This is a genomic window from Paracoccus sp. SY (genome assembly GCF_002901215.1).
Lineage (GTDB): Bacteria > Pseudomonadota > Alphaproteobacteria > Rhodobacterales > Rhodobacteraceae > Paracoccus > Paracoccus acridae.
Genome location: NZ_NWMQ01000010.1, coordinates 55,719 through 111,225 on the forward strand (window position 1 = coordinate 55,719; position 55,507 = coordinate 111,225).

General features: G+C 65.9%; 57 protein-coding genes and 2 tRNA genes (2 of these 59 only partly in view). 14 read left to right on the forward strand and 45 right to left on the reverse strand.

The window, feature by feature from the left end:
* The 3 genes from CK944_RS10250 to CK944_RS10260 form a co-directional block, all read right to left on the reverse strand.
* On the reverse strand, positions 1-733 hold the 5' portion of the coding sequence (locus tag CK944_RS10250; RefSeq protein ID WP_103172971.1) for a GH25 family lysozyme. Its footprint begins 59 nt before the window's first position; the window shows 733 of its 792 coding nt (coding positions 1-733); it begins with the start codon at positions 731-733; the stop codon falls past the left edge of the window.
* Positions 734-838: 105 nt separating this feature from the next.
* Positions 839-1,168 (reverse strand): hypothetical protein, encoded by a 330-nt coding sequence (locus CK944_RS10255; RefSeq protein WP_103172972.1) that lies wholly within the window; start codon positions 1,166-1,168, stop codon positions 839-841.
* A gap of 45 nt (positions 1,169-1,213) precedes the next feature.
* The gene (locus CK944_RS10260; RefSeq protein WP_103172973.1) at positions 1,214-2,593 is read right to left on the reverse strand and encodes an FAD-binding oxidoreductase; all 1,380 of its coding nucleotides are present in this window, start codon (positions 2,591-2,593) and stop codon (positions 1,214-1,216) included.
* A 147-nt stretch (positions 2,594-2,740) separates the two neighbouring features.
* On the opposite strand from CK944_RS10260, the gene CK944_RS10265 reads away from it, so the two are divergent.
* Together CK944_RS10265 and CK944_RS10270 are read left to right on the forward strand one after the other, a co-directional pair.
* Positions 2,741-3,634, forward strand: a complete 894-nt coding sequence (locus tag CK944_RS10265; RefSeq protein WP_146038639.1) for a glycosyltransferase — start codon at positions 2,741-2,743, stop codon at positions 3,632-3,634.
* The gene (locus CK944_RS10270) at positions 3,634-4,437 is read left to right on the forward strand and encodes an NAD(P)-dependent oxidoreductase (protein ID WP_103172974.1); all 804 of its coding nucleotides are present in this window, start codon (positions 3,634-3,636) and stop codon (positions 4,435-4,437) included. Before CK944_RS10265 ends, CK944_RS10270 begins: the two co-directional genes overlap by 1 nt.
* Positions 4,438-4,508: 71 nt before the next feature.
* Here CK944_RS10270 and cobT read toward each other — a convergent pair whose 3' ends face one another.
* Positions 4,509-6,365, reverse strand: a complete 1,857-nt coding sequence (cobT, locus tag CK944_RS10275) for a cobaltochelatase subunit CobT (protein WP_103172975.1) — start codon at positions 6,363-6,365, stop codon at positions 4,509-4,511.
* Between the two features lie 153 nt (positions 6,366-6,518).
* On the opposite strand from cobT, the gene CK944_RS10280 reads away from it, so the two are divergent.
* Positions 6,519-7,100 carry an NADPH-dependent FMN reductase gene (locus tag CK944_RS10280; protein ID WP_103172976.1) on the forward strand — a complete coding sequence of 194 codons (582 nt, stop codon included), beginning with the start codon at positions 6,519-6,521 and terminating at the stop codon, positions 7,098-7,100.
* 70 nt (positions 7,101-7,170) lie between these two features.
* On the opposite strand, the gene CK944_RS10285 is transcribed toward CK944_RS10280, so the two are convergent.
* From CK944_RS10285 to CK944_RS10295, 3 genes are read right to left on the reverse strand one after another with little or no spacing between them, the layout of a single operon-like run.
* Positions 7,171-8,052, reverse strand: coding sequence for a hypothetical protein (locus tag CK944_RS10285; RefSeq protein ID WP_103172977.1), 882 nt, complete (start codon positions 8,050-8,052; stop codon positions 7,171-7,173).
* 23 nt (positions 8,053-8,075) lie between these two features.
* Complete coding sequence (locus CK944_RS10290) at positions 8,076-9,473, reverse strand: TolC family outer membrane protein (RefSeq protein WP_103172978.1); 1,398 nt, start codon at positions 9,471-9,473, stop codon at positions 8,076-8,078.
* Positions 9,470-10,123, reverse strand: coding sequence for a protein-L-isoaspartate O-methyltransferase (locus CK944_RS10295; protein WP_103172979.1), 654 nt, complete (start codon positions 10,121-10,123; stop codon positions 9,470-9,472). Before CK944_RS10295 ends, CK944_RS10290 begins: the two co-directional genes overlap by 4 nt.
* A gap of 122 nt (positions 10,124-10,245) precedes the next feature.
* Between CK944_RS10295 and CK944_RS10300 the strand changes: the two genes are divergently transcribed.
* Positions 10,246-10,319: transfer RNA gene (locus CK944_RS10300), tRNA-Cys, on the forward strand.
* A gap of 32 nt (positions 10,320-10,351) precedes the next feature.
* Here CK944_RS10300 and opgC read toward each other — a convergent pair.
* From opgC to CK944_RS10360, 12 genes are all read right to left on the reverse strand, one after another.
* Positions 10,352-11,485: an OpgC domain-containing protein gene (gene opgC / locus CK944_RS10305; RefSeq protein WP_103172980.1), complete on the reverse strand. Its 1,134-nt coding sequence runs from the start codon at positions 11,483-11,485 to the stop codon at positions 10,352-10,354.
* Positions 11,482-13,581 carry a glucans biosynthesis glucosyltransferase MdoH gene (gene mdoH / locus CK944_RS10310; RefSeq protein WP_103172981.1) on the reverse strand — a complete coding sequence of 700 codons (2,100 nt, stop codon included), beginning with the start codon at positions 13,579-13,581 and terminating at the stop codon, positions 11,482-11,484. The genes opgC and mdoH overlap by 4 nt, the downstream gene beginning before the upstream one ends.
* Positions 13,578-15,098, reverse strand: coding sequence for a glucan biosynthesis protein (locus CK944_RS10315; protein WP_239986033.1), 1,521 nt, complete (start codon positions 15,096-15,098; stop codon positions 13,578-13,580). Before CK944_RS10315 ends, mdoH begins: the two co-directional genes overlap by 4 nt.
* A gap of 191 nt (positions 15,099-15,289) precedes the next feature.
* Positions 15,290-17,536 carry a phosphoenolpyruvate--protein phosphotransferase gene (ptsP, locus tag CK944_RS10320; protein WP_103173039.1) on the reverse strand — a complete coding sequence of 749 codons (2,247 nt, stop codon included), beginning with the start codon at positions 17,534-17,536 and terminating at the stop codon, positions 15,290-15,292.
* 63 nt (positions 17,537-17,599) lie between these two features.
* On the reverse strand, positions 17,600-18,856 hold the full coding sequence (locus CK944_RS10325; RefSeq protein WP_103172983.1) for an aspartate kinase: 1,257 nt from the start codon (positions 18,854-18,856) through the stop codon (positions 17,600-17,602).
* Positions 18,857-18,955: 99 nt separating this feature from the next.
* On the reverse strand, positions 18,956-19,363 hold the full coding sequence (locus CK944_RS10330) for a DUF1178 family protein (RefSeq protein WP_103172984.1): 408 nt from the start codon (positions 19,361-19,363) through the stop codon (positions 18,956-18,958).
* 36 nt (positions 19,364-19,399) lie between these two features.
* A complete protein-coding gene (locus tag CK944_RS10335) occupies positions 19,400-20,590 on the reverse strand; it encodes a 3-deoxy-D-manno-octulosonic acid transferase (protein WP_103172985.1) in 1,191 nt (396 codons plus the stop codon).
* 328 nt (positions 20,591-20,918) lie between these two features.
* The gene (locus tag CK944_RS10340) at positions 20,919-24,203 is read right to left on the reverse strand and encodes an error-prone DNA polymerase (RefSeq protein ID WP_103172986.1); all 3,285 of its coding nucleotides are present in this window, start codon (positions 24,201-24,203) and stop codon (positions 20,919-20,921) included.
* Positions 24,203-25,732: a DNA polymerase Y family protein gene (locus CK944_RS10345; protein ID WP_103172987.1), complete on the reverse strand. Its 1,530-nt coding sequence runs from the start codon at positions 25,730-25,732 to the stop codon at positions 24,203-24,205. The genes CK944_RS10340 and CK944_RS10345 overlap by 1 nt, the downstream gene beginning before the upstream one ends.
* Complete coding sequence (locus CK944_RS10350) at positions 25,623-26,297, reverse strand: ImuA family protein (RefSeq protein ID WP_146038640.1); 675 nt, start codon at positions 26,295-26,297, stop codon at positions 25,623-25,625. Before CK944_RS10350 ends, CK944_RS10345 begins: the two co-directional genes overlap by 110 nt.
* 243 nt (positions 26,298-26,540) lie before the next feature.
* Positions 26,541-26,617 (reverse strand) — tRNA-Arg (locus tag CK944_RS10355).
* 77 nt (positions 26,618-26,694) lie between these two features.
* The gene (locus tag CK944_RS10360; protein WP_103172989.1) at positions 26,695-28,116 is read right to left on the reverse strand and encodes a HAMP domain-containing sensor histidine kinase; all 1,422 of its coding nucleotides are present in this window, start codon (positions 28,114-28,116) and stop codon (positions 26,695-26,697) included.
* Between the two features lie 261 nt (positions 28,117-28,377).
* Here CK944_RS10360 and rpmH point away from each other — a divergent pair, with 261 nt between their 5' ends.
* From rpmH to CK944_RS10405, 9 genes are all read left to right on the forward strand, one after another.
* Positions 28,378-28,512, forward strand: a complete 135-nt coding sequence (gene rpmH / locus CK944_RS10365) for a 50S ribosomal protein L34 (protein ID WP_103172990.1) — start codon at positions 28,378-28,380, stop codon at positions 28,510-28,512.
* Positions 28,513-28,556: 44 nt separating this feature from the next.
* Positions 28,557-28,958 carry a ribonuclease P protein component gene (gene rnpA, locus CK944_RS10370; protein WP_103172991.1) on the forward strand — a complete coding sequence of 134 codons (402 nt, stop codon included), beginning with the start codon at positions 28,557-28,559 and terminating at the stop codon, positions 28,956-28,958.
* Entirely contained in the window at positions 28,955-29,218 is a 264-nt protein-coding gene (gene yidD / locus CK944_RS10375) for a membrane protein insertion efficiency factor YidD (protein ID WP_103172992.1), read from the forward strand. The genes rnpA and yidD overlap by 4 nt, the downstream gene beginning before the upstream one ends.
* Complete coding sequence (gene ttcA / locus CK944_RS10380) at positions 29,202-30,080, forward strand: tRNA 2-thiocytidine(32) synthetase TtcA (RefSeq protein ID WP_103172993.1); 879 nt, start codon at positions 29,202-29,204, stop codon at positions 30,078-30,080. The genes yidD and ttcA overlap by 17 nt, the downstream gene beginning before the upstream one ends.
* A gap of 99 nt (positions 30,081-30,179) precedes the next feature.
* Positions 30,180-32,009: a membrane protein insertase YidC gene (yidC, locus tag CK944_RS10385; protein WP_103172994.1), complete on the forward strand. Its 1,830-nt coding sequence runs from the start codon at positions 30,180-30,182 to the stop codon at positions 32,007-32,009.
* Positions 32,006-32,767 carry an MOSC domain-containing protein gene (locus CK944_RS10390; protein WP_103172995.1) on the forward strand — a complete coding sequence of 254 codons (762 nt, stop codon included), beginning with the start codon at positions 32,006-32,008 and terminating at the stop codon, positions 32,765-32,767. The genes yidC and CK944_RS10390 overlap by 4 nt, the downstream gene beginning before the upstream one ends.
* The gene (yihA, locus tag CK944_RS10395; RefSeq protein ID WP_103172996.1) at positions 32,764-33,414 is read left to right on the forward strand and encodes a ribosome biogenesis GTP-binding protein YihA/YsxC; all 651 of its coding nucleotides are present in this window, start codon (positions 32,764-32,766) and stop codon (positions 33,412-33,414) included. Before CK944_RS10390 ends, yihA begins: the two co-directional genes overlap by 4 nt.
* Positions 33,415-33,492: 78 nt before the next feature.
* A complete protein-coding gene (argB, locus tag CK944_RS10400) occupies positions 33,493-34,392 on the forward strand; it encodes an acetylglutamate kinase (protein ID WP_103172997.1) in 900 nt (299 codons plus the stop codon).
* 74 nt (positions 34,393-34,466) lie between these two features.
* The gene (locus CK944_RS10405) at positions 34,467-34,985 is read left to right on the forward strand and encodes a histidine phosphatase family protein (protein ID WP_103172998.1); all 519 of its coding nucleotides are present in this window, start codon (positions 34,467-34,469) and stop codon (positions 34,983-34,985) included.
* Positions 34,986-35,055: 70 nt separating this feature from the next.
* Here CK944_RS10405 and CK944_RS10410 read toward each other — a convergent pair whose 3' ends face one another.
* The 18 genes from CK944_RS10410 to rplO all read right to left on the reverse strand — a co-directional run bounded on the left by CK944_RS10410 (position 35,056) and on the right by rplO (position 50,861).
* On the reverse strand, positions 35,056-35,844 hold the full coding sequence (locus CK944_RS10410) for an amino acid ABC transporter ATP-binding protein (RefSeq protein ID WP_103172999.1): 789 nt from the start codon (positions 35,842-35,844) through the stop codon (positions 35,056-35,058).
* A 10-nt stretch (positions 35,845-35,854) separates the two neighbouring features.
* A complete protein-coding gene (locus CK944_RS10415; protein ID WP_103173000.1) occupies positions 35,855-37,309 on the reverse strand; it encodes an amino acid ABC transporter permease in 1,455 nt (484 codons plus the stop codon).
* 1 nt (position 37,310) lies between these two features.
* On the reverse strand, positions 37,311-38,567 hold the full coding sequence (locus tag CK944_RS10420) for an amino acid ABC transporter permease (protein WP_188715186.1): 1,257 nt from the start codon (positions 38,565-38,567) through the stop codon (positions 37,311-37,313).
* Positions 38,568-38,677: 110 nt separating this feature from the next.
* A complete protein-coding gene (locus CK944_RS10425) occupies positions 38,678-39,694 on the reverse strand; it encodes an amino acid ABC transporter substrate-binding protein (RefSeq protein WP_103173002.1) in 1,017 nt (338 codons plus the stop codon).
* Between the two features lie 158 nt (positions 39,695-39,852).
* Positions 39,853-40,566 (reverse strand): ATP12 family chaperone protein, encoded by a 714-nt coding sequence (locus CK944_RS10430; RefSeq protein WP_103173003.1) that lies wholly within the window; start codon positions 40,564-40,566, stop codon positions 39,853-39,855.
* Positions 40,563-41,219, reverse strand: coding sequence for an HAD-IA family hydrolase (locus CK944_RS10435; protein ID WP_103173004.1), 657 nt, complete (start codon positions 41,217-41,219; stop codon positions 40,563-40,565). Before CK944_RS10435 ends, CK944_RS10430 begins: the two co-directional genes overlap by 4 nt.
* Positions 41,216-42,271: an RluA family pseudouridine synthase gene (locus tag CK944_RS10440; RefSeq protein ID WP_103173005.1), complete on the reverse strand. Its 1,056-nt coding sequence runs from the start codon at positions 42,269-42,271 to the stop codon at positions 41,216-41,218. Before CK944_RS10440 ends, CK944_RS10435 begins: the two co-directional genes overlap by 4 nt.
* The gene (locus CK944_RS10445) at positions 42,268-42,627 is read right to left on the reverse strand and encodes a CrcB family protein (protein WP_103173006.1); all 360 of its coding nucleotides are present in this window, start codon (positions 42,625-42,627) and stop codon (positions 42,268-42,270) included. Before CK944_RS10445 ends, CK944_RS10440 begins: the two co-directional genes overlap by 4 nt.
* 31 nt (positions 42,628-42,658) lie before the next feature.
* On the reverse strand, positions 42,659-43,975 hold the full coding sequence (locus CK944_RS10450; protein ID WP_103173007.1) for a replication-associated recombination protein A: 1,317 nt from the start codon (positions 43,973-43,975) through the stop codon (positions 42,659-42,661).
* Between the two features lie 48 nt (positions 43,976-44,023).
* A complete protein-coding gene (locus CK944_RS10455) occupies positions 44,024-44,614 on the reverse strand; it encodes an acyl-homoserine-lactone synthase (RefSeq protein ID WP_103173008.1) in 591 nt (196 codons plus the stop codon).
* Positions 44,615-44,676: 62 nt separating this feature from the next.
* A complete protein-coding gene (locus tag CK944_RS10460; RefSeq protein WP_103173009.1) occupies positions 44,677-45,288 on the reverse strand; it encodes an autoinducer binding domain-containing protein in 612 nt (203 codons plus the stop codon).
* Positions 45,289-45,598: 310 nt separating this feature from the next.
* On the reverse strand, positions 45,599-46,018 hold the full coding sequence (gene rplQ / locus CK944_RS10465) for a 50S ribosomal protein L17 (RefSeq protein WP_103173010.1): 420 nt from the start codon (positions 46,016-46,018) through the stop codon (positions 45,599-45,601).
* Positions 46,019-46,138: 120 nt separating this feature from the next.
* Entirely contained in the window at positions 46,139-47,155 is a 1,017-nt protein-coding gene (locus tag CK944_RS10470) for a DNA-directed RNA polymerase subunit alpha (RefSeq protein WP_103173011.1), read from the reverse strand.
* A gap of 116 nt (positions 47,156-47,271) precedes the next feature.
* The gene (rpsK, locus tag CK944_RS10475; protein WP_089386342.1) at positions 47,272-47,661 is read right to left on the reverse strand and encodes a 30S ribosomal protein S11; all 390 of its coding nucleotides are present in this window, start codon (positions 47,659-47,661) and stop codon (positions 47,272-47,274) included.
* A 12-nt stretch (positions 47,662-47,673) separates the two neighbouring features.
* Positions 47,674-48,042, reverse strand: a complete 369-nt coding sequence (rpsM, locus tag CK944_RS10480; RefSeq protein ID WP_103173012.1) for a 30S ribosomal protein S13 — start codon at positions 48,040-48,042, stop codon at positions 47,674-47,676.
* Positions 48,043-48,194: 152 nt separating this feature from the next.
* Complete coding sequence (locus tag CK944_RS10485) at positions 48,195-48,866, reverse strand: adenylate kinase (protein WP_103173013.1); 672 nt, start codon at positions 48,864-48,866, stop codon at positions 48,195-48,197.
* 35 nt (positions 48,867-48,901) lie between these two features.
* The gene (gene secY, locus CK944_RS10490) at positions 48,902-50,272 is read right to left on the reverse strand and encodes a preprotein translocase subunit SecY (protein ID WP_103173014.1); all 1,371 of its coding nucleotides are present in this window, start codon (positions 50,270-50,272) and stop codon (positions 48,902-48,904) included.
* A gap of 109 nt (positions 50,273-50,381) precedes the next feature.
* Positions 50,382-50,861 (reverse strand): 50S ribosomal protein L15, encoded by a 480-nt coding sequence (gene rplO, locus CK944_RS10495; RefSeq protein WP_103173015.1) that lies wholly within the window; start codon positions 50,859-50,861, stop codon positions 50,382-50,384.
* 212 nt (positions 50,862-51,073) lie between these two features.
* On the opposite strand from rplO, the gene CK944_RS10500 reads away from it, so the two are divergent.
* The gene (locus CK944_RS10500; protein ID WP_103173016.1) at positions 51,074-51,682 is read left to right on the forward strand and encodes a hypothetical protein; all 609 of its coding nucleotides are present in this window, start codon (positions 51,074-51,076) and stop codon (positions 51,680-51,682) included.
* Positions 51,683-51,684: 2 nt separating this feature from the next.
* On the opposite strand, the gene CK944_RS10505 is transcribed toward CK944_RS10500, so the two are convergent.
* The 8 genes from CK944_RS10505 to rplE all read right to left on the reverse strand — a co-directional run.
* Positions 51,685-52,407 (reverse strand): hypothetical protein, encoded by a 723-nt coding sequence (locus CK944_RS10505; protein ID WP_103173017.1) that lies wholly within the window; start codon positions 52,405-52,407, stop codon positions 51,685-51,687.
* A 119-nt stretch (positions 52,408-52,526) separates the two neighbouring features.
* Positions 52,527-52,712 carry a 50S ribosomal protein L30 gene (gene rpmD, locus CK944_RS10510; RefSeq protein ID WP_103173018.1) on the reverse strand — a complete coding sequence of 62 codons (186 nt, stop codon included), beginning with the start codon at positions 52,710-52,712 and terminating at the stop codon, positions 52,527-52,529.
* Positions 52,713-52,724: 12 nt separating this feature from the next.
* Complete coding sequence (gene rpsE, locus CK944_RS10515) at positions 52,725-53,291, reverse strand: 30S ribosomal protein S5 (RefSeq protein ID WP_103173040.1); 567 nt, start codon at positions 53,289-53,291, stop codon at positions 52,725-52,727.
* 130 nt (positions 53,292-53,421) lie between these two features.
* Positions 53,422-53,781: a 50S ribosomal protein L18 gene (gene rplR, locus CK944_RS10520; protein ID WP_103173019.1), complete on the reverse strand. Its 360-nt coding sequence runs from the start codon at positions 53,779-53,781 to the stop codon at positions 53,422-53,424.
* Between the two features lie 12 nt (positions 53,782-53,793).
* On the reverse strand, positions 53,794-54,327 hold the full coding sequence (gene rplF / locus CK944_RS10525) for a 50S ribosomal protein L6 (RefSeq protein WP_103173020.1): 534 nt from the start codon (positions 54,325-54,327) through the stop codon (positions 53,794-53,796).
* Positions 54,328-54,339: 12 nt separating this feature from the next.
* Positions 54,340-54,738, reverse strand: a complete 399-nt coding sequence (gene rpsH / locus CK944_RS10530; RefSeq protein WP_103173021.1) for a 30S ribosomal protein S8 — start codon at positions 54,736-54,738, stop codon at positions 54,340-54,342.
* Positions 54,739-54,747: 9 nt separating this feature from the next.
* Complete coding sequence (gene rpsN, locus CK944_RS10535) at positions 54,748-55,053, reverse strand: 30S ribosomal protein S14 (RefSeq protein ID WP_103173022.1); 306 nt, start codon at positions 55,051-55,053, stop codon at positions 54,748-54,750.
* Positions 55,054-55,070: 17 nt separating this feature from the next.
* Positions 55,071-55,507, reverse strand: the 3' portion of a protein-coding gene (gene rplE / locus CK944_RS10540; RefSeq protein ID WP_103173023.1) for a 50S ribosomal protein L5. It continues 124 nt past the right edge of the window; the window shows 437 of its 561 coding nt (coding positions 125-561); the start codon falls outside the window, past its right edge; it ends in the stop codon at positions 55,071-55,073.

Below are 55,507 nucleotides of genomic sequence, written 5' to 3' on the forward strand. Positions count from 1 at the left end.
CGTTGAGGTCGGTATTGCCCCGGATGCCCGGCACGATCCCGGTGCCGGTATATTGCCAGAAGGCCCAACGCTGGCCGGGATAGGGAACGCTGGGATGGTTGGCGACGGAACGCAGCCAGAATTCCGCCCGCATGTCGCCCAGCCGGTTGTCGCGATAGAAATCGACCGTGGTATAGATGATCGGGCGCTGCCCGTAATGGCGGCCGACGATGTCCATGAAGATGGACGCCTGCTGCTTGACCTCGGCTGGCGAGGGCCGATAGGGGCAGGTCCGCGAATTGGTCCATTCAAGGTCGATGACCGGCGGAAGCGAGCCGATCTCTCGCGGGACCTGGCGGATGAACCAGGCGGCCTGTTCCGCCCCGCTGCGGCAGAAGTAATAGTAGTGATAGGCACCGCGCGGGATGCGGGCCTGCGCGGCTTCCCTCCAATAACGGTGGAAGTTCGGGTCGTAGTGATCGCCCCCTTCGGTCGCCTTGATGAAGGCGAAGCTGATTCCCGCGTTGCGGACACGGTTCCAGTCGATGTCGCCCTGCCAGCGGGACACGTCGATGCCATGGACCGCGTGGCCATAGGGGCCGCGACCGCCCCAGTCATGCGGGGCTGAATCGCCCAGTTGCGGATTGGCCCCCGGTCCCGGTGCGGGCCGGTATCCGCCGCGTTCCGGCGTGCGCGAACAAGCGACCGCCAGCACCAACATCAGCCCCATCAATATCTTGGTAAAATACCGCATCCTGCCCCTTCGATCTTGCGATGAGCGTTTGGCACGCCCTTGGGGTCGCTTATCGCAAGATCGTGAGGCAAAGTCACCGGGCCGTGACGGTCACGAGTGCGTCAGTCAGTTCGCCTGCTCGGGGGCATCCTGGGTTGCAGGGGCAACGTCTTCCGTCGCGGGGGCAGCTTCGGTGCCGCGAACCTCTCCTTCCTCGGGTTCCGGCAGGCCCTCGGGCGAAACCACGGGCGGCGCGGTGCCGTCGGTGCCCTCGGCATTGGTGATCGGCGTGTCGGCAGGGGGCGGGGTCGTGGCTATCCCTTCGTTCTGGTCGTCCATGCCCGGCCGGAACACCAGGAAGGCCAGAAAGGCGGCGATCAGGACAATGGCAAGGGCGGTCAGCGCAGGCACATGGCGGCGGGCCGAACGCTGCGGGTTGTTGTCATTATGGGACATGGGGTTTTCTCCGATGGCTTGACAAGGAAACTGCCGAAGGTTGGCCTAGTTCCTGTCCGGCACCAGCTTTCCGGGGTTGAGGATGCCGCGGGGATCCAGCGCCGCCTTGATCTGGCCCATCAGGTGCCAGCCCTCGCCATGCTGGGCCTGCATCAGGCCGCGCTTGCCCAGGCCCACGCCATGTTCGCCGCTGATCGTGCCGCCGACCGCAAGGGCGCGTTCGGCCATGCGGGTGGCGATGCGCTTGGCCGCCGCGACCTCGTCGGCATTGGCGGGATCGACCAGCAGAAGCGAATGGAAATTGCCGTCGCCCACATGGCCCAGGATCGGACCGATCAGGCCTTCGGCCGCGATATCCTCGGCTGCCGCATGGACGGCGGCGGGCAGGTGCGACATCGGCACGCAGACATCCGTGATCAACCCCGAGGCGCCGGGCCGCAAGGCCAGACACGCGTGATAGGCCCCGTGCCGCATCCGCCACAACCGGGCGCGATCCTCGGCCGAGGTGGCCCAGTCGAAGCCCTGGGCACCGAACTCGGCCGCGATTTCCCCAAAGCGGGCGGCGTCCTCGCGCACGGCGCCGGGGCTGCCGTGGAATTCGATCATCAGATGCGGCTGTTCCGGCAGGCTGCTGCCCGAATGCAGGTTGAAGGCCCGCGCGCTTGCCGCATCGACGAATTCGATCCGCGCCATGGGAATGCCCGACTGGATGGTCGCGCTGACGCATTCCACCGCATGATCCAGGCTGTCGAAGGCGCAGACTGCGGCGGCCACCTCCTCGGGCTGGCCGTGCAGGCGCAGGGTCAGTTCGGTGATGACGCCCAGCGTCCCTTCGGATCCGACGAACAGCCCGGTCAGGTCGTAACCCGCGCTGGATTTCGCCGCCCGCGTGCCGGTGCGGATGATCCGCCCGTCGGCCAGCACCACCTGCAAGGCCAGCACGTTGTCGCGCATCGTGCCGTATCGCACGGCCGTTGTCCCGCTTGCCCGGGTCGCGGCCATCCCGCCCAGGCTGGCATTGGCGCCGGGATCGACCGGAAAGAACAACCCCGTCGCGCGCAGTTCCGTGTTCAGCGCCTCTCGGGTGACACCCGGCTGGACGCTGGCCTGCATGTCCTCGGCCCGGATCTCGACCACCTTGTCCATGCGCGACAGGTCCAGGCTGATGCCCCCGCCCACCGGCAAGGCATGCCCTTCCAGCGAGGTGCCAGTCCCCCAGGCCACCACCGGGACGCCCGCCTCGTTGCAGGCGGACAGGATCGCCGACACTTCCTCGGCGCTGTCGGGCCAAGCCACGGCATCGGGTGGCGGCGAACGGTGAAAGCTTTCGGATTGCGCGTGATGGTCACGGTCCGCCGCCGTCTCGGACAGACGTGTTCCCAAGATGCCACGCAGACGGTCGGAAAGGGGGTTGGGCAGGCTCATGGTCATTTCCCTGGTTGATGCGGGCAGGTTAGCCTTGCGGTTGAACCATGGCAAAGGCCGCCGCGTTCAGTCATCAACGGTTTACAAAACTGCAATAACGTCGCACCAACCCGCTGTCAGACTTGTTTGCACCGCCCAGGATAGCCGATGGACACCACCCGGATCTCGCCGCTGTATCGGACAGCCTTGCGCGACAGCGATCACAGCCTGCCCGAAGGCCTGCGGCCCGAAACGGCGGCCCGGACCGACCATGCCTATGTCACGCTGGTGACCAATCCTGACTATCTGCCAGGGGCCGAGGCGCTGCTGCGGTCGCTGAAACTGACGGGAACGCGCGCGGATCTGGTGGTGATGCATCGCGGCCTTGGCCCGGCCCATCTGGCCCGGCTGCGCGCCCATGGCGCCCGGCTGATCGCCGCCGACCTTCTGCCCACGTCCGAGGCTTTCGACCGCGCCCATGCCCGCGATGCCCTGCACGCCCGCGCGGCCTTCACCCAAGGCGGCAAGCCCGATTTCCACACGCCCTTGGACAACTTCGTCAAGCTGCGGCTGTGGCAGCTTGACTATGACCGCTGCGTCTTCATCGACGCCGACGCCGTGGTGCTGCGCCCCGTGGAAAAGCTGTTCGATTTGCCCGAATTCTGCGCGGCGCCCAATGTCTATGACGGGCTGGACGGGTTCCACCGGATGAACTCGGGCGTCTTCACGGCGCGCCCCGACATCCGCACCTTCAACGCGATGATGGCGCATCTGGACCGGCCCGGCGTCTTCTGGCGCCGCACGGACCAGACCTTCCTGCAGGATTACTTCCCCGACTGGCACGGGCTGTCGATCCACCACAACATGCTGCAATATGTCTGGATGAACATGCCGGAATTGTGGAGCTGGGAAGACATCCGCATCCTGCATTTCCAATATGAAAAACCCTGGCAGGACCATGACAAGGCCCATCTGCTGCGCCCCTTGATCGACCTGTGGCGCGCCATCGCGGAAGGCCAGCCCGTGCCCGATCTGGCCGCCCAGGTCCGCCCGGCCGCCTGATGCGCATCGCGCTGACCGGCGCATCGGGCATCGTCGGCGGCTTCGTGCTGCAGGCGGCGCTGGCGGCGGGCCACCAGGTCACGCGGCTGGACCGCAGCACCGGCTTCCAGTTGGGCGATGCCCCCGATCTGTCGGACCAGGACGCCCTGATCCATTGCGCCTTCGCCCATGCCCCAGGCCGCTATCGCGGCGGCGAGGGGGACGACCCCGACAGCTTCCTGCGCCTGAACGGCGACGGCACCCGCCACCTGTTCGACGCGGCGGTCCGCGACAGGGTGGGCCGCATCGTCTTTCTGTCCTCGCGCGCGGTCCATGACGGCCATCCCCCGGGCGCCTCGCTGCCCGACGACCTGCCCGCTCGCCCGGTTAACCTTTACGGCCAGGTCAAGGCGGATGCCGAGGCTTACCTGACCACCCTTCCCGTGCCAGCAACCGCGATCCGGGCCACCGGCGTTTATGGACATCCCGGCAAATGGCGCGACCTGTTCGGCGATTTCCTGAACGGCCGCCCCATCCCGCCCCGCATCGCGACCGAGGTTCACGGAGAAGACCTGGCGCAGGCGATCCTGCTTCTGCTGGACAGAGACGACCCGCCCGCGCAGGTCAATTGCAGCGACTTGATCCTGGACCGACACGATCTGCTGGCCGAGGTGCAGGCGCTGACGGGCTGCCCGCACCCCCTGCCCGACCCGGCGGATCCGGCGCCCTTGCGGGTTCAGACCTGCGACCGCCTTCATGCGCTTGGCTGGAAGCCAGGTGGCCTTGCGAAACTGCGCGCCACCCTGCCCCATCTTCTGTGCTGAAATATCCTCGGGGGTAGGACGCCACAGGCGTCCGCAGGGGGTTGAAGACTCCCTGCCACCGCGGGACGCAATCAGGCGCGCCGTGCCAGGGCCCGCGCCCGCTTGCGCGGATCCGCATCGAACAGCGCGGCAAGCTGTTCGGTGATCGCCCCGGCCAACTGGTCGGCATCGGTGATCGTTACCGCGCGTTCATAATACCGCGTCACGTCATGGCCGATGCCGATCGCCAGCAGTTCGACCATCCGCTTCTTTTCCACCATGGCGATCACGTCGCGCAGGTGCTTTTCCAGGTAATTCGCCGGATTGACCGACAGGGTCGAATCATCGACCGGGGCACCGTCGGAAATCACCATCAGGATCTTGCGCGCCTCGGTCCGCCGGACCAGCCGCTTATGCGCCCATTCCAGCGCCTCGCCGTCGATGTTTTCCTTCAGCAACCCTTCCTTCATCATCAGCCCAAGGTTCGGCCGCACCCGCCGCCAGGGAGCATCGGCGGGCTTGTAGATGATGTGGCGCAGGTCGTTCAGCCGCCCCGGCTGCGCGGGACGGCCCGCCTGCAGCCAGGCCTCGCGCGATTGGCCGCCCTTCCAGGCGCGGGTCGTGAAGCCCAGGATCTCCACCTTGACGCTGCAGCGTTCCAAGGTGCGCGCCAGCACGTCGGCGCAGATCGCCGCGATGCTGATCGGACGGCCCCGCATGGACCCGGAATTGTCGATCAGCAGCGTCACCACCGTGTCGCGGAACTCGGTGTCCTTTTCCACCTTGAAAGACAGGGGCGTCGTCGGGTTCGCCACCACGCGCGCCAGGCGGCCGGCGTCCAGCACGCCTTCCTCCTTGTCGAATTCCCAGCTGCGGTTCTGCTGCGCCTGCAGGCGGCGCTGCAACTTGTTGGCCAGCCGCGACACCGCGCCGCGCAGGGGTTCAAGCTGCTTGTCCAGATAGGCGCGCAGGCGTTCCAGTTCGGCCGGATCGGCCAGATCCTCGGCCCGGATTTCCTCGTCCCATTGCTGGGCGAACACCTTGTAATCCGCGCTGGCTTCGCTGACCGGCGGCGGCAGGTCGGGCGGCGTTTCCGATTCCGGCATCTCGGCCTCGTCGGTCAGCTGCTCGTCGGACTGATCGTCCATGCTGACCTGGGCCTGCCGTTCGTCCTGCTGCTGTTCCTGCGAACGCTCGGGCGAGGCCTCGGCATCCTCGCTGTCGTCCTGGTCGCGCGACTGGTTGTCGCCGGCTTCCTCGTCCTGTTCGGCGTTCTCGCCGGCGTCGTCCTCGTCCGGCTGGTCGGGATCGTCGCCAAGCTGGTCGCCATAGCCCAGGTCGCTGATCACCTGCCGCGACAGGCGCGAGAACGCCGCCTGGTCGGCCAGAACCTCGTTCACATGGGACAGCGACCCGCCCGCCTGCTGTTCCACGAAGGGGCGCCACAGATCCGCCACATGCTGTGCTCCGGACGGCAGCGTGCGGCCGGTCGCCGCCTGTCGGACGATGTATCCGGCAGCCACCGCCAAGGGCGCGTCGGCAGGCGCCTTAATCTGGCCATAGCCCTTCTTGTCGGCATCCGCCCCGATGCGGGCGTCGATGTTGGACAAGGCCCCCGGCATGTCGCGCGCGCCAAGCGCCTCGCAACGCGCGGTTTCCATGGCCTCGTAAAGCTCTCGCGCCATGGGACCGGCGGGGGCGAAGCGGGCATGGGTCGCCGCGTCGTGATGGCGCAGGCGCATCGCCAAGGCATCGGCCGTGCCGCGCGCCTGCAGGACCTCGTCCCGGCCCATGCGGCGGCTGACCTGCGGCAGGCGCATGGTGTCGCCCGCCACGCCCGAGGGATCGGCGCTGAAGGTCACGTTCAACTCTCGGTCGCTGGCCAAGGCGCGGGTCGCCTCGGTCAGGGCCTTCTTGAAGGGATCGGCGGGGTTGTCGGACTTTTTCATGGCAATTTATAGACCACCGCCACGCGCCCCAGGCAAGGGCGCATGTGCAGGAATGCGGCACGGCCTGTGCGCCGCCGCCTGCGAAAAAGCTGAACCGCGCCTGCAAACAGGCGTTAGGCTGTCCGGGCCATTCCACATGAAAGGACATCTTCCATGAGCAAACCCCGCATCGGCGTCATCATCAGTTCCACCCGCGACAGCCGTTTCGCCGACAAGCCTGCGCAGTGGCTGATGGACAAGGTCAAGGACCATCCCGACCTGGAATTCGACCTGATCGACCTGCGCGACCAGAACCTGCCCTTCTTCAACGAAGCCGCGTCGAACCTGTGGATGCCCTCCAGCGACCCGAATGCGGTCGCCTGGCAGGAAAAGCTGGCAGGGTTCGACGGCTTTGTCTTTGTCGTGGCGGAATACAACCGGTCCATCACCGGGGCGCTGAAGAACGCCCTGGATCAGGCCTACAAGGAATGGAACCGCAAGCCCTTCAGTGCCCTGGCCTATGGCAGCATGGGTGGCGCGCGCGCCCTGGAACATCTGCGCCTGATCGGGATCGAGCTTCAGATGGTGCCCCTGCGCAACGCCGTCCATATCAGTGCGGGCGACTTCTTCAAGGTGTCGCCCCTGGGATCGGACGCCCCGATGAGCGAGATCGAGGGCAATCTGGAAGGCTCGCTGAAGGCGATGCTGGACGAACTGTCCTGGTGGGCCAAGACCCTGCAAACGGCGCGGGGCTGAAAGATCGCGGGCAGCATCCGCGGGGATGCTGCCCGTATATGGTTGGAAGTATCCGGTCAGAGCGGCGGGGTCAGAACCGGTCCAGATGGGCGTCGATGGCGGCGGCGATCTCGCGGCGGATCACGGCGCGCAGATTGGCCGAGAATCGCTGCCCAAGCTCTCCGTTCAGTTCCTCTTGCACCATCTCGCGCAGCAGTTCGCGGATGCTCTGTTCCTCGTCGTTCAGATCGGCCTCGGCCCTCATTTCGGCATCGAAAGCCTCGGCCTCGGCCGCCAGTTGGGCGACGGGATCGACGGCCACCGCCTGCAGGGGCAAAGCCCAGCCGGACAGACGCGGTTCGACGGGCTTCGCTTCGGTCATCTTGACCGGGGCAGGCTCATCAAGCTCGGGACGCATCCGCGCCTTCCAGTCGAAAGCCTCGGCGAAGTCGTCGCCATCGTCTGCCAGATCCTCGACCGCCTGCTGGAAGCTGGTCGGCATGGCCGGACGCACCGGAACGGGTTCGGGTTCCACCTGCGGCGCGGCATCACGCGTCTCGGGGCGCAACCAGGACCGCCAGCCAGAGGCCTTGGGCGCCTCGGGTTCCTCGACCCGCCGCTCGGCCTCCAGCCGCAGGGGCGACGTGTTCGCCACGGGCGCGGCGTCGGGTCTGGCCCTCAGGATGAATTGGGGGATGGCGGGTGCTTCGGCACGTTCCGGTTCGACAGGGGCCGGGGCGGGACGGGCGACCGATTCGACCATCTGCCGCGCCAGCGCCGCATTGCCGCCATAGCGGCGGGCCAGGAATTCGCCCGCGTCGTCGCGGACCACGTCGCCCCGCCCGGACCGGATATTGTCGCGCGCCGAACTGAGCGCGTCGTCATCGGCGATCATGCGCCGGATGGCTGTCAGGACATCGCCGATGTCTTCCGACAGGCGGGCGGCGTTCTGGGAAAAGCGGGGGTCAGCCATGGTACCCCCCGCCGTTCAGATCATCAGTCGCGCCCGATTGCGCGCAGCACGCGGTCGAGGCTTTCGCCCTGCTTGCTGGTATAAGGCGCGTCGCGCACGGCGTTGTAATACTGCGAAGGGTCATATGTCGGAATCCCCAGGTTCAGGTGTTCTACCGTAAGACGACCCATAGCAGCCAGAAGTTGATAATGTGCTAACTGGAGATTGGCTTCCGCAGTGATCCTGTCAGCCCGCGCCTCGAGCAGCGCCTGTTCGGCATCCAGCACGTCAAGGGTGGTGCGGGCGCCAAGCGCCGCTTCCTCGCGGACCCCGTTATAGGCCTGCTGTGCCGCTGCGATCTGTTCGTCGATGGCGCCGATCTGCGCGCGGGCGACCGAGATGTTGGCCCAGGTGACGCCGACAAGCTCGCTGATCTGGCGGGACACGTTCAGCAGGCTTGCCCGCGCCTGGTCGCGAACCGCCATGGCGCGACGATGGGCGGCGGGCAGGCGCCCCCCCGAATAGATGGTCTGGTTCAGTTCCAGACCCACCGAGGCGCTGTTGCGGTTGTCGTAATCCTGCGTGAACTGCTGGGGGCTGCGGGTTATCCCTGCGCCGATGTTTCCCGACAAGGACGGATTGCGTTCGGCCGCGGCCTGGGCGACGCCCAGCTCGGCCACCGCGGCCTGACGTTGCGCCTGTGCGATCAGCGGGTGATTGCGCTGACCGATCGCACGCGCCTCGTCCACCGAGGCAGGCAGGTTCGGCAGCGGAGGGGGTGGGTCGAGTTCGCCCGGAAAGCGCCCCGTCACCGCCAGATAGCGTTCGCGCGCGACTTCCAGATCCCCCTGCGCGGCGGCAAGCCCAGCCTGGGTTTGCGCCAACTGGGCATCCGCTTGCGCCACATCCGTCACGGTGATCTCGCCCACGTCGAATCGGTCCTGCGCCGCCTGCCGTTCACTGGACAGCACCTCGACCGAGTTCTGTTGCAGCGCGACCCGCAAGGTCGCCTCCTGAATGTCGAAATAGGCGCTTGTCGCGTCCAGAAGGACGTCCTGCTCGACCGAGACAAGCCCCTGGCGCACGGCCAGGACCTGTTCCTTGGCTGCATCGATCGCCAACTGGGATCGTCCCCAGTCGTAAAGGAGAATCTGGGCGCCGATCTGCAAGGTGGTGTTTCGCGCCGTGACGTAATCGGTCGTGCCTTCGCTGCGGCTGATCGTATGGCTGGCGGTCCATTGGACGATCGGGCGCAGGGCGGCGATGGCTGCGGCCACGTCTTCGTCGGCGGCACGCAGCACGGCGCGGTTCTGTTCGATCAGGGCGGAATGACGATAGGCCGCTACCATCGTGTCGGCCAGGGATTCGGCCTTCGCCCCCTGGGCGCCAAGGGCGATCAGGGCTGCGAATGCAACCCCGGAAAGGACGCCGCGCCCCCTCACAGCGAAAAACTCCGGGCACGCAGGAAGCCAGGCAGCAATGGCGCCCCTGCGTTGAAGCCATAGCGCCAGACGATCCGGCCCCCGAGGCAATGGCCGATGCGGGCGACGCCAAGCGCCCCTTCCAGGAACAGCGCGGCAATCCGCCCGCCTTCCTTCAGTTGCGACAGGATCGCCTCGGGCACATCCTCGACGCCGCCATTGATGAGAATCGCGTCATAGGGGGCCTGCCTGGGCGCCCCTTCGGCCAGGGGGGCATTCAGGACGGCCACGTTGAAGACGCCCGCCTCGTTCAGGCGGCGTTCGGCCTCGGCGGCCATCTCGGCGCTTTCCTCGATGGCGACCACGGTCTGCACCAGGCGCGCCAGCACGGCCGAGGAATAGCCATAGCCGCAACCCAGATCCATGACCATGTCGCCGGGCTGCAGATCCAGCATGTCGATCATCTTGCCCAGGGTTCGCGGCTCCAGCAGCACCCGGCCGCCGCCCAGATCCAGGTTCTCGCCCGAATAGGCGACGGCCCGGCGCGAAGGGGGCACGAAATCTTCCATCGGGACCGACAGCATGGCTTCGATCACGGGGAATTTGGTGACGTCGTTGGGGCGAACCTGCGTGTCCACCATCATGGTGCGCCGCGCGGCGAAATCGCTCATCTTTGGGAACCTCTGCGAGCCGTTTCACGCTTATTGCCACGATTTCGGACCTCTCGCAACGCTGCACGTTCCCCGCTTGCAAGCGGTGCGCCGATCATTTATGCGATGCGAACCTCGACGGCGGCGGGTTGGCGGAGAGGTTACGCAGCGGATTGCAAATCCGTGAAGACCGGTTCGATTCCGGTACCCGCCTCCAAGGTTCCCCAGACTTGCCGGAAATGCCTTCTGTCAGCCTTTCGCCTGACGGCGCAGGCGCACGGAAAGCTGCCATGGCGTGCCATAGGTCAGCCACAGCGCGGAAACCCACCACAGCGCCACCATCGCCCAGACATCGACGGCCATCCGGCGCAGGATCCCTTGGTCAGCGGGGTTCATCTGGAAGGCGTCGCCCAGGACCGACAGCAGCACGCAGGCGAGGAAGGAAAACAGCCCGCCCCGGCCGATCTGTTGCAAGGCCACGCCCAGGCGGCTGGCGGCCATGCGTTCCATGATGCCGGCCAGGGGAACGGCGACCAGCCAGCTTGCGCCCATGATCGCCATGTAGCGGGTGCCGTCCAGGTCCCACTTGCCGATCTCGCCCCCATAGATCAGGCGCAGCGCGTCGCGGAAGGCCAGCGCGGGTTCGCCGATCTTGGCGCCGATGATGATCGCGGTGCCGAACAGGAACATGCCCGTGGACAGGACCGTCAGCAGTTTCCGGTGTTCCATCAGCACCGGCATCGCCTGCTTGCGGAACAGGCCCATCGCGATGCCCGAAAAGAACAGCATCTGCCAGCCGAAGGGGTTGAACAGCAACCCGCCAAGCCGGTGGTTGGGCACAAAGGCGTTCAGCACCGGGGCAAAGCACCACAGCGAAAACGAGGCCGCCGCAAAGCCCAGCGGATAGCGCAGCAACAGCGGCACCACAAAGGGAACCGAGGCCAGCAGGATCACATAGACGGCCAGCACATCGAGCAGGTTCGGCTGCAACCACATCGTCGCCAGCACGCCGAAGAAGCCGATCGGGTTTTCGATCACCCAGACCGCATATTGGTGCCAGATCGCCGTGTGGTCCATGTCCAGCGCCAGCAGCCCGGCCGAGACCAGCGCCATCAGCATCCCGCCGAATACCAGGGCGCGCCAGACCTCGAAGGCGCGGCGGGCGAAACGCCATTGCGCCGCGCGGCGGCCCTGCTTTGTCTCGACCGACTGCCAGACCATGCCGACCAGGAAGCCCGACAGCAGCACGAACAATTCCGCCGCGTCGAAGATCGAGAAATTCGCCAGCGTAAAGGACCGCAGTTCGGAAACCGGCATGTGGTCCAGCATGATGCAGACCAGCGCGTAGCCGCGCAGCATATCCAACGCGATAAGACGCTTCATGAGGGAAGGACGCTCCATTGCCGCAGCAGGGCGGGGTCGGACACCAGCGCGTCGGTTTCGTCGCGGGTCAGGTAATCCAGCGCCTGTGTCCTGCTGCCTGCATGGGTGATCTTGGCGCCCGCAGTGATGCGGTGCAGGCGCTTGTCTTCCGGCAATGCAGGGTCATCGGGCAACAGCGCGATGTGGCGGTCGATCCGGTCGGGCTGTCCGCCGAAGCGCAACAGATCCGTCGCGCCCTTCAGGGGGCGGGGCATGGACCGGACCACGGCGCTGGCATCGGACAGGATCGCGGGCGGGTCGCGTTCCTCGGGGGTGACCAGCAGCCCGCGCATCCGCGCCCAGCGACCGAAGACCGGGCTTGCCGAATAGCGCGAGGTCACGGGCGACAGGATCAGCCCGGCCAGGATCGGCGACAGCCAGATCAGCTGCGCGGGCGAGAACTGCGCCAGCACGATCAGCGTGCCGATGCCCAGCAGCACATGCCCCCAGTGCCGCGAAATGACGACGTTCCAGTCGGGCATCGACCCGGCACGCACCTGGGCGTTCCAGCCGCTGTCGCGACCGCGCAGGATTTCATAGATCTGGCGGGTCTGGATCAACATCTGCACGGGGGCGATCAGGGCCGACAGCAGGATCTCGAACAGGGAACTGGCGAAGATCCGCACCGGGCCGCCGGAATTGCGCGCCAGGGGCCGCAGCCAGGCGCGGAAGGTCGCGATCAGCTTGGGCAGCAGCAGAAGCGCCATGGACACCACGAACAGCCACAGCATCCGGCGGGAGTCGAAGACCGGCCAGTCGGGGAACAGCTGATAGGCGTTCGGGAAATATTCCGGCGTGGACAGCAGCACCGTGGCCGACAGGACCAGCCCGACCAGGATCAGGGCCAGCCACAGCGGGCTCATCAGGAAGCCCAGGATGCCGATGGTGAAATGCGCAAGCGTCACGGCCCGCGCGCCACGCATGCCGAACAGGCGGGAATGCTGCAGGTTGCCCTGCGCCCAGCGTCGTTCGCGCACGGCCATGTCCAGAAGCGTCGGCGGGCAGCCCTCGAAGCTGCCGCGCAGGTCATGGTCAAGGCGGACCTTCCAGCCGGCGCGGCACAGCGCCGCCGCCTCGACGAAGTCGTGCGACAGGATGGTCCCGCCAAAGGGCGGCCTGCCGGGCAAGCGCGGCAACCCGCAAGACCGCGCAAAGGCAGGCAGGCGGATGATGGCGTTGTGGCCCCAGAAATTGCCGGTATCGCCCGACCAGGCCGACACCCCGCGCGCGATCATCGGGCCATAGACGCGACCCGCGAATTGCGTCAGGCGGGCGAAGATCGTCTCGCCCCCGACCAGGATCGGCATGGTCTGGATCAGCGCCAGCCGGGGATCGGCGTTCATCCGCGCGGACAATTCGCGAATGGTGGCGCCGGTCATGATGCTGTCGGCGTCCAGGACGACCATCTGGTCGTAGCGCCCGCCCCAGCGACGGATGAAGTCACCGATGTTGCCGGTCTTGCGGTCCTCGTTGGTGATGCGGCGGCGATACCAGATGGGCAGGGGCGACATCTTGCGCGCCGCGTCGATCACCATCGTCTCGTTCACGGCGATCACCGGGTCGCGGCTGTCGGACAGCACGAAGATCTCGGCCCGATGGGCCATGCCCTCGCGTTCCAGTTCCCGGGCAAGCGCGGTCAGCAGGCCAATGCTTTTCTGCGCATCCTCGTGATAGATGGGCATGACGACGGCCAGGCGCGCGTCGTTCGGTCCCTGCGGCGTCGTCAGGCGAGGTGCGAACAGCCCGGCCAACACGTTGCAGAACGAAAACCCGACCCAGGCGAAGGTCGGCACGAACAGCACCAGCAGCGCCCATTGCATCGGCGTCGGGCTGTCGCCGAAGGTCCGCAGCATCTGCTGGAACCCGATGATGGCGATGGCCGCCGTGCCGCCGAACGCCACCAGCCGCGCCATCCAGACGCGCCAGCCGTTGCGCAGGCGCGGAAAGGCCAGTTCGGGCCGCGTGCGGAAATCCTGCACCGGCATGGCCAGTGGCGATTCGGGCGGGGTCGCGGGCATCTGTGCCAGATCTGCGGTACGCGGTTCGGCCAGGCTCATGCGGTCCAGCGTGCAAGCCAGGTTTCGCTTTGCGCCACGCCCTCCGGGCTGACCAGCACGGCCTGAAGGTCAGCCAGCGTGGCGTTGCCCGGTTCGAATTCGAAGGCAAGGCGCAGCACCCCCTGATCCACAAGGGGCTTGAGATAGGCATGAACGATGGTCCCGGCCGAGGTCGTGACCTTGGATTCCGGCATGGCGTCCGAAAACAGCGACAGGTCGAAATCGACGATCACGCTGCGCGTGGCCTGCGAATTGATCGAACGACCGCTGCGGACCTGTCGCACCTTTGCCAGGGGAAGGTCGTTGGCAGGCAGCGGCGCGAAGATCAGCCGATACTGGAATTCATGGCGCTTGTCCTTCGTCAGCGGTTCCTTGGGCACCCAATAGCTGACGATGTTGTCGTTGAACTCGTTCTCGACGGGGATTTCGACAAGGCGCACCTCGCCCTCGCCCCAGTTGCCCTCGGGCTCGATCCAGGCCGAGGGGCGCAGGTGATACAGCGCCTCGGCGTCCTGATAATCGTCGAAGTCGCGGCTGCGCTGGACAAGGCCGAAGCCGCGCGGATTGTTGTCCACGAAGGACGAGATCTGCAGGGTCTTGTGCGCGCCAAGCGTGCGCCACAGCGCCTGGCCCGCGCCGGTATGCATCTGCAGGCCGTCGCTGTCATGGACGGCGGGGCGATAGTCGTCCACCTCGCGGCGGCTGGCCGGTCCGAACCAGAACATCGAGGTCAGGGGCGCCAGCCCGGTGTTCTGAAGATCGACACGCGGGAACAGCGCCACGCGCGTGCGCACCATTGTCATGGCGCCAGGATTGACGTCGAACTGAAAGGCGCCTGCCACCGACTTGCTGTCCAGCAGCGCATGGATGCGCACCCAGCCCGATCCTTCCGCCGGTTCCTGGATCCAGAAATCCGTGAACAGCGGGAATTCCTCGCCATCGGGGCTGCCGGTCTTGATCGCCAGCCCGCGCGCCGACAGGCCATAGATCGTGCCGCGCGCCACGGCGCGGAAATAGGTGGCGCCCTGGAAGACCAGGAACTCGTCCATCACCCCGGGCCGGTTCAGGATCGTGCGCAGCCGGAAACCCGACCAACCCATGTTCCCTTTGGTTTGCAGATCCGCGCCGTCGGGAAATTGCGACGGGTCGAATTCCAGCATCGCCGGGTCGAATTCCAGGCGATGCGGCACGCCGTCGCGGACGATGCTGATGTTCACCGGCTCATAGAAGATCGCGCCGGGCGGAAGCAGGTCCATCCCGAACATGGGATTGCCCGCGAAGGGATCATGGTCGCGGCGGAACCGGATGCCGCGATACTGGTCATAGGTCAGGTTGGCGAAGCTGCCCACCTGTTCGGCCACCGGCTGTTCATAGACGCGTGTGGCGCGTTCCGCAGCCAGGGATGCGACCTCCTCGAACCCGAATGTCGTCGTGGGGGCGGGCGGAGGAGTGTTTACCTCACCCTCGGCTGGTGCCGCCCCGTCCGGTGCTGTCTGCGCCTGCGCAGGAACGGCCATGAACGACCCTCCTGCGGCCAAGGCTGTGGCTGCGTTGAGAAAATGACGGCGTTTCATATCGGGTGATGGTTGCCAAAAACCGTTTCATTATAAGGATGCCGCGCTGCCGCAGCAAGGCGCAAGCCGAAGGTGGCAGGACCGGCCGGACCGCTGCAGGGGCCGGGACACTGCCCGGTTTCGCGGCTTTCCGCCTATTGATGCGCCAGCCATTCGGTGATGGGGCGGCGCAGGTTCGGCATCCCCGAATCCAGCCCCTCGTCGATCAGGCGGCGCAGATCCGCGATCGAGACGCGGCGGATCAGGTGCTTGACCGGGCCGATCGAGGCCGGGCGCATCGACAGCCGCCGGATCCCCAGGGCGGCAAAGGTCAGCGCCTCGACCGGGCGGCCCGCATCCTCGCCGCAGAAGGACAGGGGCACCCGCGCCTCCTCGCAGCGCGCGATGATCTGGCGCAGCATCAGCAGGAAGGACGAGTTCAGCGTGTCATAGCGCCGCCGCACCCGCTCGTTTTCCCGGTCGGCGGCAAAGAAGAACTGCTTGAGGTCGTTGCCCCCGATCGAGATGAAGTCGCACATCTCGAAGAACTTCCGGGGCGCGAAGGCCAGCGACGGCGTTTCCAGCATCGCGCCCACGCGGATGTCGGTGGGCATCGGATGGCCCAGCCGCTGTTCGCGCGACAGTTCCTGCATCAGGATCTTGTAGGCGGCCTCGTATTCGGCAAGGTCGGCGATGAAGGGGAACATGACGTGCAGCGGCCGCCCCACGGATGCGCGGATCAGCGCCTGCAACTGCATCCGCAGCACGCCGCGCTTGTCCAGGCCCACGCGGATCGCGCGCCAGCCCATCGCCGGGTTCGGTTCGTCCTGCGGCTTCATATAGGGCAGGACCTTGTCGGACCCGATATCCAGGGTGCGGAACATCACCGGCTTGCCCTGGGCGTTGTCCATCACGCGGCGGTAAAGCTCGGCCAGCTCGCCCCTGCGGGGGACGTGGTTGCGGATCAGGAACTGCAACTCGGTGCGGAACAGGCCCACGCCCTCGGCCCCCGATCCCGCCAGCGACGGCAGGTCGGCCATCAGCCCCGCATTCATGTAAAGCTGGACCGTCGTGCCGCAGGTGCCGATCGCGGGCAGGCCGCGCAGGCTGGCATAACGGTTCTGCGCCTCGGCCTGCATGGCGATCTTGTCCAGGAAGGCCTTGTGGACCGACTCCTCGGGGCGCAGGTGGACGATGCCCTGGTCGCCATCGACCAGGATCGTGTCGCCGTTCAATGCCTCGGTCGTGATCCGGGGCGCGTGGATGACCAGCGGGATCGCCAGCGCGCGGGCCACGATGGCCGCGTGGCTGCCCACGGACCCGTCCTCCAGCACGACACCCTTCAGGCGGCGGCCGTATTCCAGCAGTTCGGCCGGGCCGATGTTGCGGGCGACCAGGATCGGGTTGTCGGGCATCTCGGCCCCGGTATCGGCCCCCTGCCCGGTCAGGATGCGCAAAAGCCGGTTCGACAGGTCGTCCAGATCGTGCAGCCGTTCGCGCAGATAGGGATCGGCGGCCATTTCCAGCCGGGCGCGGGCGGCGGATTGTTCCTTTTCCACCGCGGCCTCGGCCGACAGGCCCAGAAGGATGTCTTCCTCCATCCGCCGCAACCAGCTGCGCGAATGGGCGAACATCCGATAGGTTTCCAGCACGGCCTGGTGTTCGCCCTCGCCGCCCATGTCGGCGGCGGCGACCATCCTGTCCACGGTGCTGCGCAGCATGTCCACGCCTTCATGCAGCCGCACGAGTTCCCGGTCGGGATCGTCGCCGACCGGGTTGGTGACGACCACGCGCGCCTCGTGCAGCCAGACACGGCCCTCGGCCGCGCCTTCCTGCCCGGTCCCGCCCCGGATCATCAGCGGAAAGCGGTGCTTGGGGGGCAGGCTGTCGGACTGGCTGCCCTGGAAGGCGCCCAGTTCGGTCATCTCGGCCAGCACCATGGCCACGACTTCCAGGCCATAGATCTCGTCTTCGGAAAACAGCCGCGCCTCGCGGCACTGCACGACCAGCACGCCCAGCCTCTCGCCGACCCGCTGGATCGGCACGCCCAGGAAGCTTGGAAACACCTCCTCGCCGGTTTCGGGCATGAAGCGGAAGCCCGGTTCGGACGGCGCGTCGGCGGTATTGACGTTGCGCCCCGTGCGGGCGACGCGGCCCACCAGCCCCTCGCCCAAGCGCAGGCGGGTGCGGTGCACGGATTCGGGGCGCAGCCCTTCGGTGGCGCACAGCTCCAGGGTGTCGGCATCGCGGAACAGATAGATCGAGCAGACCTGCGTGCCCATCGAATCGGCGATGTGATGGGTGATCTGGTCCAGACGGTCCTGGCCGCCGCCGGGGGCAGCCAGGATTTCCTTCAACCGTTGCAACAGCTTGCGCGAGTCGCTGTCCTTGCGGTCTTGCATCGCCTGCCTGCCCTGCTTTGCGATTGCCCAGCAGATGCCGTCCGGCACGCTGCCCTTGGGATGTCAGGCCGCTTCCAGGCCAAAGGCATCATGCAGCGCCTGCACGGCCAGTTCCATATATTTGCGGTCGATCAGCACCGAAATCTTGATCTCGCTGGTGGAGATGACCTTGATGTTGACGTTTTCATCGGCAAGCGCCTTGAACATGCGGGCCGCAACGCCCGTATGGCTGCGCATCCCGATGCCCACGACCGACACCTTGGCGACCTCGGTGTCCACGACCAGTTCGTCATAGGCGATCTGGCCGGCGGCCTTGGCTTCCTCCATCGCCCGCTTGGCGCGATCGACCTGGTTGATCGGAACCGAGAAGGTCATGTCCGTCACCGAACCGGGATGATCCTCATAGTCCTTTTCGGAAATGTTCTGGACGATCATGTCCACGTTCACACCCGCATCCGCCAGGGGCGCGAAGATGGCGGCGGAAATGCCGGGCCGGTCCTCGACCGTGACCAGGGTGATCTTGGCTTCATCGCGCGACGAGGCGACGCCGTTGACGACTTTCGATTCCATGATTTCCTCCTCGGCACAGATGAGGGTGCCCGAATTCTCGTCCGTATCCTCGAACGAGGACAGCACGCGCAGACGCACCTTGTAACGCATGGCCAGTTCCACCGACCGGGTTTGCAGGACCTTGGCGCCCAGGGAGGCCAGTTCCAGCATCTCCTCGAAGGCGATCCTGTCCAGCTTGCGGGCCTTGGTGGTGATGCGCGGGTCGGTCGTATAGACACCGTCCACGTCGGTATAGATGTCGCAGCGTTCGGCGCCGAAGGCCGCGGCAAAGGCCACGGCGGTCGTGTCCGACCCGCCCCGGCCCAGCGTGGTGATGCGCCCGTCCGGGCCGATGCCCTGGAAGCCCGCGACAACCGCGACCTTGAAGCCTTCGGCGAATTTCTGGTCGATATTGGCGCGCGGGATTTCGACGAAACGCGCCGCCGAATGCTGCGCGGTGGTGTTGATCGGCACCTGCCAGCCCTGCCAGGACCGCGCGGGCACGCCCATTTCCTGCAGCGTCAGGGCCATCAGGCCGGCCGTCACATTCTCGCCCGAGCTGACCACCGCGTCGTATTCGCGCGCGTCGAACAGGGGCGAGGTCTGTTCGACCCAGCCGACCAGTTCGTTGGTCTTGCCGGACATGGCGCTGACGATGACGATCACGTCATAGCCGCGATCGACCTCTCGCTGCACCTTCTGGGCGGCGTTCTTGATGCGGTCAAGGTCCGCGACCGAGGTGCCGCCGAATTTCATCACCAGAAGCGGCATCGCGGGCCTCCAGCCAAGGGTTTCTGTCGGCGCGGTGTTTAGGGGCGGGGTGACGAAAGGGCAAGGGCGGAAAGAAGGGCCGACGCGCCTGCCCCACGATCAGTTCGTCTTCTGGCGCGGGATGAACGGCAAGGGCGCGACCGGCACGCCTTCCTCGATCAGCTTGCGGGCTTCCTCGATCTTCGCCTCGCCGTGGATTGCGCGCGCGGGACTGCGGCCTTCGTGCATGGCGCGCGCCTCGTCCACGAACTTCAGGCCGACATAGTCGCTGTTCGCCTCGACCTGCTGGCGAAGGGCGTGCAGCGCGGCCTCGGCCGGGGTCATGGCGGTGTCCTCTTTTTTCGCGGCAGGCACGGCAGGGGCCATCAGCGACTTTTCGACCTTGGCCGATCCGCAGTGCATGCAGGACACATGACCGGCCGCGCGCGTCGTCTCGAACGCCTCGGACGAACGGAACCAGCCGTCGAAATCATGGCCCTGGTCACAACGCAAAGCATAGCGGATCATCGGTCGAACCTTCTTTCCTTCCCCCTCTATATCGGGTCAGCGGGGCGGGCCTGCAAGTTCCCGCAGACGGGCGATCAGGGCGGCCGGATCGCCTGCGCGGTCATCCAGCACCTGCCGTGCCGCCCGCCCCATCCGTCGGGCCTGCGCCGGATCGCCCGCCAGACGGATCACATGGTCGGGCAGGCTGGCGGCGTCAGTCCCCTTTGCCCCGCCTGCCTGGTCCAGGACGGCATAGGCATCGCGGAAATTGCCGACATGCGGACCATGCAGGATCGCGCAGCCATGGGCCGCAGGTTCCCACGGGGTATGGCCGCCCCGGTCGGTCAGCGACCCGCCCACGAAGCACAGCCCCGCCGCCGCATACCAGCGGTCCATTTCCCCCAGGGTATCGGCCAGCAGCACATCGCCCCCCTCACCGCCTTCCGAGCGACGCTGGAAAGCGATGCAACGGTGCCGCAGCAAACCGGCCACCTCGTCCCCGCGCTGCGGATGGCGGATGGCCAGGATCAGCCGCAGATCGGGAACGTGACGGCGCGCCTGCTGCCAGGCATCCAGGACATGAGCCTCCTCGCCTTCATGGGTCGAGGCGGCCAGCAGGACCCGGTCGCGCGCCTCCGAAGGTTCGGACGGCGCAATCCCGGCAGGCGTCAGCAGCTTCAGATCCAGGCGCGGCAGGACCGCCCCATCCGGCAGGCCCAGCGAACGCAGCCGCGCCTCGCTGTCCGGGTCCTGGGCGGACAGCGCCGCAAGCCGCCCCAGGACCTGTCCGATCAGTGCGGGCAGACGCGCCCAGCGGGATGCGGACCGTTGCGACAGGCGGGCGCCGATCACCGCCTGGGCAATCCCCCGGTCGGCCAGCGCCTGCGACCGCAAGGGCCAGAATTCGGATTCGACCGTGACCTGCAATCGCGGCGCGACCTGTGCCAGGAACCGCGCCAAGGCCCCGGGCAGGTCCAACGGCGCCAGCCGCGCCTCCATCCCCCAGCCCGCAGCCATGTCGCGCCCGGTGACGCTGTTCGCCGTCACCAGGATCCGATGCGTCCGCGCCAGGGCCTCGATGATTGGCCGGGCCGAGGTCAGTTCGCCGACCGAAGCCCCGTGAAACCAGATATCCGCAGGCCCCGGCGCGTCCAGCGCCAGCCGCTGCCGCAGCGCATCCGACCCGCCGGCCTTGGCCCGCAGGCGAAGCGCCGCTTCAAGCATATGGGCAGTGGCACGATAGATCATGAAAATCCGCAAGCGACCTTTGGGCGGCTATAGCGGATCGGCCACAGGTTCTGAAGACCGCCTGGTGCTGCGGAACCCGGCCCCCGGCGTGACGTTGGCCTTGCAACTACATATGGTCAGGAGGTTTCCATGAAAGGACTTGTTGCCTGGTGGCTGGGCGTGCCGGTCATCGTCATCATCATCCTGTATGTTTTCGGGATTTTCTGAGAGTACGGCCAAGCGGCGGACCCTTAGCGAACGACTGATCCCCGGATGATTTGGGGACGGCTTGTCGTCGGGTTCGCCATCTTGCCATCACCCGTCCGCCGGGTGGGCGTGTCAGCACGGCTTAGTGGAAATCCCGCGACTTCGGGATCACCTGGACATCGCGCGGATGGGTCTGGCGGCTGGCGGGGATGGGGCGGTTCACCTCGTCAGCGTGGGACATGGGCAGGGCCAGCCGTTCGTTCGACAGGCGCGACAGCACGTCGCTGCGGTCGATCAGGCTGGCGGCGACGACGTGGATCACCCCGTCGCCACGCTGCACCCGGCCCTTCACGTCGATCAGCCGCGCGGTCATGACGACCTTCCGAAACGCGGCAAAGGTCTTGGGCCAGATCACAAGGTTCGCGGTGCCGGTTTCATCCTCCACGGTGATGAAGCAGACCCCCTTGGCGCTGCCCGGCCGCTGGCGGATCAGGACCAGCCCCGCCAATCGCACGGGGCCACCCTGGCGGATCGAAGGCAGATCGCAGGCAGGGGAATAGCCCTGCGCCGCCATGGATCGCCGAAGAAACTGCATGGGATGGGCCTTCAGGGACAGCCGCAGCGTCTGGTAATCCGCGACGACCTGTTCGCAGACGGGCATCGCGGGCAGGGTGACGGCGGCTTCCCGACCTTCGTCCTCGTGTCCCGCAAACAACGGCAGGTCGGGCGCATCGCGCAACGCCCTGGCATCCCAAAGCGCCGCGCGCCGGTCCAGGCCGGCGGACCGGAACGCATCCGCCGCCGCCAGCCGCCGGATCGAACCCGTGTCCAGCCTTGCCCGATCCTGCAGGTCGGCCAGCCCGGAAAACGGCATGTCCCGCGCCGCAATCAGCCGACCGGCCATGGCTTGTCCCATCCCCTCGATCTGGCGCAAGCCCAGCCGCAGGGCCGGACCGCCATCCACCGGTTCCAGGGTGTTGTCCCAATCCGAGAAGTTCACGTCCACCCCCCGCACCTTGACCCCATGGTCACGGGCATCGCGGACGATCTGGGCGGGGGCATAGAAGCCCATGGGCTGGCTGTTCAGCAGCGCCGCCGCAAAGGCGGCCGGATAGTAATGCTTCAGCCAGGCCGAGACATAGACCAGATGCGCAAAGGCCGCCGCATGGCTTTCGGGAAAGCCGTATTCGCCAAAGCCCTTGATCTGGTCGAAGCAGCGGCGCGCGAAGTCGGGATCATAGCCGCGCCGGGTCATACCCTCGACCATGTCGGATTGCAGCGCCTCGATGGTGCCGCGCGACCGGAAGGTGGCCATCGCCTTGCGCAATTCGTTGGCCTTCTTCGAATCGAACTCGGCCGCGACCATGGCGATCTTCATGGCCTGTTCCTGGAAGATCGGCACGCCCAGGGTGCGGCCCAGGATTTCCTCAAGTTCGGTTTGGGGATGGGCGGGGCCGGGGCGCGGGTATTCGGTCGGCTCCTCCTTGTTGCGGCGGCGCAGATAGGGGTGGACCATGTCGCCCTGGATAGGACCGGGGCGGACGATCGCGACCTCGATCACCAGGTCATAGAAGCAGCGCGGCTTGAGGCGCGGCAGCATGTTCATCTGCGCGCGGCTTTCGACCTGGAAGACGCCGATGCTGTCGCCCCGGCACAGCATGTCGAAGACGGGCGCGGCATCCGGGACGTCGGGGTTCAGGTCCGCCAGGGTCAGCCGCCGCCCGTGATGGACGGCGACCAGGTCGAAGCACTTGCGGATGCAGGTCAGCATCCCCAGCGCCAGCACATCCATCTTGAGGATGCGCAACTCGTCGATGTCGTCCTTGTCCCATTCGATGAAGCTGCGGTCCGGCATGGCGCCGTTGCCGATGGGCACGGTCTCGGTCAGCTTTCCTTCGGTCAGGATGAAGCCGCCGACATGCTGGGACAGGTGGCGGGGCATTCCGATCATCTGCTGGGCCAGCTTCAGGGTGCGGCGCAGGCGCAGGTCGGACAGATCGACGCCCGCTTCGCCCGCCTCGACCTCGCCCATGCTGGTGCCCCAGGCGCCCCAGACGGTCCGGGCAAGCGCGCCGGTGATGTCCTCGGACAGGCCCATGGCGCGGCCGACTTCCCGGATGGCGGAACGCGGGCGGTAATGGATCACGGTGGCGCACAGCGCGGCGCGGTCGCGGCCGTATTTGCGGTAGATGTGCTGGATCACCTCCTCGCGGCGTTCATGTTCGAAATCGACGTCGATGTCGGGGGGCTCCTCGCGGTCCTCGCTGATGAAGCGTTCGAACAGCAGGTCGAAATGGACAGGATCGACGGGGGTGATCCCCAGGACGAAGCAGACCGCCGAATTGGCGGCAGACCCCCGCCCCTGCCAGAGGATGCCTTGCGACCTGGCGAAATCGACGACCTCGTGGATGGTCAGGAAATAGGGGGCGATGTTCTTCCTGGCGATCAGCGCCAGTTCGCGTCGCAGCGCCGCCCGGACCTTGTCCGGCACGCCATCGGGATAGCGCGCGGCGGCCCCCGCCCAGGTCAGTTCCGCCAGATGGTCCTGCGGATCGCGCCCGGCGGGCGCGGTTTCCCGCGGATATTCATAGGCCAGTTCGCGTAGGGAAAAGGTCAGCCGGTCCGCCAGGTCGCGCGCGGCGCGGATGGCATGGGGCCAGCGGGCGAACAGGCGAACCATCTCGGCCGGGGATTTCAGGTGACGCTCGGCATTGGCGTGCAGCAGGAAGCCGGCCCGGTCGATGGTGGTGCCGTGGCGGATGCAGGTCATCACGTCCTGCAACGGGCGGCGGTCGGGGGCGTGGTAATGCACGTCGTTCGTGGCCAGGATCGACAGCCCGCAATCCTTCGCCGCCCGGTCCAGCCGGTTGATCCGCGCCACGTCGTCGCCGCGATAAAGATATGCCGCCGCGACATGGCCCAACCCCGGCAGGCGCGCGGCCAGACCGGGCAGCACCGACAGATCCCTGCCGGGCAGCCAGATCAGGGCCAATCCCTCGGCATGATCGGCCAGATCGTCCAGCGTCAGGTCGCAGACGCCTTTTTTCTGCCACCGCCCTTCGGGATCGCGCATCCTGCCCTTGGAGATCAGCGTGGACAACCGCCCATAGGCCGCGCGGTCGCGGGGATAGGCCAGAAAGCCCGTGCCGCAGGTCAGCACGATCCGGGCGCCGATGATCGGGCGCAGGGCCGCGCGCCGCGCCTCGGCATGAAGGCGCACGACGCCGGCCAGGCTGTTCAGGTCTGCGATGCCGATGGCGTCATAACCCAGACCATGCGCCGTCTGCACAAGTTCGGTCGCGTCCGACGCGCCCCGCAGGAAGGAAAAGGCCGAGGTCACGCCCAGTTCCACGAAAGGCGCGCGCGGGTTCGGGGAAAAGTCGCCCTTCAGCCTGCGGCGGGGCGCCTGGTGGTCGTTCTGGGGCATCAGGCAAAGACCCCGTGTACGAACCAGCGGGGCATCCCGCCCCGCCCGTCGCCCGGCAGGCCTTCGCGATACAGCCACAGGCGGCGGCCGCTGGCGTCCTCGATCCGGAAATAGTCGCGCAGCCGTGTGCCGGGACTGTCCCGCCACCATTCGGGGGCAATACGCTCGGGACCGGCATGGCGGGTCACCGCGATCCGCTGGCGCCGCCAAACGAACAACGCGGGCGGACCTTCCGGAACGGCGTAAAGGACGCGCACCTCCTCGGGGGGGTCGAAGATGCGGAGAGGGCGGTCGGGACGCGGCGCGGGCGGCGGATCGGCCAGCATGGGTTCGGCGCGCCCTTCGGATCGTTCGGGAAGGTGGCTTTCCACCGGCACCGGACGCACAATGGCATCGGCCCCGAACCGCGCCACCAGCCGATCGACCAGGCGCGACAGATGCAGCGCGGCGTCAGCCTTGCCGTCCAGCCCGACCTGCGTGGTGGCCAGGGGTTCGGTCGCCTCGGCCGCAAGCCGGATCAGGTCGAAGCCAAAGCCGGGGTCCAATCCTTCAAGCCGCCCGTCGAAGAGCCGCAGAAGATGCCTGGCCTCGCGCGTAGGGGCAGCGGTCGCCACGCGGATGTCACCCCTGTGGCCATTGACGCGGAACACCGACAGGCACAGCCGCCGGCAGCCGCGATCCTGCCGGGCCATCTTGGCGGCCAGTTCCGCGACCAGACCGGGCAGCCAGTCGGCCGGATCGAACACCGGTTCGGCCAGCCGCGCCTCGGCCACGAAATCCGGCGGCGGATCGGGCGCGGCAAGGGGTTCGGCCAGGTGCCCCATCGCCTGATCCAGCCGGGTCAGCGGATTGTCCCAGGCCGGTGCCCGGGCAAAGCGACGCATCAGGAACAGGCGCGGGATGTTCGCCAGATCGCCGATCCGGCGCAGCCCCAGCCTGCGCAACAGCAGCAGCGTGTCCCCCGACAACCGCAGCGCGGCAACGGGCAGCGGATGCAGATCGGTCAGGTCGCGGCACACGGGGCGGTCGGCCCCGTATCGCGCCAGTCCCCAGGCCGCCCCCCAGGTCGGCGCCAGCGCCACCCGCGCGGTCAGCCCTGCGCGGGCAAGGCGCGTCTGCATGTCGGTCAGCAGTGCCTCCTCGCCGCCGAACAGATGCGCGACGCCCGTGGTGTCAATGACCAGCCCGTCATCGCCATCGGTCGCCGAGAACGGTCCCCAGCGCCGCGCCCAGAACATCAGCCGCGCCAGTGCAGTCGCATCCTCTGCCGGATTGGCCGGAACCACCTGAAGGGCCGGGCACAGCGCGCGCATGTCCACCACCCGCGCGCCACGACGCACGCCCGCCGATCGTGCCGCGTCGTTCAGGTCATGGACGACAGGGCCATGCGGGCCATCGGCGGACAGGACCACCGCCGCATCATCCGGCACCGCCCTGCCCGTCCGCCGCTGCAGGTTCCACCACCGCTCGACCGGCAGCGAGGGCAGAAAAACCGAGGCGATCCGACGTTCCGTTCCCTTCTCGTTCATGGCGCACCAGCCATGCGCCGGGGGGCGACAGGCGGGACCGGAACAACTCCACCCGCCACAGCGGATCGCCCGGCGCCGCGGGATCGTCCTGGCCTGGATCCGACGGAAAGGCCGTCACCCGCCATCGCAGCCGCGCCGCCGATGCATTGGCGGAACCCGCTCTGCGCAGCAGCCAGCAGGGCCTGCCCGCAGCCTCGGCCCGCAAGGCCAGCCGCCGCGTTGCGGTGAAATCCAAGGCCGCCGGATCGCCCCAGATCTCGCCCACCACGGCCGAGATGGCGGGACAGGCCAAAGCGTCCTCCATCGCCGTCAGCACGTCGGCGGGCCGCGACAGATCGGCGCGCAGCAGCCACCGTCCCAATCCGGGCAGGAAAGGCGTCCCTGCCTCGCGCCGCGTCAGCCTGTCCTGCGCCCACAGCACCGGCCCCTCGGGCAGGGACGCCGCCAGAAACCCCATCCCCGCCCCGTCCAGCGACGACGCGCAACTGATCTCGGCCAGGGTGGCGGCGCGCAGGTCCGGCACCCGCCTTGGAGGCGCCAGAGGCCGCAGGACATGAACGGACATACATGACATCAACAATAATGTTTCTGTTTTGTTCTAGTTCCTTCAGAACCGGTCCGTCAACGCCGCTGGGCAGATCGCGCCAAAAATTGCTGGGGATAACAACACGGAAAAGGTCCGTCCGGCTGGCAGTGCCGCCCAAGAAGGCGCAGCCGAACCAAAGAACCGCCGAACCGGTGCCTCGACACGGCAGTTCACCGCCTCGGCAAGCCTGCCGGGCGGCTGGATAAATCTTGGAATGGAAGGTGGCGGACCCGGAGCGATTCGAACGCCCGACCCCCAGATTCGTAGTCTGGTGCTCTATCCAGCTGAGCTACGGGTCCGTCGTAGGGCGGTCATGTAGACGGGTGTTCGGGGGGACGCAAGAGGGGTCGGCGGAAAAAACGCCGTCTTCGTGATTTTATCGTCCCCCGGCCATGCGGCGCATGGGCAGGATCGCCATGTCACGGGGGATATGGATCATGAACTCGCTGCCCTCGCTGTCGCTGCGGACCAGATCCAGGCGGCCGCCATGGCCGCGCACCAGATCGGCGGCGATGGTCAGCCCCAGGCCGGTGCCGCCCTTGCGCGCGCTGCCCGCGAAGGGCTTGAACAGGTATTCGCGGGCCTTTTCCGGCAGGCCCGGCCCCGTATCGCCCACGCGGATCCACCAGTCGCTGTCGCTTTCGCCCGCGCCGATCTCCACCGTGCCGGGCAGGCCCGTGCCCTCGATGGCCTGGCGGGCATTGCGAGTCAGGTTCGCCAGCACGCGATAAAGCTGGTCGCGGTCGGCGCGGATCGTCATGCTGGGGGGAATGTCGGTCAGGAACTCGACCCTGGGGCCTTCGCTGCCGGCCAGGGTTTCGGCCTCGATCACCTCGGCGGCCAGTTGCGCCAGGTTGAACCGGGACAAGGTGGGCGCGGGTTCCTCGGCCCGACCGAAGGCCAGGGTCGTCTCGCACAGGTTCACGGCGCGGCTGATCGAGTTGACCAGCTTGGGCGCGGCGCGCCGGACCTTGGGATCGCCGCTGTCTTCCAGCCGGTCGGCAAAGATCTGGGCGGTTGTCAGGATGTTGCGCAGGTCATGGCTGATCTTGGCGACCGCCTCGCCAAGCTGGGCCATGCGTTCGCGTTGCTTCAACGACGAGGTCACGGTCTTCTGCATCGCCTCCAGCGCGGCTTCGGCATCGCGCAGTTCGGCCAGCCTGGCGTCGGGGGTGATGATGTGGCGCGGATCCTCGGGCGCCTGGGCATAGGACACCATGTGGCTGATGACGCGGCGGATCGGCACCAGGACCAGCCGCTGCACGGCAAGGTTCAGCAGAATCGCCGTCAGGATCGAGAAGGCGGCAGACAGCAGCAGCAAGCGCAGGCCGAAGTCGATCATGCTGGCCCGCAGCGACTCGGTTTCCATCGTGATCTCGATCAGCTGGCCCGCCTGGTTGACAGGGGCGCCGATCACCCGGATCACCTCGTTCCTGCGATCCAGAAGGGCGCGCAATGCGTCGTCGATGGACTGGACCACCCCCTGCTCTCGCAGGTCATAGGTCTCGGTCACTGGTCCCGGAAGCTTCGACTGCAGGACAAGCTGCCGGATGTCGTTGCGCCGCAGGACGACGTTGAAGACCCCGGCATTCTGCAACAGTTCCGATTCCAGGTCGTCGGCCAGCGATTCGTCCGATGCCAGCACCGCAAGGCTGGCGATCTGCCCGCGTTCCAGCCGCGATTCGAGATAGTCCAGCCGGAAGCTGGCCAGTGCCGGAAGAAGGATCAGCACTTCGGCAAGCATGACGAAGATGATCGTCAGTGCGGCGAATCGGCCAGAGATCGTATTCAGTTTCATGTAATCTTGATCATCAGCGCCCGGCATGGCGCGTGTTTCAGCCTGACCGGCTCGGTTTGCACATCAAACGAATGTGATCTGTCGCAGGTTCCTGACAAGGGATAAAGGGGTCTGCACGATTATGCGCCTTATCGGTTGACGGCGGGGATCGTCTGATCTATCCAGCGGGCTTCGAACAACCGGCGCGTCCGCGCGCAGGGTGGCATCTTGCCATCCCGCGTCACCGCCCGCCACCCGCAAACACGACCCCGGAGACTGACCATGAAGCGCACTTATCAACCCTCGAACCTCGTTCGTGCGCGTCGCCACGGCTTTCGCGCCCGCATGGCCACCAGCGGTGGCCGTCGCGTGCTGAACGCCCGCCGCGCCAAGGGCCGCAAGCGTCTGTCGGCTTGATCCCTTGCGGCGGGTTCATCCCGCCGGACCCAAGGCTTCTGCCCATGCCGCCCCTGCCCCATCCCGTTGCCGAAGCGCGACCCGTGGATGACGGCACGGCGGCATTTCGCATGTCGATGCCCCCGATCATTGCCAAGCGCGCCGATTTCCTTGCGGCCTCGCGGGCCTTGCGCCAGGGCACGCCCGGCTTTCTGCTGCAAGCCCGCGACCGTGGCGACGGGCTGCCCTTCCGGGTGGGCTTCACCTGTTCCAAGAAGATCGGCAATGCCGTGATGCGCAATCGCGCCAAGCGGCGGTTGCGAGAGGTCGCGCGCCTGCACCTGCCCGAAGGCGCGCGGCTGGGGTGGGATTATGTGCTGGTTGGCCGCCCCCAGGCGACGATCGACCGCGACTTCGCCGACCTGTGCCGCGACCTGTCCACCGCGCTGCGGAAGATCCATCCATGACCCCGCTGGCCCATCTTGTCGCGCTGCCGGTGCGCGCCTATCGCCTGGTCGCGTCCCCCTGGGTCGGCCATGCCTGCCGCTTTCAGCCGACCTGTTCCGCCTATGCGCTTGACGCGCTGTCGCGCCACGGCGCCATCCGCGGCGGCTGGCTGGCGGCCCGGCGCATCGGACGCTGCCATCCCTGGGGCGGCGCGGGCTATGACCCGGTGCCGGGGGCCGATCCAGACCACGAAAGGCAGTCCCATGCTGGACGACACTGACGACCTGGGCGAGATTCACCCGCTGTTCGCGGGCGCGCCTTCCTCGACCGAGTTCCGCAAGCTGCGCAAGCGGCTGGTCCGCGAAACCCGCGCCGCGATCGAGGATTACGGCATGATCCGGCCCGGCGACCGCTGGCTGGTCTGCCTGTCGGGCGGCAAGGACAGCTATACCCTGCTGGCGGTGCTGCACGAGTTGAAATGGCGCGGGCTGCTGCCGGTGGACCTGCTGGCCTGCAACCTGGACCAGGGCCAGCCGAACTTCCCGGCGACCGTGCTGCCGAAGTTCCTGACCGAACGCGGCGTGGTGCATCGGATCGAATACCAGGACACCTATTCCATCGTCACCGACAAGATCGCGCCGGGCGGCACGATGTGTTCGCTGTGTTCGCGCCTGCGCCGGGGCAACCTGTATCGCATTGCGCGCGAGGAAGGTTGTTCCGCCGTCGTGCTGGGCCATCACCGCGACGACATCTTGGAAACCTTCTTCATGAACCTGTTCCACGGCGGCAGGCTGGCGACCATGCCGCCCAAGCTGTTGAACGAGGACGGCGACCTGACCGTGCTGCGCCCCCTGGCCTATGTGGCCGAGGCCGATTGCGAGCGGTTTTCGCGCGCGATGAACTATCCGATCATTCCCTGCGACCTCTGCGGCAGCCAGGAAGGGCTGCAGCGCGTGCAGGTGAAACGCCTGCTGGACGAATGGGAATCCCGCACGCCGGGCCGTCGGCAGGTGATGTTCCGGGCGCTGATGAACGTGCGCCCGTCGCATCTTCTGGACCCGAAGCTGTTCGACTTTGCCGCGCTGTTTCCAGGCGGCGCGGCGGCATCGCCCGACGACATCCCGCGCCTGCGAGAGGCGTGACGAACGCTGCGGTGGCTGGTCCCCTGGGCCAAATCCGCTTGACCTTTAAGCGCCCCTTCTGTTGAAGCGGCGCGACGGACGCGAGAAGGCTGGTAAGCGATGGAAGACAACAACCGCAATCTGATCCTGGCGACGGTCCTGTCGTTCCTGGTGATCCTGGTTTGGTACACGGTCTTTGCGCCCGAACCGCCCGTGCCCACGGAACAGCCGGTCGCGGTGGAAACCCAGACCCAGGACGTGCCGCTGGCCAATCCGGAAAGCAGCACCCTGCCCGCCGACCTGGGCGCTGCGGCACCTGCCGCCCAGCAGGCCGGACGGGTCCAGATCCAGACGCCTTCGCTGTCTGGCTCGATCTCGCTGGCCGGTGGCCGGATCGACGACCTGCTGCTGGTGAAATACCGCGAGACGCTGGACGACAATTCGCCCAACGTCCGCCTCCTGTCGCCGGCGTCCGCCACCGCCACTGACGCCATCCAGACGGGCGCCGCGAAACCCTATTATGCCGTTTATGGCTGGACCCCCGGACCGGGCGTCGATGCCGCACTGGTTCCCGGCCCTTCGACCATCTGGACGGTGGAATCGGGCGATACGCTGGCCCCCGGTCAGCCGGTCACGCTGGCCTGGGACAACGGCGCGGGCCAGATCTTCCGCCGCACCTTCTCGGTGGATGAGGATTACCTGTTCACCGTCAGCCATGCCTTGCAGAACAACGGCGACGCGGCTTTCACCGCCGCGCCCTATGGCATCATCGCGCGCCATGGCCACCCCGACACGCAGAACTTCTTCGTGCTGCATGAAGGCGCGGTGGGGATGTCGGACGGCACGCTGACCGAACTGAAATACGACAACATCGCCGAACTGGACCCCGTGGAACGCGAGGGTCGGGCCGAAGTGACGCAGGTCACGAACAACGGCTGGATCGGCTTCACCGACAAGTACTGGATGACCACGCTGGCCCCTGCGCCGGGCCAGGCCTTCACCTCGGTCGTGAAATACGCCGAAGGGGCGGACATCTATCAGACCGAAGCCCGCTATCCGATGCAGACGGTCGCGCCGGGCACCCAGGTTTCCGCCGACAGCTATCTGTTCGCGGGGGCGAAGGTCTGGGAAACCATCAACGCCTATCAGGAAAATCCCGGCATCCAGGGCTTCGTGGATTCGATCGACTGGGGCTGGTTCTATTTCCTGACCAAGCCGATCTTCCGCCTGCTGCACTGGCTGCACGGCATGATCGGCAACATGGGCTGGTCGATCATCGCGCTGACCTTCATCCTCAAGACGCTGGTCTTCCCGCTGGCGCGCAAGTCCTACATCTCGATGGCGAAGATGAAGGAACTGCAGCCCCAGATGGAGGCGCTGAAGGAACGGACGGGCGACGACCGCATGAAGTTCCAGAAGGAGATGATGGAGCTTTACAAGCGCGAGAAGGTGAATCCCGCCGCGGGCTGCCTTCCGGTGCTGCTGCAGATCCCGATCTTCTTCGCGCTCTACAAGGTGATCTTCGTCACCATCGAACTGCGCCACGCGCCCTGGATCGGCTGGATCCACGACCTTGCCGCGCCGGACCCCTCGTCGCTGTTGAACCTGTTCGGGCTGCTGCCCTTCGCGCCGCCCGCCCAAGGCACGCTGCTGCATTCGCTGTCGCTGCCGGCGCTGGCCATCGTCCTGGGCATCAGCATGTGGCTGCAACAGCGCCTGAACCCGACCCCGGCCGATCCCGCGCAGAAGATGATCTTCGCCTGGATGCCCTGGATCTTCATGTTCATGCTGGGCGGCTTCGCCTCGGGCCTGGTGCTCTACTGGATCACCAACAACCTGATCACCATCGCGCAGCAATACACGATCATGTCGATGCACGGCCACCGGCCCGACCTGTTCGGCAACATCAAGTCCTCGATCCCGTCGCGTCCCAAGAAGGACAGCAAGTGACGGCGCGTCTGGCCCATATCCGCCGCCATCCGATCAAGTCGATCGGCGGAGAGGGGCTGGACAGCGTGACCCTGGCCCCGGCGCGCCGCCTGCCCGGCGACCGCGAATGGGCGGTCCTGACCGAAGCGGGCGAACGGAACGCCCAGGCCAGCCAGACGGCGGGACAGCCCGACCGCTGGCTGCCCAAGTCCTGCTTCGTGCGCGGCGTCCAGTCGCCGCAGGTCCAAGCGATCAGCGGCGGCTGGTCGGACGGCCGTCTGGTGCTGCGCCAACCGACGCAGGCCGATCTGGATATCGACCCGGAAACCCAGGGCGACCGCCTTGTCGAATGGCTGCGCCCGCTTTGGCCCGCCCATGCCCCGGCACCCACCCGCCTCGTGCGCGGGGCGGCGATCTGGACCGACCAGAAATGGCCCTGGATCTCGATCCTGTCGCTGGCAAGCCTTGCCGATCTTGAGGAACGCACCGGCCGGACGCTGGGCCTGCACCGCTGGCGCGGCAATCTGTGGATCGACGGCTGGCAGCCCTGGGCCGAGCGTGCGCTGATCGGCCAGGTCATCAGCATCGGCAGCGTGGAACTGCGCGTCACCCAGCATATCGGCCGCTGCGAGGCGACAAGCGCCAATACCGACACCGGGGAAAACGACATCGACATGCTGGACAGCCTGGAACGCCTTTACGGCCATACCGACTTCGGCATCTTCGCCGAGGTCGTGACCGGCGGGACCGTCACCCTGGGCGATGAGGTGACGGCATGAAGGTCGCCTTCCCCGTCGCCCCCGAACCCGAAGCGGATGTGGCCGAGGCCGCGCGCCTGCTGTTCGCTGGCCCAGTCGATTTCCTCAAGGGCGTGGTCGCGATGGACGGCCTGCCCCCCGCCGACCGCCCCGAGGTCTGCTTCGCGGGCCGCAGCAATGCGGGCAAGTCCAGCCTGATCAACGCCCTGACCGGCCGCAAGGGCCTGGCCCGCGCCTCGAACACGCCGGGCCGGACGCAGGAAATCAACTATTTCACCTTGGGCGAACACAGCTATCTGGTGGACCTTCCGGGCTATGGCTTCGCCAAGGCGCCCGTCGCCGTGGTCGCCAAGTGGCAGGCCCTGCTCAAGAACTATCTCGCCGGCCGTCCGACGCTGCGCCGGGCCTTCTGCCTGATCGATTCGCGCCACGGCGTGAAACCCGTCGATCACGAGATCATGACCCTGCTGGACAAGTCCGCCGTCCCCTTCCAGGTCGTGCTGACCAAGGCCGACAAGCTGGGTCCGAACGCGATCAAGCCCGTTCTGGAACAGGTCGAGACCGAGTTGCAAAAGCATCCGGCCGCCTTCCCGCAGATCGTCGTGACCTCGTCCGAAAAGGGCCAGGGGATCGCCACCCTCCGCGCGATCATCGCCGGGTTGGACTGAACCCGTCTGGACTGATCCGGCGCAGCGTCCTAGGGTCCGCCCGTCGAAAAAGGGCCTTCAAGGATGAGAACGCAGAACATGAACCGCGACTGGACCGCCACCGCCAGAACCCTGTCCGAGGCCCTGCCCTATCTGCAACGCTATTCCGGCGCGGTCGTCGTCGTGAAGTTCGGCGGCAATGCCATGGGGGACGATGACGCCATGGCCGAATTCGCCCGCGACATCGTGCTGATGAAGCAGGTGGGCATGAACCCTGTCGTCTGCCACGGCGGCGGCCCGATGATCAACGAATTGCTGGGCAGGCTGGGCATCGAAAGCACCTTCGTGCGCGGCAAGCGCGTGACCACCAAGGAAACGGTGGAGGTCGTGGAAATGGTCCTGTCGGGCCTGGTCAACAAGCGCATCGTCCAAGCCATCAACGACGCGGGCGGCCGCGCCGTGGGCATCAGCGGCAAGGACGACGACCTGATGGTCTGCGAGGCGGACGACCCCGAACTGGGCTTCGTCGGCCGCCCAGTCGAAATGAACGTCCAGATCATCCGCGATCTTTACAAGGCGGGCCTGATCCCGGTCATCGCCCCCGTCGCCACCGGCATGGCCGACAACGAGACCTTCAACGTCAACGGCGACACCGCCGCGGGCGCCATCGCCGGCGCGCTGCGCGCCGACCGGCTGCTGCTGCTGACCGACGTGGCGGGCGTCAAGGACAAGAACGGAGAGGTCCTGACCCAGCTTCACCCCGATCAGGTGCGCGAGATGATCGCCGACGGCACCATCGCGGGCGGCATGATCCCCAAGACGGAAACCGCGTTGAAGGCGCTGCAGGACGGGGTGCGGGCCGTGGTGATCCTGGACGGGCGCGTGCCCAACGCCAGCCTTCTGGAACTGTTCACCGAACATGGGGCGGGCAGCCTGATCCGGTCCACCCCGCCCAGCACCCGGCCACGCGGCCTGCGGCAAGGCGACGCGTCGTTGTAAGACCACGCCTTGCCGAACGCGCGGGGGAATGGCAGGCTGCGCCCATATTGGCTGAAAACGGGGGCTGCCTGCACATGACACCGCTTGGACATCGACGGCTGATCCTGACGCGCCACGCCAAGTCGGCCTGGGATGATCCGGCACTGCCCGATCACGACCGCCCGCTGAACGACCGGGGCCGCAGGTCGGCCCGGGCGCTTGGCGACTGGCTGGCCTCGCGCGGGTACGAGCCCGAGGAGGTCCTGTGCTCGTCCGCCGCCCGCACCCAGGAAACCTGGTCCATGGTGGCCAGCGCGGCGCTGGAGGTTCGGCCGATGGTGCGGATCGAGGCGGGGCTTTACCAGGCCGGTCCCGACAGGATGCTGTCGATCCTGAAGACCGCCACCCATCCGACGGTGATGATGATCGGTCACAACCCCGGGATCTCGGAACTGGCGGCGCTTCTGCCCGCGCGCCTGCCGCTGGACCCGGATTTCCGCCGCTATCCGACCGGCGCCACCCTGGTCGTGGATTTCCAGGTGGATGAGTGGAGCCAGGTGGAACCCGGCCAAGGCAGCGTGATGGACTTCGTCCGCCTCGACGGTCGGGGCTGACGCGCGCCACCATCTTCTGTGCTTAAATATCCTCGGGGGGTCCGGGGGGCGAAGCGCCCCCGGCTTTCCGTCAATGCCCCAGGATCTGGCTCAGGAACAGCTTGGTGCGTTCCGACTTGGGATTGTTGAAGAACTCGCGCGGCTCGTTCTGCTCGACGATCTGGCCCTGGTCCATGAAGATCACCCGGTTCGCCACCGCCTGGGCAAAGCCCATCTCATGCGTGACGCACAGCATGGTCATGCCTTCTTCGGCCAGCTCGATCATGGTGTCCAGGACTTCCTTGATCATCTCGGGGTCCAGGGCGGATGTCGGCTCGTCGAACAGCATGATCTTGGGCTGCATGCATAGCGACCGGGCGATGGCCACGCGCTGCTGCTGACCGCCCGACAACTGGCCCGGATACTTGTGTGCCTGTTCGGGGATCTTGACCTTTTCCAGAAAGCGCATCGCCGTTTCCTCGGCCTGGCGGCGCGGCACCTTGCGCACCCAGATCGGCGCCAGGGTGCAGTTCTCAAGCACCGTCAGATGCGGGAACAGGTTGAAGTGCTGGAACACCATGCCCACTTCGGACCGCACCTTGTCGATGTTCTTGATGTCGTTGGTCAGTTCGATCCCGTCCACGACGATATGGCCGGCCTGATGTTCCTCAAGCCGGTTGATGCAGCGGATCAGGGTGGACTTGCCCGACCCCGACGGACCGGCGATCACGATGCGTTCGCCCCGATGCACGGTCAGGTCGATGTCGCGCAGCACATGGAATGTCCCGTACCACTTGTTCATGTTGCGGATGTCGATCGCGATTTCGTCGCTAACCAGCATATGGCTGCGGTCGATGGGGCGGGTGATGGTTTCGCTCATGGCGGTGTCCTTACCTGTGGTCGCGGGCCAGACGGCGTTCGAGATACATCGAATAACGCGACATGGCGAAGCAGATCAGAAAGAAGATGAAACCGACGAAGATATAAGGCTCCCAGTAGATGCCCTTCCAGGACGTGCTGGCGCGCACCGCGTCGGACATGGATTTCAGCGGGTCATACAGGCCCACGAAGGTTACCAGCGTGGTGTCCTTGAACATGCCGATGAAGGTGGACACGATGCCGGGGATCGAGATCTTCAGCGCCTGCGGCAGCACGATCAGCCGCTGCGCCTTCCAGTAATCTAGGCCCAGGGCGTCGGCGGCCTCGTACTGGCCCTTGGGCAGGGCGGCAAGCCCGCCCCGGATCACCTCGGCCATGTAGGCTGCGGCGAACAGCGTGACCATGATGATCACGCGCAGGATGATGTCGAAATTGGTGCCGGGCGGCAGGAAATAGTTCAGCAGCAGGGATGCCACGAACAGCAGCGCGATCAGCGGCACGCCCCGGATGAATTCGATGAAGATCACCGCCAGCGATTTCACCAGGAACATGTCCGACCGCCGCGCCAGTGCCAGCACGATCCCCAGCGGCAGGGACAGCGCGATCCCGGAAATACCGATGGTGATCGACAGCAGGAAGCCCCCGAACCGGTCGGATGCGACGGCCGGGATCGCGAATGAAACGATGCTTTCGGCATCCCGCGCGGCCTCGCCCGCATAGCCGACCCACCACAGCACCGGGATCACCAGGGCGGCGATGACCGCCACCATGCCGGACAGGGGATGCATCACCCGCCAGGCGATCCATCCCAGCACCGGTCCGACCAGCACCATGATCGGCCCCCAGGCGGATCCGCCCCACAGGAACCAGACCCCCATCAGCGGATAAAGGACGGAAAAGACCAGCAGCCAGGACACATGCCGCTCCGAAATCGCCAGCGCGCCGACCAGCACGATGGCGGCAAAGACCAGCCAGGCCGCAGGCGCACCCAGGGCGACCATCAGCCACAGCGTCAGCACCGTGGTCAGGCCCAGCACGATCCGCCGGATCCCCGGCGCTTCCGAAAACAGCACCGGGGCAAGCGCCACGAACAGCAGGCCGAAGGCCATGGTGGGCCGCCAATACAGCGCGGGCGGATAGAAGCCATAGACATACTGGTTCCAGCGTTCGCGGATCACCGCCCAGCAGGCGCCGCGCGCCCCCTCGCCCCAGGTTTCCGCGATGATCTGGCGGCATTCGGACAGGCTGGCGGCGTTCCAGACGGAATGGGCGAACCAGTCCCAGAAATGGCTGACCAGGAACCAGACGATCAGGATGCCCAGGATGGTCAGGATCGTGTTCACCGGGCCCGAGAACAGGTTTTCGCGCAGCCAGCGCATCGCGCCGGCCTCCTTTATGGGCGGCTCTGCCGGGGGCAGCATAGTGTCGCGGACAAAGGGAACGGTCTGGGCATGGGTATCGCTCATCTCACCGTTCCTTCAGCTTGACGCGGGAATTGAAGATGTTCATCCCGGCCGAGATGATCAGGCTGAGGACCAGATAGACCCCCATCATCAGCAGGATCGCCTCAAGCTCTCGACCCGTCTGGTTCAGCGTGGTGCCGCCCAGCGTGCCCTTGATGTCCATGTAGCCCACGGCGATCGCCAGCGAGCTGTTCTTGGTCAGGTTCAGGTATTGGGAAATCAGCGGCGGGATGATCACCCGCAATGCCTGGGGCAGGATCACGAGGTTCATGGTCCGGCCGGGACGCAGGCCCAAGGCAAAGGCGGCCTCGGACTGTCCGCGGCTGACGGCCAGGATGCCCGCGCGCACGATTTCCGCGATAAAGGCCCCGGTGTAAAGCGTCAGGGCCAGCCACAGCGCGACCAGCCCGTTCTGCACGTTCAGCCCGCCCGCGAAGTTGAAGCCGCGCAGTTCGGGCGCCTCGAAATGCAGGCCGAAGAACCAGATCAGCAGCAGCGACGGGACGGTCATCACGGCCAGGCTCATCCACCAGGTGGTGGGGCGGCTGCCGGTCTGGTCCTGCACCCGCTGCGCCCAAGCGCCGATCATGCGGCGCACGATCCAGCCGCCGATCAGGACCACGACAAAGGCGATGGTGGCCCAGCTGATGGTGATCCTCGCGCCCAGATCCAGGCTGCCCGGATCGTTGGTCATCGCCAGCGTCGGGATGGCGGTATAGCGGTTGGTCAGCGCCACATGGTCGAACAGGATCATAGATGCGGCAGGATCGTCGCCCCGGAAGGCATTGGGCGGCGGCATCACCTCGGTGAAGATCGCAAAGACGATCAGGATCCACAGCAACAGGGGAACGTTGCGGAACGCCTCGACATAGACGGTCATCAGCCGCGCGATCAGCCAGTTGTTCGACAACCGCGCCACGCCCGCGATGATGCCCACGAAGGTCGCGGCGATGCAGCCCAGGATCGACACGATCAGCGTGTTCAGCAGGCCCACCATGGCGGCGCGGAAATGCGTGTCGTCCGAGGTATAGGGGATCGGCGTCTGCGGGATGTCATAGCCCGCACGCTGCCACAGGAAGCCGAAGTTGAAATCCTTGCCCAGCGCGGCAAGGTTGCGGATGGTGTTGTTGACCAGCCACCAGGCCAGGGCCATCACCAGAATGAACACGATCACCTGGAAGGTCATCGAACGATAGCGCCGATCATAGATCAGCATGCTTGGCCGGAATGGTGGATTCCCCGGCGCTGACATGTCCGTCATGAATTTTACCCCTGTGGCCGGTCATGCCTTATGTGGCAGCGTTTGTCGCGACCGGTCTTTTCATTATGGGAAAGGGGCGCAGATGCGCCCCCTTCGGTCGTGGCGATCCCTTAGCGGAAGGGCATCGCGTACATCAGGCCGCCCTGCGTCCACTGGGCGTTCAGGCCGCGTGCCAGCCCGATGGGGGTCTGTTCGCCGATATTGGCGGCGAAGATTTCGCCATAGTTGCCTCTGGCCATGATGGCGCGCTTGGCCCATTCCTTGTCCAGCCCGATCATCGCCCCCAGGTCGTCGGTCACGCCCAGCAGGCGCTGAACCTCGGGATTCTGGGACGAGGTCGTCAGTTCCCCGATATTGGCCGAGGTGACGCCGTATTCCTCGGCCGCGATCAGCGCGTAAAGCGTCCAGCGGACGATGTCGCCCCAGTTGTTGTCGCCATGGCGCACCGCCGGCCCAAGCGGTTCCTTCGAGATGATCTCGGGCAGGATGATGTGGTTTTCAGGATCGGCGAAGGCGGCGCGGGTGGCGGCAAGGCCCGACGCGTCGGTCGTATAGGCGTCGCAGGCGCCGGCCATGTATTGCTGCTCGCCCTCGGCGTTGCTGTCGATGTTGACCGGCTGATAGGCCATGTTGTTGGCCTTGAAGTAATCGGCCAGGTTCAGTTCCGTCGTGGTGCCGGTCTGGATGCAGACGGTCGCGCCGTCCAGTTCCTTGGCCGAGGTCACGCCCAGATCCTTGCGGACCATGAAGCCCTGGCCGTCATAATAGTTCACGCCGATGAAATCGAGCTTCAGGTCGGTGTCGCGCGAAAAGGTCCAGGTCGAGTTTCGGGCCAGCAGATCCACCTCGCCTGAGGACAGCGCCGTGAAGCGGGTCTGGCCGGTGGTGGGGACGTATTTCACCTTGGTCGCATCGCCCAGCACGGCAGCGGCGACGGCCTTGCAGAAATCGACGTCGAAGCCTGTCCAGTTGCCGTTCGCATCCGGCGCGGCAAAGCCGACAAGGCCCGTATTGACGCCGCAGTTCAATTCACCGCGCGCCTTCACATCGGCCAGCGTGTCAGCCATGCCCGCACCGGCCATCAGCGTGGCGGCGGCGACAGTGCCCAGGAAAATCGAAGTCTTCATGTTTACCCCTTTGTTGGATGCCGTCCCGGCTGTGTCGGGACGACGCCCGGACCTTGTCGGCCGGACTTTTCAATGGGCGCCAGGACAAGCGCCTCATAGGCAACATAGTGCCGATCCTTCCCGATGCGTCAAGCGTGACGCCCAGGATGCAGGCACATTCAACTGAGGCGCGACAGATGCCAGAACCGTTCGGCAACCAGCATCGCAGCCCTGCGGCTTTCGGCAGCAATGCGCGCCTCGTCGTCCTGGCCCCATTGCTCGGCCTGGAAATCCTCGTCGATGCGAGAGATGCGGAAAGCCTCGGAGGCATCGATTCGGCTGCGGATGACGGCCAAGCCCAGAACCAGCGATCCTGGCAGCGTCACCAGATCGTGCAGCGCCGTCAGGCCAAAGGGGTCCAGGGCCTCGACATGGCCGCGCAGCCGCGCAAGCGCCTGGCGGTCCTGGGCGATGGGGATGACGCCATGGGTGATGCGCAGGGGCGCGCGCAACTCGGTCGCGGCCCAATCGACCAGGGGATCCCAGGCCTCGGCCTGGCGGCGGGCCAGTTCGGCAGGCTGGTCGGCGCGATAGGACAGCAGGTCGGTGCCGCCATATTCGGCAAGCATGCCCGCCACATCGCCAAATTGCGGCGTCACCTTTTCGATGGCGGAATTCGCAGCGCGGGTCAGCGGCATGGTGTTGGGGTCGATCACATCGGCCTGGGCGTCCCATTCCGACGCGACCGCCGCCGCCAATCCGGGCGTGGGCAGGATCAGCGGCAGCTTGCCGGGGGTTCGCAGGGGACGGTCGTCCAACGCCACCTCGAACCCGTCACCGGCGGGCCTGACTGAGGATGCCTTCCAGAACCGCCGCGCTTTCCATTCGCTCATGCTGCCCACCTTGCCAGTGCCTGGCCCAAATCCGCAAAATCCGCCGCGACAAGCGCGGCCCCCGAACCCGTCAGCAGGTCCGGCGCGTGATAACCCCAGCCGACGCCAAAGCCGGTCATTCCCGCCGCCCGGGCCATGTCCATGTCGAAACTGGTGTCGCCGACCATCACCGCATCCGTGGCGGCAACACCAGTATCGGCCAGGGCGGCCAGCAGCATCGCCGGATGGGGCTTCGACGGATGATCGTCCGCCGTCTGCAGGCTGACAAATCGCCCCTCCAGCCCATGCGCCTGGATCATCGCCGCAAGGCCGCGCCGCGACTTGCCCGTCGCCACGGCCAGCAGGATGTCGTCTCGCCCGGCCAGCACGTCCAGGCAGTCCAGCGCACCGGGGTAAAGCGGCGCCGGTTGCACCAGCCTGGCCTGCATGAAAGCCGCGCGGTATCCCTCCACGATCCGCGCCTGCGTCTCCCCGTCATGCCCCTGCGCCAGTTGCGCCACCGCGACGGGCAGCGACAGGCCGACGATCTGCAACACCGCCTCGCGCGGCAGGGGGGCCAGCCCCGCACCCTTGAAGGCGGCCGTCATGGCCCCGTGGATATGGTGCTGGCTGTCCACCAGCGTGCCATCGACATCGAAGACGACCAGCTTCATTCGATATCCGCGAAAGGATCGTCCGGCACGTCGTTTTCATGCCAGCCCAGCGTCTTCCAGGTTCTCGCCATATGGTCGGGCAAGGGCGCGGTCAGCGTGACGCGCTTCTTGGTGATCGGGTGGTCGAAGCTGATGCTGCGGGCGTGCAGGTGCAGCTTCCGGCTGATCTCTCCGCCCAATTGGGCCCCCCAGCCGTCGCCCAGGTTTTCCTGACCCGAGCCGCCGTATTTTCCGTCGCCCACGATGGGATGGCCCAGTTGGGCCATATGCGCGCGTAACTGATGCGTCCGCCCGGTGATCGGCACCAGCGCGCACCAGCTGGCCCGCGTACCCAGCGCGTCCAGGACGGCATAGTCGGTGGTGGCGCGCTTGGCGCCTTCGGTGCTGTCGATGTCGCGGGGGTGGACGGCGATCATCTTTTCGTTGTCGCCGCGCCCGGCCCCGCCCTTGACCAGCCCGTACCGGATCGTGCCCATGCGCGGATGGGGCACGCCCGCCACCGCCGCCCAATAGATCTTGCGCGTGGTGCGCGCCCGGAACGCCTCGGACAGGGCACGGGCGATGCGGTCGGTGCGCGCCAGCAGCAGCACGCCCGAGGTGTCCTTGTCCAGCCGATGCACCAGCTTCGGCCGGTCCTTGAAGCCGAACATCAGCGCGGTCGTCAGCCCGTCCACATGCCGGTCGCCCTGCCCGCTGCCGCCTTGGGACGGCAGGCCCGGCGGCTTGTTCAGGGCGATGATGTGTTCGTCCTTCCACAGGACCGCGGCCTGGATCATCTGCGCGTCCGTGTCCGTCACGCGCGGCCCCAGCGGACGTTCCTTCGCCCGCTCGGCGGCGGGCTGGGCATCGGGCAGCGGTGGGATGCGAACCTCCTGCCCCGTCTCGACGCGCGTGGCGGGCTTGACCCGGCCGCCGTCCACGCGGATCTGGCCGGTGCGGCACAGCTTTTCGATCGCGATCTGGTTCAGATGGGGAAACTTCTTCTTCAGCCAACGATCCAGGCGCTGCTCGCCCTCGTCCCCGCCGACCCGCATGGTCTGCACACCGCTCATGCCCATATTCCTCGTCCCAAGGCCAGCCCCGCCACGACGGCAGCCAGCGACAACAGGACCGAAGCCCCGACATAGGCGAACGCCCCTACGCCCTGCCCCCGTTCCCACAGCGTCACCACATCCAGCGAAAAGGCCGAAAAGGTGGTAAAGCCGCCCAGCACGCCCGTCAGCGCCAGGGGTGCCCAGGCATCGCCCAGACGGTGCACGAAGGCGGCGGCCAGAATCCCCATCGCAAAGCTGCCCAGCACATTGACCAGCAGCGTGGCCTGCCAGGCCAGCGGCATCATGCGATACAGCGAAAAGCGGCAGGTGGCCCCGATGGCCCCGCCAATGGCGACTTGCAGATAGGGGTTCATGGCGCGTCTCTGTGGTCCCGCGCGGCCAAAGTCAACTGCCGCGCTTCAGCCGCTGCGACACGAACCAGTCAAGCCGCTTCTTCAGTTCCCGTTCGAAACCCCGTTCCACCGGGACATACAGCACCGGCCGCTTCATCCCGTCGGGGAAATAGTTCTGGCCCGAAAAGCCGTCCTCGGCGTCGTGGTCATAGGCATAGCCCGCGCCATAGCCCTGATCCTTCATCATCTTCGTCGGCGCATTCAGGATATGGGCGGGCGGCATCAGGCTGCCTGTGCGCCGCGCCTCGGCCCGGGCGGCCTTGTAGGCGACATAGCCCGCGTTCGATTTCGGCGCGAGCGCCAGATAGATCACCGCCTGCGCCAGGGCCAGTTCGCCTTCCGGGCTGCCAAGCCGTTCATAAAGCGCCCAGGCATCCAGGCAATGGCGCTGCGCGGCAGGATCGGCCAGGCCGATATCCTCGACGGCCATGCGGGTGATGCGGCGCGCCAGATAACGCGGATCCTCGCCTCCTTCCAGCATCCGCGACAGCCAGTAAAGCGCCGCGTCGGGGTCGCTGCCACGCACCGATTTGTGCAGGGCCGAGATCAGGTTGTAATGCTCGTCCCCCGACTTGTCGTATTTCGCCGCACGCCGCATCAACCGCTGCGCCATGGCGGGCTGGTCGATGGGCTTGTCGGTCTTCCAGGCCGCGACCTGCTCGATCAGGTTCAGCGCGGCGCGGCCGTCGCCATCGGCCATTTCCAGCAACGCCTCGCGCGCCTCGGCGGTCAGGGGCAGCTTGCGGCCCAGTTCGCGCTCGGCGCGCTGCGCCAGCAGTTCCAGGTCGCGCAACGACAGGCGTTCCAGGACGATCACCTGCGCCCGCGACATCAAGGCGGCGTTCAGCTCGAAGGACGGGTTCTCGGTCGTCGCACCGACCAAAAGGATCGTCCCGTCCTCCATGTACGGCAGGAAGCTGTCCTGCTGCGCCTTGTTGAAGCGGTGGATCTCGTCCACGAACAGCAGCGTGCCGCGCCCCTGCTGGCGGCGCAGTTTCGCGGTCTCGAAGACCTTGCGCAGTTCCGGCACGCCCGAGAAGATGGCGCTGATCTGCACGAAGGCCAGATCCGTTTCATCCGCCAGAAGGCGGGCGATGGTCGTCTTGCCGACACCCGGTGGTCCCCAGAGGATGAGGGACGACAGGCTGCGGGACGCCAGCATCGAACCCAGCGGCCCGTCCGGTCCAAGCACCTTGTCCTGGCCGATCACGTCGCCCATGCGCACGGGGCGGATGCGATCGGCCAAGGGCCGCACCGAAGGGGACGGGGGCGGGCCGGGCAAGGGATTGGCGTCGAACAGATCGGGCATGATGCCGTCAGTGTAAGGCGGCAGAACGGCTGCGAACAGCCCCCGCCATCAATGCATCTTCGGGGCCAGGCTGATGGCGACGCATTGGAAATGGGCGTCGTCGATCCACATCACCCGGCCGATCGCCTCGGCGTCAAGGCCGCAGCGGCCGTACCACCGCGGCCAGCTTGCCCCGGTCAGGGCGATCAGACGCGTGGCGCCCAGTTCGCGGGCCGAACCGGTCATGGCCTCGACCATCTTGAAGTGGACCTTGCGGCGATACATCTGCGGGATGTCGTGGCTGACGAACACGCGCGAACATTCCCAGACCTGATCATCGACCGGCGCCTCGGCATCCAGCAGATCCTGCGGGATCGACCCGCCCAGGATGCCCTTCTGGGCGTCGCGGATCATGTAGCTGTAGATGCCGCAGCGCGCCGTGGTGGGGGTCAGGCGGAAGCCCGCAAGAACCTCGCCCTTGTCGTGGACGGCGATCCAGCGGCTTTGCGGCGTGTCGTACTGGTCAAATTCCATGTCTTCGGCCTCGGGCAGATCCCAGTTCTTCTGGATGATGAAGCTCTGCTTGCGGGCGCGGAACAGATTGGCGAACAATTCGCCATGGTTGTGAAGGTTCGAAAAGGAAAGCGTGGTCGTCTGCATTGTCATACTCCTGGGGTGTAAGGACAGCCCCTCCTCGCGTCCCGGATCCCCTGGGCGAACGCCTAGAGCAGACGGTATTCCTTGGCCCGTTGCAGCGCCTCGGCGGTCGTGCGTGCCTTCAGTCTTTCGCGGACCGAAATCAGCCTGGCCTTGAACGCGCTTTCGGTAATGCCAAGTTTGGCTGCCGCTGCCGCATGACGATCACCCTCCGCGACGCAACGAAGGGCTTCTTTCTGAGCCTTGGTCAGGCTCGCCGGCGGCTCCGTCGAATCGTGAAGCCGACGTACCGTGGTCGAGATCTCGGCGATCTCGTCATCACTGAATTCCCGGTCGCCGCGCGCAAAACTGGCGATGGTGCGGGAATTGATCGGACCATAGGACACCGTCAGTCCGAAGGTGAGGCCGTGGTCCGCTGCGTCCTTGAGGATGTTGAAAGGATCGGGGATCGGCAGGCTGGACCAGCGACAGGCGCCGGTCGTGGAAAAGCCCCAGGCAATCGTCGGATCGCGCAGCGCATAGCCGTTCTGGGAATAGAATTCCGACCATTCCTCGGCATAGGTCTGGAACTGCATCAAGGGGGCGGCAAAGCGTATGTGCAGGCCTACGAAATAGCCTGCCGGAGCAAGCTTCCCCAACTTTCTAAGACCAGCATTGATATCGGCGCGAGATGACATGACTTTTTAGACAAATTGCGTTTTGAACCGTCAACGACCAAAGTAGTTCTGACAAATAATAGTTGCCATATCCTTAATGGGACAGGAGATCCCGCCTATGCGGCCCTCCCACGGAGTCCGGGCATTGCCTGTCGATCTTTGCCAACAACTGCTGGCGATGCCCTTGACGGCAGATGAACGGCAAGAGGCTGCTCAGGCTATCATGAAATTTACCGAACGTCGCAAAATTCGTGCATTTTGTCACAGCACTACGGAAAACGCCCCGCAACCGGATTGGCTGCGGGGCGTCTGATTCGGTCGCGAGGAACGCTTATTCGGCGTCGGCAGCCTCGGCCTCGACGCGGGCGCGGTCGGCGGCACCCTTGGCCGAAACGTCGCGATCCACGAATTCGATGATCGCCATCGGCGCCATGTCGCCATAGCGGAAGCCGGCTTTCAGGACGCGGACATAGCCGCCCTGGCGGTCCTTGTAGCGGGCGCCCAGCACCTCGAACAGCTTGGCGACATACTGGTCCTGCTTCAGCTGCGCCGCAGCCTGGCGGCGGGCGTGCAGGTCACCGCGCTTGGCCAGCGTGATCAGCTTTTCGATGATCGGGCGCAGTTCCTTGGCCTTGGGCAGGGTCGTCTTGATCTGCTCGTGCTCGATCAGCGAGCCGGCCATGTTGGCGAACAGCGCCTTGCGGTGTTCGTGGGTGCGGTTGAGGCGGCGATAGCCACGGGCGTGACGCATGATGATTCTCCGTTTACGTCTTTTGCTTTGTCCGGCGGCCCATGCGTGCGGGCCGCTCTCCTTGGGGCGGGATGCCCATATGTCGCAAGGTGCGTGCAAGCACGCACCCTACGCTATCTTTCAGAACTGGTCGTCGAACCGCTTGGCCAGATCCTCGATGTTCTCTGGCGGCCAGTCCACGACATCCATGCCCAGGTGCAGGCCCATGCCCGACAGCACTTCCTTGATCTCGTTCAAGGACTTGCGGCCGAAGTTCGGGGTGCGCAGCATCTCGGCCTCGGTTTTCTGGATCAGGTCGCCGATATAGACGATGTTGTCGTTCTTCAGGCAGTTGGCCGAACGGACCGACAGCTCCAGCTCGTCCACCTTCTTCAGCAGGCGCGGATCGAACTCCAGGCCATCCTCGGCATCCTGGCGGTTGGCCGATTCGGGTTCGTCGAAGTTCACGAAGACCGACAACTGGTCCTGGACGATGCGCGCGGCATAGGCCACGGCGTCTTCCGGGGTCAGCGAACCGTCGGTCTCGATCTTCATCGTCAGCTTGTCATAGTCCAGCACCTGCCCCTCGCGGGTGGGCGTGACTTCATAGCTGACGCGCTTGACCGGCGAGAAGATCGCGTCGATCGGGATCAGACCGATGGGCGCATCCTCGGGGCGGTTCTTGTCAGCGGCGACATAGCCCTTGCCCGTCTGCACGGTCAGTTCCATGTTCAGGTCCGCGCCGTCGTCCAGGTGGCAGATGACGTGATCGCGGTTCAGCACCGTGATCCCGGCCGTTTCCTGGATGTCGCCGGCCTTGACCTCGCCCGGGCCCTTGGCGGACAGGGTCAGGCGCTTGGGCCCTTCCACGTCCATCTTCAGCGTCACGCCCTTGAGGTTCAGGACGATGTCGGTAACGTCCTCGCGGACGCCGGCGACGCTGCTGAATTCATGCAGGACGTTGTCGATCTGGACCGAGGTGATGGCCCCGCCCTGCAGCGACGACAGCAGCACGCGGCGCAGCGCGTTGCCCAGGGTCAGGCCGAAACCACGTTCCAGCGGTTCGGCGACCAGCGTGGCGGTGCGGGTGGCATCCGCGCCCGGCTTGACGACCAGCTGAGTCGGCTTGATCAGCTCGGCCCAATTCTTGTGGATCATGCGTTTGCCTCCATTCTTGTCCCCGGCCCATGTCCTTGGCCGGAAACGCCCGAGGTTGAAAACGTAAAGACCGAACCGCGCGAAGCCGCGCGGTCCGGGTAAGCATCATCTGAAAATCAGACGCGGCGGCGCTTCGGCGGACGGCAGCCGTTATGCGCGATCGGCGTCACGTCGCGGATCGCGGTGATGTTGAAGCCAACCGAGGCCAGCGCGCGCAGCGCCGATTCACGGCCTGAACCGGGGCCCTGGACTTCGACTTCCAGCGTACGGACGCCGTGTTCCTGTGCCTTGCGGCCTGCGTCTTCGGCGGCCATCTGGGCGGCATAGGGGGTCGATTTGCGCGAGCCCTTGAAGCCCATGGTGCCGGCGGACGACCACGAGATCGCGTTGCCCTGCACGTCGGAAATCAGGATTTTCGTGTTGTTGAAGCTGGAATTCACATGCGCAACGCCGGTGGCGATGTTCTTGCGTTCCTTGCGCTTCATGCGGGTCTTGTCGCGTGCCATATCCGTTACCCCTTATTTCTTCTTGCCAGCGATGGGCTTCGCCGGGCCCTTGCGGGTGCGGGCATTGGTATGGGTGCGCTGACCGCGGACCGGCAGGCCGCGACGGTGGCGCAAGCCACGATACGAACCCAGGTCCATCATCCGCTTGATGTTCATCTGGGTTTCACGACGCAGGTCGCCTTCGACGGTCAGGTTGGCGTCGATGTATTCGCGGATCTGCAGAACTTCGGCGTCCGACAGGTCGTTGACGCGGCGCGCGCGGTCGATGCCGACGGCTTCGCAGATCTGTTCGGCATACATCGGGCCGATGCCGTGGATATAGGTCAGTGCGATCGGGACGCGTTTCCCGGTCGGAATGTTGACGCCAGCAATACGAGCCACGCGTTATCCTTTATCGGTTGCGGTTCCGTAGCACCGGAACCTTTTTTCACAACGGAAGGCCCGAAAGCCATGCCTTCGGGCCGCTGATGGTCCACCCCTGAAGGGTGATTCTCTTGCGAGATGACGTGACTTAAAGGCCGTTGACTGTGGCGTCAAGTGCCGGTCGCGATTTCGCTTGACGCGGGCAGGACGGTCTCGATCTGTGCGGCCACATCATCCATGGCGGCAAGACCGTCGACCGGCGCCAGCTTCCCCTTGGCATAGTAATAGCCGATCAGGGGCGAGGTCTTCTTGTAGTATTCCAGAAGCCGCGTCTTCAGGCTTTCCTCGTTGTCGTCGGCACGCCGCTTCAGGTCGGTCGATCCGCAGACGTCGCAGACCCCTTGCTTTGCAACCGGCTTGGTTTCGTCGTGATACACCTCGCCGCAGTTGCCGCAGGTATAGCGGCCGGTGATGCGGCGGACCAAGGCCTCGTCATCCACCTGCATCTCGACCACGGCGTCCAGCACCATGCCGGTCTCGTCCAGCAACTGGCCAAGCGCGTCGGCTTGCGCCAGTGTCCGGGGGAAGCCGTCGAAGATGAAGCCGTTGCCGCCTTCCGACAGTCTTTCGCGGATCAGGCCGATGACGATCTCGTCGGTGACAAGTTGGCCCCGGTCCATGACCTCGGCCACGCGCTTGCCCATCTCGGTTCCCGAAGACCGGGCCGCGCGCAGCATGTCGCCGGTAGAGAGCTGCACCAGCCCGCGTTCCTCGACCAGCTTGCGGGCCTGGGTTCCCTTGCCGGCACCGGGCGGTCCCAGCAGAATGATATTGATCGTCATCTAAGGTCTGTCCCCCTCGTCAGCCCTTGGGGCCGTTAGCGGCGCGACGGTGCGCGACGCGGCTTTGCGCTTCCCTCTTTGCGTTTACCACGCAGTTGGGATTTCTCAATCAGGCCTTCGTACTGATGCGCCAGAAGATGGCTTTGCACCTGGTTGATCGTGTCCATCGTCACCGACACCACGATCAGGACCGAGGTTCCGCCGAAGTAGAACGGGATCGACCACTGGTGGCGCAGGATTTCGGGAAGCAGACAGACCGCCGCCAGATAGGCCGCGCCGATCACCAGCACGCGGTTGACGACATAATCCAGGTATTCCTCGGTCCGCTTGCCCGGACGGATGCCCGGGATGAAGCCGCCCTGGTTCTTCAGGTTCTCGGCCACGTCGTCGGATTTGAAGCTGACGTTCTGGGTATAGAAATAGGCGAAGAAGACGATCATCGCCGCGAAGAAGATCAGGTAAAGCGGCTGGCCCGGGCCGAAATAGGCCAGGATCGTGGACATGATCGGACCCGTCTGGTTGCCCGAGAAGGTCGAGATCGTGATCGGCAGCAAGAGCAGCGAGGACGCGAAGATCGCCGGGATGACGCCCGCCGGGTTCACCTTGATCGGCAGGTGGCTGGACTGGCCGTCATAGATCTTCATGCCGACCTGGCGCCGCGGGTACTGGATGCGGATTTTGCGCAGCGCGCGTTCCATGAAGACCACGAAGGCGATCACGGCAACAACCATCACGATCACGCCCAGGATCACCGGGGTCGAGATCGCGCCCGACCGGCCCTGCGCGAAGAAGCTGGCCAAGGCCGCCGGAATTTCCGCGACGATGCCCACGAAGATGATCAGAGAGATGCCGTTGCCGATGCCGCGTGCGGTGATCTGTTCGCCCAGCCACATCAGGAACATGGTGCCGCCGACCAGGGTGATGACCACGGATGCCTGGAAGAACAGGCCCGGATCATGCGCAAGGCCGCCGGCTTCCAGCGACTTCGCCAGGCCGTAAGCCTGGAACAGCGCCAGGGCCACGGTGCCATAGCGGGTGTACTGGTTGATCTTCTTGCGCCCTTGCTCGCCTTCCTTCTTCAGCTGTTCCAGCGAAGGCACCATTGAGGTCAGAAGCTGCACGATGATCGAGGCCGAGATATAGGGCATGATCCCCAGGGCGAAGACACCCATGCGGCCAAGCGCGCCGCCGGTGAACATCGACAGGATGCCGCCGATGCCCGACTGGGCCTGGTCCATGAAGTTGCGCAGCGCCGCGCCGTCGATGCCCGGCACGGGAATATAGGTGCCCAGGCGATAGATGATCAGCAGGCCGATCGTGAACCAGATACGCTGGCGAAGTTCCGTGGCCTTGCCGAATGCGCTCCATGAAAGGTTCGCGGCCATCTGTTCTGCGGCTGACGCCATGTGTTTTACGTCCCGTGTCATGACAGCGCCGCCGACCCGTTTCCGGGGACCGGCGGCGCCAGGAAAACCTGTTCGCTATCTATGGGGCGCGCACGCCCCGATCAACAGCTTATTCCGCCGCCGCTTCGGCCTTGACCGGCAGCGACACCTTGCCGCCCGCCTTCTCGACCACCTCGACCGCCGATTTCGACGCGCCGGTGACGGTGATGGTCAGGGCCGAGGTCAGCTCGCCCTTGGCCAGCAGACGGATGCCGTCCAGCTTGCGGCGCACCAGGCCGGATGCGACCAGGGCGTCCTCGGTCAGTTCGGCGGTGGCGTCGATCTTGCCGGCGTCGATGAAGGTCTGGATCTGGCCCAGGTTCACCACGGCGAAGGATTTCGCGTTCGGCGCGGTGAAGCCGCGCTTCGGCAGGCGGCGGTACAGCGGCATCTGGCCGCCTTCATAGCCGTTCAGCGCAACGCCCGAACGCGAGCTTTGGCCCTTGATACCACGGCCGGCGGTCTTGCCCTTGCCCGAACCGGGTCCGCGCGCAACGCGCTTCTTCTTGCGGTTGGCGCCGTCGTTGTCGCGGATTTCATGCAGTTTCATGTCGCTTCTCCTAGGCCGGACGCACCCCCGAAGCGATGATGGGGCGGACGCGGCATGTCAGTTTCGTGAATCGGTGCGCGATGGCACCCGCGGGCGTATAGCGGGAACCGTCCCCTGGGGCAAGGCTTGGCTTTCCGGCCGGACAAGCGGATGTGAGTTGCCGTTGCGGATGGCCGGATTATCAGGATGGGATCAGCTTACGGACCGATTTCATGACCCGCATCGCCCTTTTCCTTGCCACGCTGCTTCTTGCCCCCGCCGCCGCCCAGGCCGAGCCCACCTTCTGCACCGCCCGCATCAATGGCCGCGATGTCCCGCTGGCCTATGACCCCAAGGAACCAGGCCTGCGCGATCACTTCAGCCGGCGAGAGATCCTTTTCACCTCCTGGGGCCGCGACACCTGCCCCAGCTATGTCGTGCTGCGCAGCCTCACGCCCGACCTGAACGACGACGAGCGCGGCCCCTTTTGCCTGCGCCACGACAAGACCAGCGATTCGATCATCGGCTATGACCTGGGGCGCCGCGATGCCTATGGCCGCTGCGAGGCGGCAGCCAAGACCGTCTGCCAGCGGGTGAACCAGACCAAGAACGCGGCCGTCGCCATCACCGGCGCTGCCGCACGGGGCGCGATCAGTGGCGCAAGGGCGCTGCCCGACGGGTCGGGCGCGGTGATCCTCAGCGGCTCGCAGGGCTATATCACCGGGGCGCTGTCCTCGATCGGCGGGGCGGCCGCAGCGATGGCGTCGTCGCCCGCGATCGTCGCGGGGGCCGCCGTTTCGGTCGTCGCGGTGGGTGGCGCGGTCTATGCCTGCCAGGAATAGCCTCAGAACTCCAGCCAGGTTCCGATCTTGATCGCGGGCTCGCTGGGCCCCACCAGCGGGACGATCACCCCTGCTTCAAGCCGTGCCGGGCCGGGAATGTCATAAACGACGGAACTAGCCAGCTTGGCCTGGAAGTCGCTGTCCTTGCGCGTCTCCAGCCGAAGCTGATTGACAAGGGCCCAGGCGGGCTGCGGGCGGATTCCGACGGTCAGGTCCAGCTTGCCGACGATCTCGGGCGTCAGATAGGCGTATTCCACCTGCGTCAGCCCATCGCGCACAGTGACCTCCTCGGTCTTGCCGGCGACCTTCACCCGGGCTTCGGCCGTCATCCAGCCCCCGTCCCATGGCCCCGAAAAGCCGCGTCCCAGCATCAGGGCTGCCTGGCTCAGCGGCAGGATCTCTCCATCCCGCCGGATTGCACCAAAGCCCATGGAATAGGACAGCCGATAGGGCCCCTGCCCGCCGTCCAGCGATTTCTGGTACCACAGCATGGCCGTGGTTTCACCCACATCCGTGTGGCCCAGTTCGAACCCCAGGACACGGTGGCGGGACAGGCCATATTCCAGGTACAAGCCCAGGTGAGAGTTCCGCGCCTTGTCATGTTCCCCCGAGAAAGCCACGAAGACCTGCCCCGGATCGCGCGGCCATGGACCGGCGGAAGCCAGAGAAGCCGCCATCAGCCAGAAAAGGCAGGCACCAAAGAGCCGCGTCACCGTCGTCCCCATCCGGTTTGCATCACCGACAGGGATAGGAGCCAGACGTTAGGAAAGGATTAACGCGACAGGGCGAAATGAAATACGCCCCGGATTTCTCCGGGGCGTTCTTTCCTGCCGATCCCGATGGATCAGGCTTTTTCTTCGATGATGGTCACCAGATGCGGGATCTTCGCGACCATGCCGCGGATCGAGGGAGTATCCTCAAGCTCGCGCGTGCGGTTCATCTTGTTCAGGCCCAGGCCCTTCAGCGTCTCACGCTGGATGGCGGGGCGGCGGATCGGGCTGCCGATCTGCTTGACGACGATGGTTGCCATTCGCCTGTCTCCTTAGGCTTCGACCGGCTCGGCAGCCGGCTTGTTGTCCTGCGGCAGGATGTCGGCCACCTTCTTGCCGCGACGCTGCGCGACCGAACGGGGGCTCGATTCCTTCTTCAGGCCATCCAGCGTCGCACGGATCATGTTGTAGGGGTTCTGCGAACCCTGCGACTTCGCCACGACGTCCTGGACGCCCAGCATCTCGAACACGGCGCGCATCGGACCACCGGCGATGATCCCGGTCCCCGGAACCGCGGTGCGCATGATCACCTTGCCCGCGCCATGACGGCCTTCGATGTCGTGGTGCAGGGTGCGGCCGTCGCGCAGGGGCACGCGGACCAGCGAACGCTTGGCCTGCTCGGTGGCCTTGCGGATCGCTTCCGGCACTTCCTTGGCCTTGCCCTTGCCGAAGCCGACACGGCCGCGCTGATCGCCGACGACGACCAGGGCTGCAAAGCCGAAGCGCTTGCCACCCTTGACGGTCTTCGACACACGGTTGATCGCAACAAGGCGATCCTGGAATTCCGGGTTTTCCTCGCGCTCTTCGCGGCGACCCCGGCGGTTATCACGTTCTGCCATGAGGCATTCCTTGTCAGGTGGCGCTTCATTCGCGCCGGTTGGTTCAATCCAGGTGGGGCGGCCCGCAAGGACCGCCCCCCGGATCATCGGGGCGGCGCCGCCCCTTCCGGAACCGGCGCCACCCGCATCATCAGAACTTCAGGCCACCTTCACGGGCAGCGTCGGCCAGGGCCTTCACCTTGCCGTGGAAGATGAAGCCGCCGCGGTCGAACACGACTTCCTCGATGCCGGCGGCTTTCGCACGCTCGGCGATCGCGGCGCCGATCTTGGCGGCAGCCTCGACGTTGTTCTTGCCGACCAGGCCGAAGTCCTTCTCCAGCGTGCTGGCGGAAGCCAGGGTCACACCGTTCAGGTCGTCGATGACCTGAACCGAGATGTTCTTCGACGAACGGTGGACGGACAGCCGCGGACGGCCATTCGACATCGCCCGCAGTTTGTTCCGAACGCGCAGGCGGCGCTTCTGGAACAGCTCTTGCTTTTTCAGTGCCATTTCATGCGCCCCTTACTTCTTCTTGCCTTCCTTGCGGAAGACGAACTCGCCCTTGTAGCGGATGCCCTTGCCCTTGTAGGGCTCGGGCTTGCGCCATTCGCGAATGTTCGCGGCCACCTGACCAACAAGCTGCTGGTCGATGCCTTCCACGACGATTTCGGTCTGCTTCGGCGCCGTGATCGTCACGCCTTCCGGCGTTTCGAAGTTCACGTCGTGCGAATAGCCCAGAGCCAGCTTCAGGGTCTTGCCCTGCATCGAGGCGCGGTAACCCACGCCCTGGATTTCCAGCTCTTTCTTGAAGCCTTCCGACACGCCGACGGTCAGGTTCTCCACCATCGAGCGGGTCAGGCCCCACTGCTGGCGGGCCCGCTTCGAGGTGCCGCGCGGCTTCACCGCCACCGAACCTTCGTCCAGAACCAGATCGACGTCATCCGTCGCCGTGAAGCTGCGGGTGCCTTTCGGCCCCTTCACTTCGATGGTCTGGCCCTTGATCTCGGCCGTCACGCCCTTGGGCAGAGCGACCGGCTTTTTACCAATCCGAGACATCTGCTGCCCTCCTTAGAACACGGTGCAGAGGACTTCGCCGCCGACATTGGCGTTGCGAGCCGCTGCATCCGACATGACGCCCTTGGGCGTCGAGACGATGGAGACGCCCAGACCCTGGCGGACCTGCGGGATTTCCTTGGCGCCGGCGTAAACGCGGCGGCCAGGCTTCGAGACACGCGACAGCTCGCGGATGACCGGGGTGCCGTCGTGGTACTTCAGACCGATCTCAAGCTCGGCATGGCCGGCTTCGGTGGTCACTTCTTCATAGCCGCGGATGTAACCTTCGGCTTTCAGCACGTCCAGAACCCAAGCGCGCAGCTTGGAGGCCGGGGTGCGGACGGTCGATTTGCCGCGCATCTGTGCGTTGCGGATGCGGGTCAGCATATCGCCGAGAGGATCGTTCATCGACATTGTGCCCCCTTACCAGCTGGACTTGACGAGACCGGGGATCTGACCTTGCGAGCCCAGCTCGCGCAGCATGATCCGCGACAGTTTCAGTTTGCGGTAATACGCGTGCGGACGGCCGGTCAGTTGGCACCGGTTGTGCAGACGCGTTTCCGACGAGTTGCGCGGCAGTTCGGCCAGCTTCAGCGAAGCCTTGAACCGCTCTTCCATCGGACGGGACTGGTCGTTGATGACCTCCTTGAGGGAGGCGCGCTTGGCGGCGAATTTCGCGACCAGACGCTCGCGCTTCTTCTCGCGCTCGACCATGGATTTCTTTGCCATATCTCTTACCTCCGCGATCAGCTGTTGAAGGGCATGTTGAAATGCTTCAACAGCGCTTTCGCTTCCGCGTCGGTCGGCGCGGTGGTGCAGATGATGATGTCCATCCCCAGAACTTCGTCGACCTTGTCGAAGTTGATTTCCGGGAACACGATGTGCTCCTTCAGGCCCATGGCATAGTTGCCGCGGCCGTCGAAAGAGGTGCCCTTCACGCCGCGGAAGTCGCGGACGCGCGGCAGCGCGATGTTGATCAGGCGGTCCAGGAATTCGTACATCCGGTCGCCGCGCAGGGTCACCTTGGCGCCCAGCGGCATTTCTTCCCGGACGCGGAAGCCCGCGATCGAGTTCTTCGCCTTGGTGATCACGGCCTTCTGGCCGGCGATCAGCGACAGTTCCTCGGCGCCCTGCTTCACCTTCTTGGTGTCTTTCACGGCCTCGCCGATGCCCATGTTCAGGA

Bases quoted from the DNA above. Each gene is read 5' to 3' on its own strand.
- CK944_RS10255 (WP_103172972.1), bottom strand. From the start codon at position 1,168: ATGTCCCATAATGACAACAACCCGCAGCGTTCGGCCCGCCGCCATGTG.
- CK944_RS10260 (WP_103172973.1), bottom strand. From the start codon at position 2,593: ATGAGCCTGCCCAACCCCCTTTCCGACCGTCTGCGTGGCATCTTGGGA.
- CK944_RS10265 (WP_146038639.1), top strand. From the start codon at position 2,741: ATGGACACCACCCGGATCTCGCCGCTGTATCGGACAGCCTTGCGCGAC.
- CK944_RS10270 (WP_103172974.1), top strand. From the start codon at position 3,634: ATGCGCATCGCGCTGACCGGCGCATCGGGCATCGTCGGCGGCTTCGTG.
- cobT (WP_103172975.1), bottom strand. From the start codon at position 6,365: ATGAAAAAGTCCGACAACCCCGCCGATCCCTTCAAGAAGGCCCTGACC.
- CK944_RS10280 (WP_103172976.1), top strand. From the start codon at position 6,519: ATGAGCAAACCCCGCATCGGCGTCATCATCAGTTCCACCCGCGACAGC.
- CK944_RS10285 (WP_103172977.1), bottom strand. From the start codon at position 8,052: ATGGCTGACCCCCGCTTTTCCCAGAACGCCGCCCGCCTGTCGGAAGAC.
- CK944_RS10295 (WP_103172979.1), bottom strand. From the start codon at position 10,123: ATGAGCGATTTCGCCGCGCGGCGCACCATGATGGTGGACACGCAGGTT.
- opgC (WP_103172980.1), bottom strand. From the start codon at position 11,485: ATGAAGCGTCTTATCGCGTTGGATATGCTGCGCGGCTACGCGCTGGTC.
- mdoH (WP_103172981.1), bottom strand. From the start codon at position 13,581: ATGAGCCTGGCCGAACCGCGTACCGCAGATCTGGCACAGATGCCCGCG.
- CK944_RS10315 (WP_239986033.1), bottom strand. From the start codon at position 15,098: ATGGCCGTTCCTGCGCAGGCGCAGACAGCACCGGACGGGGCGGCACCA.
- ptsP (WP_103173039.1), bottom strand. From the start codon at position 17,536: ATGCAAGACCGCAAGGACAGCGACTCGCGCAAGCTGTTGCAACGGTTG.
- CK944_RS10325 (WP_103172983.1), bottom strand. From the start codon at position 18,856: ATGCCGCTTCTGGTGATGAAATTCGGCGGCACCTCGGTCGCGGACCTT.
- CK944_RS10330 (WP_103172984.1), bottom strand. From the start codon at position 19,363: ATGATCCGCTATGCTTTGCGTTGTGACCAGGGCCATGATTTCGACGGC.
- CK944_RS10335 (WP_103172985.1), bottom strand. From the start codon at position 20,590: ATGATCTATCGTGCCACTGCCCATATGCTTGAAGCGGCGCTTCGCCTG.
- CK944_RS10340 (WP_103172986.1), bottom strand. From the start codon at position 24,203: ATGCCCCAGAACGACCACCAGGCGCCCCGCCGCAGGCTGAAGGGCGAC.
- CK944_RS10345 (WP_103172987.1), bottom strand. From the start codon at position 25,732: ATGAACGAGAAGGGAACGGAACGTCGGATCGCCTCGGTTTTTCTGCCC.
- CK944_RS10350 (WP_146038640.1), bottom strand. From the start codon at position 26,297: ATGTCCGTTCATGTCCTGCGGCCTCTGGCGCCTCCAAGGCGGGTGCCG.
- CK944_RS10360 (WP_103172989.1), bottom strand. From the start codon at position 28,116: ATGAAACTGAATACGATCTCTGGCCGATTCGCCGCACTGACGATCATC.
- rpmH (WP_103172990.1), top strand. From the start codon at position 28,378: ATGAAGCGCACTTATCAACCCTCGAACCTCGTTCGTGCGCGTCGCCAC.
- rnpA (WP_103172991.1), top strand. From the start codon at position 28,557: ATGCCGCCCCTGCCCCATCCCGTTGCCGAAGCGCGACCCGTGGATGAC.
- yidD (WP_103172992.1), top strand. From the start codon at position 28,955: ATGACCCCGCTGGCCCATCTTGTCGCGCTGCCGGTGCGCGCCTATCGC.
- ttcA (WP_103172993.1), top strand. From the start codon at position 29,202: ATGCTGGACGACACTGACGACCTGGGCGAGATTCACCCGCTGTTCGCG.
- yidC (WP_103172994.1), top strand. From the start codon at position 30,180: ATGGAAGACAACAACCGCAATCTGATCCTGGCGACGGTCCTGTCGTTC.
- yihA (WP_103172996.1), top strand. From the start codon at position 32,764: ATGAAGGTCGCCTTCCCCGTCGCCCCCGAACCCGAAGCGGATGTGGCC.
- argB (WP_103172997.1), top strand. From the start codon at position 33,493: ATGAACCGCGACTGGACCGCCACCGCCAGAACCCTGTCCGAGGCCCTG.
- CK944_RS10405 (WP_103172998.1), top strand. From the start codon at position 34,467: ATGACACCGCTTGGACATCGACGGCTGATCCTGACGCGCCACGCCAAG.
- CK944_RS10410 (WP_103172999.1), bottom strand. From the start codon at position 35,844: ATGAGCGAAACCATCACCCGCCCCATCGACCGCAGCCATATGCTGGTT.
- CK944_RS10415 (WP_103173000.1), bottom strand. From the start codon at position 37,309: ATGAGCGATACCCATGCCCAGACCGTTCCCTTTGTCCGCGACACTATG.
- CK944_RS10420 (WP_188715186.1), bottom strand. From the start codon at position 38,567: ATGACGGACATGTCAGCGCCGGGGAATCCACCATTCCGGCCAAGCATG.
- CK944_RS10425 (WP_103173002.1), bottom strand. From the start codon at position 39,694: ATGAAGACTTCGATTTTCCTGGGCACTGTCGCCGCCGCCACGCTGATG.
- CK944_RS10430 (WP_103173003.1), bottom strand. From the start codon at position 40,566: ATGAGCGAATGGAAAGCGCGGCGGTTCTGGAAGGCATCCTCAGTCAGG.
- CK944_RS10435 (WP_103173004.1), bottom strand. From the start codon at position 41,219: ATGAAGCTGGTCGTCTTCGATGTCGATGGCACGCTGGTGGACAGCCAG.
- CK944_RS10440 (WP_103173005.1), bottom strand. From the start codon at position 42,271: ATGAGCGGTGTGCAGACCATGCGGGTCGGCGGGGACGAGGGCGAGCAG.
- CK944_RS10445 (WP_103173006.1), bottom strand. From the start codon at position 42,627: ATGAACCCCTATCTGCAAGTCGCCATTGGCGGGGCCATCGGGGCCACC.
- CK944_RS10450 (WP_103173007.1), bottom strand. From the start codon at position 43,975: ATGCCCGATCTGTTCGACGCCAATCCCTTGCCCGGCCCGCCCCCGTCC.
- CK944_RS10455 (WP_103173008.1), bottom strand. From the start codon at position 44,614: ATGCAGACGACCACGCTTTCCTTTTCGAACCTTCACAACCATGGCGAA.
- CK944_RS10460 (WP_103173009.1), bottom strand. From the start codon at position 45,288: ATGTCATCTCGCGCCGATATCAATGCTGGTCTTAGAAAGTTGGGGAAG.
- rplQ (WP_103173010.1), bottom strand. From the start codon at position 46,018: ATGCGTCACGCCCGTGGCTATCGCCGCCTCAACCGCACCCACGAACAC.
- CK944_RS10470 (WP_103173011.1), bottom strand. From the start codon at position 47,155: ATGATCCACAAGAATTGGGCCGAGCTGATCAAGCCGACTCAGCTGGTC.
- rpsK (WP_089386342.1), bottom strand. From the start codon at position 47,661: ATGGCACGCGACAAGACCCGCATGAAGCGCAAGGAACGCAAGAACATC.
- CK944_RS10485 (WP_103173013.1), bottom strand. From the start codon at position 48,866: ATGACGATCAATATCATTCTGCTGGGACCGCCCGGTGCCGGCAAGGGA.
- secY (WP_103173014.1), bottom strand. From the start codon at position 50,272: ATGGCGTCAGCCGCAGAACAGATGGCCGCGAACCTTTCATGGAGCGCA.
- rplO (WP_103173015.1), bottom strand. From the start codon at position 50,861: ATGAAACTGCATGAAATCCGCGACAACGACGGCGCCAACCGCAAGAAG.
- CK944_RS10500 (WP_103173016.1), top strand. From the start codon at position 51,074: ATGACCCGCATCGCCCTTTTCCTTGCCACGCTGCTTCTTGCCCCCGCC.
- CK944_RS10505 (WP_103173017.1), bottom strand. From the start codon at position 52,407: ATGGGGACGACGGTGACGCGGCTCTTTGGTGCCTGCCTTTTCTGGCTG.
- rpmD (WP_103173018.1), bottom strand. From the start codon at position 52,712: ATGGCAACCATCGTCGTCAAGCAGATCGGCAGCCCGATCCGCCGCCCC.
- rpsE (WP_103173040.1), bottom strand. From the start codon at position 53,291: ATGGCAGAACGTGATAACCGCCGGGGTCGCCGCGAAGAGCGCGAGGAA.
- rplR (WP_103173019.1), bottom strand. From the start codon at position 53,781: ATGGCACTGAAAAAGCAAGAGCTGTTCCAGAAGCGCCGCCTGCGCGTT.
- rplF (WP_103173020.1), bottom strand. From the start codon at position 54,327: ATGTCTCGGATTGGTAAAAAGCCGGTCGCTCTGCCCAAGGGCGTGACG.
- rpsH (WP_103173021.1), bottom strand. From the start codon at position 54,738: ATGTCGATGAACGATCCTCTCGGCGATATGCTGACCCGCATCCGCAAC.
- rpsN (WP_103173022.1), bottom strand. From the start codon at position 55,053: ATGGCAAAGAAATCCATGGTCGAGCGCGAGAAGAAGCGCGAGCGTCTG.